Here is a 43718-nt window from a genome sequence, read left to right as displayed (position 1 = left end):
GGAGATGGATCGGTTCGCGACCGACGTGAAGACGGGTGTCGGCCGGGTGTCGGCGATCAGTGGTCAATTCGTCGAAGTGATCGACAAGGTCCACGGGCTCTCGACACGCTTCGAATACGTCAATCAGGGAATGCATGCCCAGGCCACCGGGGCGCAGCAGATCACCGAGGCCCTGCTGACGCTCAGTGACGGCACGCGCTCGACGACCGAGACGCTGCGCGACTTCGAGGAAGCGGCCCGGCACATGGTGCACGCGGTCGAGGGGCTCACCAACGCCGTCAGCCGGTTCCGTGTCGAAGGGGAGGGCGGCGATGATCGCCCGGCGTCGTTCGCGACTCCCCCGCGCGGGATCACGATGGCGGCTGCCCCGCTGGCCGGTGTCAGGCTCGACGAGACCGGCTCCTGAGTCTTGCCGGCACGCCACGCACCCCGGCCACTGTCCGCGGCGAAGCGGTCGGCGGGCTCGCAGGCCACGGGCCGGCTCAGCCGGGCAGCCCGACCCCGACATGGACCGCGACTCCACCGGCGATCGCAGGAGCCTCCGGGTCCACCGCTGTCGCACCCCGCGACCGACGGGCGGCACCAGGCTCGTCGGCCCCCAGCGCGGCGAAGGCCGACGCCGGGAGGGCGGCGGCGGCTGGCGCCGGGGCCCCTGCCGGAGCCGTCGCCAACACGCGGACCCGGTCACTTCCCCGGGCGGCGCTGCCGGGCACGACCCAGATCGGCTGGTCAAGACCCACGGCAGCGGCCAGCAGCGGCAGCGACGCGGCCTTCGTGGGCCGAGCCGTGATGATCGTGCCGAGCAGCCGCTGCGAGGTGTTGGGGACGATCGAACGCACCTGGTTGGACGTGATCCGCGGATTGGCGCCGACCATCAACGCCACGACGCCGGCGACGTGGGGCGAAGCCATCGACGTCCCGCTGAGGAAGCCGTAACCACCCGGGAGGGTCGAGTAGACATCGACTCCGGGCGCCATCACTTGGTGCTGCCGCGAGGACGGGCTGGCGTAGTTGGAGAACGAAGCGATCATCCCCTGGTAGTCCACCGCGCCGACCGACAGGCCGTACATCGTCGAATACGCGGCCGGGTAGAGCGGCGACGCGGCGATTTCGGGATAGCCGGAGAAGCTCGCCGACTCCTGGGAATTGCCCGCCGCGGCGACGGCGATGACGTTGCGCGAGGCGGCGTAGGCAAGGGCATCCTGGATCGCGGCCACGGGCCGTGAGCCGAACGACAGGGTGGGCCCGATCTCCGGCAGCGTGCGGATGCTCATGTTGATCACGCGGGCGCCGTTGTCGACGGCGTAGCGGATCGCCTGGGCGACGGAATTGTGGTAGTCGTCGAACGTGGGAAACGACGGATTCCGAACCTTCAGCGGCATGATCTTGGCGTCAGGGGCGACGCCCGTGACACCGATACCGTTGCGGAGGGCGGCGATCGTGCCGGCCACGTGGGTTCCGTGACCGTTGTCATCCTGCGGGTCGTTGCTGCCGCGGCCGCCGTTGCCGTTGAAATTCCATCCCCGGATATCGTCGACGTAGCCGTTACGGTCGTTGTCGATGCCGTCGCCGGGCACCTCGCGGGCATTCACCCAGATATTGCTCGCCAGATCGGGATGCGTGTAATCGACACCGCTGTCGATCACTGCGACGGTCACGCCGCGGCCGGTGTAGCCGCGGGCCCACGCTTCGGGAGCCTTGACGAGATCCTGTCCCCAGGCGTTGCCACCGAGATCGGGCGTCTGGACGAACGGCTCGATCCGGCCCGACGCCTGGGCGACGGCAGCGGCCGCATTGACCAAACCGAAACCGAACACGGGGTTGAATTGCTGCGCACGCGTGACGACCGTCGTCACGGCCTGGGCGGAGTTCAGCTTGACATTGACGGGCTGTGAAAGAACGAGGGCGAACGTCAGCGGCTTGCTTCCCGCAGGCAGGCCGGCGATCGTCGGCACGGCGACCTGCTTGAAACGCTCGCCGGGGGCGAACGTGATCCGTCCGCTCATCGCCCGGTAGTCGATTCCCGCCTTCGCACCGATGTCCGCCGTGCGGTAGGACACGCTCGCGCCGCCGGCACCGGCTGGCGCCGGCAGCGTGAGTTCGAAGGCGGCGGCCGAACCGCGGATCACCGTGGCGGCGACCCTCATGCTCAGTCCCGGAGGCGCCGCGGGGGGCGCCGCTGTCTGGGTGAAAGAGAAATCCGCCGAAGCGGCAAACGACGTCGTCGGCCGGGCGAAGACGGCGGCCTGGCTGCCGAAGTCATCGCCGGGGCCGGCATCCGCGACTGGATCGGCCCAGCCGGCCGAAACGTCCATCACGACACGCTGCTCGAGGGATTCCAATCCGGTCTGCCGCCGCGGGTGCCGACGCTGCCGATTCGCACGCATGGAATCCTCCCCCTCTCCCCGGATGATCAGCGCAAACGCCCCATTTTTCCGCATTGAGCGTACCGCGGGGGTCGAAACGACGCCAGCACCGGATACGCACGCCACGGCTCCCCGGTTCACTTCGGCCGGATCCGGCGCAGGAGAGGAACGACGCGGCTTCCGCGCGGAGAGGGCAGTCCGGGGGGAATCGACCGGTTCCGGGCTTTGTCCCGGAAATGCTCATGGTGCGCATGGCGGGGAGTCGATCACACCTGACGATCATGCCGGTTGCACCTTCACCGGGGACATTGCCGCCCGGACAACCGGCCACCGTCGGGAACAAGGCGCCATGAGCACCGCAGATTTCGGTCCGGCCAGCGCGGTCGACCTCGAGCGGCAGGAGAACCCCGGGGCTCGGGAGCGGCAGCGTCGCCGCCGGCGGCGGCGCGCCGTTGCGGCCCTCCTCCTCGCGCTCGTCGGCGGCGGCGGCGCCGAACGGGCCAGCGCCCAGACCGGCCAGGTGGCGATGGCCCCCGCCGGCGGTGTCGTCAACCGGGCGGCGGCGGGATTCGGCAACCTCAACGCCAACGGACCCGGCTGGTTCTACTACGGCCTCAATGCCGCCGACCGTGGTCTCGGCTACCAGGGCAGCTACATGACCCTCGGGGCGTTCATCCCGTATGCCGAGGATGACCTCGGCGGATTCTGGGCGGCCGATCTCCGCAGCCATCTGTCCAATTACGGCGGCTTCTTCTCCAACGTCGGCTTCGTCCGCAAACAGTTCTGGGGCGGGGCACTGGCGGGTGTCGGCGTCTACTGGGACTACGACGGCGACGAGAACATGTACGCCGACAGCATCATCACCGACTCCACCGGAACCTACGTCGCCAATGGCGGACAGTCCTACAACCAGGTCGGTGTGTCGGGCGAGTTCCTCACCGACTGGGGCAATCTGCGCAGCAACGGCTACATCCCCGTCGGCAGCACCGCGTCGGTGAGTGGCCCGTACGTCGGCAGCTCGCTGCTGTGCGACCTGGGGATCACCGCCGCCCTCGCCGGCGCCGACCTCGAGGTCGGCGCCTACGTCCCGGGATTGTCTGACTGGGCGGGCATGGTGAGCGTCGGCGGCTACACCTTCGGCAACGCCCGCTACAACGTGCCTGGGGGCCAGGACGTCGTCCCCTACTTCGGCGGCGTCTACACCCGGCTCGACATGACGTTCCTCGAAAACTGGGACTTCTCCCTCCAGGCCAACAACGACAGCTACTTCGACTGGACCGGCTTCGCCCGCCTCACCTACCGGATGGGCGGATCGCGGCGCCGCACGGTGGCCGACCAGATGGAGCAGCCGATGATGCGCAACGAGCACATCGTCCGCGCTTACCAGCCGGCCCGCCAGGCGATCAATCCGCTCACCGGCAGCCCGTGGCGCGTGATCCACGTCGACAATTCGGTCGCCGCCGGCGGCACGGGCACCGCCGAAGCACCGGTCTCGTCGCTCGCCGGTGCCCAGGCGGTGGCGACGCTCCCGTATGACATCGTCTTCGTCCACCAGGGCGTCAGCGCGGTCACCCCGTACACCGGCGGCTACACGTTCGCGGCTGCCAATCAATTCCTCGTCGGCCAGGGCACGGCGATGCGCGTGCCGACGACGACCTGCGGACTGGTGCCGCTGTGGGGTGATACACCCGAAGCGGAGTATCCGGTCCTCGCCAACGGTGCCGGCACGGCGATCACGCTCGCCGCCGGGTCGGTGGTCGACCACCTCGAGGTTACCGGCAGCGCGATCGGGATCTCCGATGGCGCCGGGCTGCCGGCCGGGAGCTACACGATCGTCAACGACGTCCGGCTCATCGGCAGCGGCCCCAACCAGCGCGGCATCCTCATCCAGGATCTCGCCGGCGGCAACGCCCAGTTCAACTTCTCCAACCTCTCCGTCACCAACATGACCAACGACGGTCTGGCAGTGATCACCAGTGCCGGCGGCGACCCGAAGGTCAACGTCACGAACTCGACGTTCGACGGGAACACCAACTCGGGAATCTCCATCAAGGACCTGTACAACGACGGCCGCGTCTACGTCACCAACTCCAGCATCAGCAACTCCTCGGCGGCCGGGATCACGGTCGAGGGCGGGCAGCTGGCGGTCTTCCAGACGACGTTCGAGACCAATGGCAACGCCGGTGTCAGCGCCACCGGCAATTCGGTGGTCCAGGTGGCCAACTCGGAGTTTATCGGCGAGACGATCGGGGTCAACGGCTTCGCCAACGGTGCCGAGACGCTCGACATCACGCTCACCGACAACCGCATCGGCACCGTCAGCGGTGGCGACGGCATCAGCCTCTCGGTCGCCGACCAGGTGGGGGCGATCGTGAACGCCAACCTCGTCGGCAACCGGCTCGTCGCCGGCAGCGACACGACGACCAGCGGCGGCGCGATCCGGCTCACGAACACCGGCGCCGCCTGGGGCGTGATCACGGCCGCCGATCCCGACATCGTCGTCTACGATCCGAGCTTCGGCGAGATCTACATCAAGGCCAGCGACAGCACGAACCTCAGTGCGATCAACAACAACGCACGGATCTTCGAGGTCCCCGGCCAGTTCACCTGGGACGACATCACCTATATCCCGCCGCAGCCGATCTACGATCCCGCGCTGTTCGTCCCGGTGCCCCCGCAGTGATGCCCAGGAGCGTCACGGCAGGACGCAGACCGCATCACCTCGACGAATCGGCCCTGGACCGGACAGCCCGCGGGTGTTGATGGCGAGGCGGTAGAGGTGCCCCCACGAGGCGGCATCGACGTCGCCGCGAAGGCTCACCCGCCGGCGCGATTCGAAGACGGCGCGGAACAAGGCGTCGTCGCGGCCGCTGGCGCTGTCGCGGGTCGGCACGGGGCAGCGACGGCAGACGCCCGTCGCCAGCCAGGTCTGGCCTCCGACGGCGAACCGCCGCGGTTCCGCCGGGGGCCGGTCGGCGAGCGTGCCGGACGCGTCGGCCGCCGCCGGGCAGGCCAGCGCGTCTTCCCAAAACGGCGCCGGGCCGACGACCTCGAGATTGACGCGGAACCGGCGCCGCACCTCGGTGTGGGGTAGGCGGAACCACCCCGCCACCGCGTCGAGCGTGGCTGCGGCGGCGACCGTCGCCCCGGGGGCGTCGCGATCGTCGGGAAATCCCCCCTCCACGCGCTCCTCGAGGAGCACCGGCATGGCGAGGACGGCGCTCAACCAGGCACAGGGCCCGGCCTCTCCGGGGACGAGCGGAAACTCCGCGGCGGTCGCCCGGCAACGCGGCGGCAGGTCGGCAGCCTCGTCGACTTCCAGCCGGACCCGGCGCGCGTCGAGATCGAACGCGGCCCGGACGCCATGGAGCCGGGGGGTGCGCTTGGCATTGACGACGCGCCCGTCAAGATCGACCAGCCGCCAGCGCCGATCCCCGGCGAGGCTGCCGCCGTCCTGCACCAGCGCCTCGTCGACGTTGATGCCGTCGAGGCTCTTCACCGGGTAGATCGTGATCCGTCCGAGGATTCCGTCCGGATCGGCCATGCGTCACCGCGCCCCGAACGGTGCTTCGTCGGTCACATCCGGAAGTTGAACGTCTGCCAGACCAGGCGCAACAGCCACTGCGCCACGGTGCGGCCACCGACGCGGATCCGTGCCGTGCCACGCATCCCGGGCGTCAGCAGGCCGTCGCCGTCGTCGAGGTGGACCATCGCCTCGTAGCTGGTGGAGATCGGCTGCTCGCGGCCGGCGGCGTCCGTCTGCGTCGGCACCTGGCCACCCGCCTTCACGCTGAGGCGCTCCGCACCCGCGGAGAGTTGCATGACCGCCACCTCCTCGACGGTGCCGCCGAGCGTGCGCCACGGAAAGGCATCGAGCTTCATCTCCACCGGCTGCCCGCGGGCGATGAACTCGATCTCCGACTGGTCGACGACGAGCGCCGCCTCGAGGATGCCGGCCTCGCCGACGTGGCACACCACCGTGCCCTCCGCCAGCATGGCACCGAGATTCGCCTCGTCGAGGACGTGCCCGCTCCAGGACGGCAGCCGGTCGGCATCCTGCGGCGGGGCCGCCACCACCGGCGCCGGCAGGACGACGCCGTCGCGCGGGGCGACGAGGATCAGATCGCGGCGGTCGCGCTGCTTCTCCTCGAGCTGCTCCTCGAGGCTGGCGAGCGTCTCCTCGGCAGTCCCGACCTCGAGGCCCGCGGCCGGATCCTCGAACCGCTCGCGGCGCAGGCTCTCGAGCCTGGTGCGTTGCTGGGCCGCACGCCCCTCGAGATCGGCGATCGCCAGGTCGAGATCGACGTTCGCCAGCCGCGCCACCTCCTGCCCACGGCTCACGCGGTCGCCGGGGCGGACGGCGACGCTCTCCAGCCGGCCCGCGACCGCGACATACACCGTCTCCTCGCCACGCGGCCGCAGTTCGACCGGGCACCAGACGCGGTGCGGCAAGGGCACCAGCCCCAACGCCGCGACGATCGCGGTGGCGGCGGCGGCGGTGGCAAGGAGATTGCGGGATTTCACTTCGTCGCGCCTCCCGGGCACGTTGAGGAATTTGATCATCCCATGCACCGGGCGGACCACCAAACCCCACAGCGCGCCGGCGGCGAGCACCTGCCCGATGATCTCGAGGCGGTACGGTTTGAAGACGTTCCACACGAACAGGAAGATCGACGCCGTCACCAGCCAGCCATACAGGCTGCTGGCCACGGCGTAGGCGGCGAACGCCCAACGGTTGCGCGTCGGGAGGAACGGATCCTCGGGCTGCTCGATCCCCAGGCACCACCGGCTGGCGAACCGGCCGAGGATCGACGTCGCCTTCTGGCGGAGGTTGGGGATCTCGAGGATGTCGGAAAGGATGTAGTAGCCGTCGTAGCGCATCAACGGGTTGGCGTTGAACAGGATCGTCGACACGCTGGAGACGAACATCACGTCGAGGCACAACTGGTTGAACGTGCCGGCGTGGGAATTCCACCACAGGTACGTGGCGATCGAGGCGATGATCAGCTCGACGTACATCCCGGCGGCGCCGATCGCCGCCCGCTTCCACTTGCTCGGCAGCATCCAGCTGTCGGAGACGTCGCAGTACAGGCAGGGCGTGAAGACCAGGAGCATCACCCCCATCTCGTGGCACTCACCGCCGTAGTGCTTGCACGACAGCCCGTGGCCGAACTCGTGGATCACCTTCGTCACCGCCAGCGCGGCCGCGAGGTAGATCCAGTTGCCCGAGGCGAAAAACTGGTTGAACGCCGGCAGCCGGCTGCGGAACTCGTCGAAGTTCACCAGCACCACGCCGACCGCCGAGGCGACCAGCACCAGCATCGCGGCGACCGCCGGCGGCTCGAACAGCCAGCCGAACAGCGGATCGAGGCGGGCGAGGAGGCGGTCGGGGTCGATGCCCCGGAACCGCATCGCCATGATGTTCGCCAGCCACGCCTTCCACTGCCCCCAGAGCCGCTGCCGGCGGCGCTCGAAGAGCTGCGGCCCCTGGCCGGAGCGGTCGCCGATCACGAGCCCGGACCGGTGGAGGGTGGCGATGAACCGCGACAGCTCGTCGAGCCCGATCCGCCGCGGCGGGAACCGCTCCTCGAAGCGCGCCTGGAGCGTCTCGAGGCTGACCCGGCCGTCGAGCATGTCGAGCAGCGCGTACTCCTCGGGGCGGAAACGGTAATAGGCCAGCGAGATCGGATCCTTCACCACCCACCAGGCCTGCCCCTGGTGGATCTGACGGTTGGCGACCAGATCACCACGGCGCCGCAGGCCGATGGCGCGGGTCGTGCTCGATCGGAAGGCGGCGGCGGCGGTCGACATCGGACGCCTCCGGTCGTCAGCGCGCCGCGGGCGCGGCGTCGTCGACCGGGGCGACGACCTCGCGGCGCACCGGCGGCAGCGGCGGCTGGTTGGAATGGATCGTCATCCGCGCCGTCTGACCGGGGCGCATCAGCCACGTACCGGCATCGGGCGCGAGCCGATTGGTGACTTCGGCCCACACCCGGTACTCCCCCCCCGACTCGACGATCGGGCTGGTGAACACGATCCGCCCGGGGAACGTTTCGACGCGCTGATCGGCGAGCGTGATTTCCACCGTCACGGGCCGGTCGCGGACCGCCGCGGGATCGTGCCGCGCCGAATTGACGTAGCCCTCGACACGGAGCGTGTCGGCGCGGACGACCCTGGCGAGGGGATCACCTGGCTGCATCCACTCGCCACGGTGCGGAAACACCTCGACGACGACGCCGTCGAGCGGCGCGGTGATCAACCGACGGGCGATGGCGTCACCGGCGGCCTCGACCTCGACCTGCTTGGCGGTCGCGGTCAGGCCGGCGATCCGCTGCTCGAGGCGGGCTTGCTCGATCGATAGCTCGCTCTTCTGCTGGTTGAGTCGGAGGCGATCGATGTCGATCTCCGTGATCGCCCCCGGCGACGTGCGGTTGGCGTTGATCGCCTTCTCCAATTCCGCTTCGGCAACGTCCTTGGCGGCGACCGCGTAGCGGATGTCGACGTCGTTCTCAGCCTTGGCCAGCGCCTGCTCGTACTCGGCGCGGGCCTTGCGGCGGTCGGATTGGGGCTGGCTGTCGTCGATCCGGGCGATCACCGCACCGCGGGCGACCGTGTCCCCCTCGCGGATCACCAGGTCGACGAGGACACCGGCCTCGCGGGCAGGCACCTTGGCCTCCTCGACGAGCGAGACCAGGCAGTTGGAGAGGATCGGTTCGTTCGCCGGCGACTCCGTCTCGACCGACCGAGGACGCGGCGCCGGCGGATCCGCGGCGTTCGCCGCCCCTGGCAACGCGGGTGCGAGCGCCAACGCGACCACCGCCAGTGGAGCGATCCGTGCGGCCGATCGGCGGACGGGAGGTCGGGCCATGGGGGAGCTCACTCCGGCGTCGGGGGCTGCTCGCCGGGACGACGGCGGCACGGGGATGACACGCACGCGAACCACTGATTCACCGGGGCACAGACGGGGTCAGAAAAGCCGAAACAAGACTTGCGACTGGATGAACGCGAGGACGTCGTGGAACCAGACGTACCCCAGCGAGCGCCGGCCGCAGGCGATCCGCGCCGTCACCGTCGCCCCGGCACCGAGCTCCTCGCGGTCGTGGTCCGCCGGGTCGATCGTCACGCGCACCAGGGCGACGTTGCCGCTCTCTCCACGGACCTCCGCCTGCTCGTGGATCTCCTTGACGGTGCCCCGGTGCCGGGTGCCGGGGTCGGTGGCGATGATGTAGTCGACCTCCAACTCGCGCCCGGCCTGCTTCACCGCGGCCGCGGCGGCGTTGACATGGCCGAGCCGGTCGTCGGGGAGGTGGAGCTCGAGCTCCCACGGCCCCTGCTTGTCGGCGACGGTGAGCAGCACCTGCCCCTTCTCGACGGGGCGCAGAAGCAGCCGGTCGGCGACCTGCCACGTCACGACCTGGCCGTCGATCGGGCTGGCGACGTCGAGCTCCCGCTTTTTGCCTTCGTAGAGCTTTCGCTGGGCGTCGAGGCTCTCGATCTCGCGCTGGAGCTGCGCGGCGCGCCCGGCCATCCGCGTCCGCTCGTCGGCCGAGATCCGCCTGTCCTCGAGCAGTGCCCGGCGCGTCGAGACCAGCTGCTCCTCGCTCGACGCCTTCCGCCCGAGGACGTCGGTGAGGGCGACTTCGAGATCGGTGTTGCGCAGCGTGACGAGGAGCTGCCCCTGGCGGACCTCGGCGCCGTGGACGATCCCCGGCGCGATCTCCTTGACCACGCCGTCGACCCCGGCGAAGACGTCGCGCTTGCGGACCGGCTCGAGCGTGCCCTTCCCCTCGAGCCGCAGTTCGGCCGGGATGAACACCAACGCGGCCACCGCCGCCAGGGCGGCGAGGCCGGCGAGCACCGTCCGCGGCAGGTTGCGGGCGGTGGTCAGCACGCGCGACCGGCCGAGGAGATCGACGACCGGAAACAGCGGCAGCCCGGTGTGGTCCAGCGCGTTGGCCAGCGCGATGCTGCCATGCTCGGCGCACACCTCGACCCGCGCCTTGCGTCCGCCGTCGAACGTGCTCGAAGTGAACCACTCGGCGACGAGGACGCCGATCGGCTCGGCGCCGACGTCGGCCGGGGGCACGGTCTCGGCCTTGGCGACGGCAACGGCGTCGACTCCGCCGGGCTTGACGACCGGGGTCTTGCGCGGCCGGACCAGCGGGATGATCGCCAGGCTCGTGGCGTGCGATTCATCGATCGACTGCTCGAGCGCCTCCTCGATCTGTGGCGGCAGCTCACGCGCCGGATCGGGATGCCAGAGCGCTTCCCGCGCCCGGGCGACGACCCGCGCCAGGGCCTCGATCGCCTGGACCGCGGTCGCGCGACGCTCGACCGATTCCTGGCCGCTGACCGCCTCGAGCCGGAGGCGGCGGCCACGCCGCACCAACACGCTGACCCGATCGCAGCCGATGATCCGCCTCGCCTCGTTGGCGAGGATGAAGGCGGTGGCGACCGGATCGAGCGACTCGTGAACCTGCCGGCTGAACCGGTCGACCTGCACCAGCGCCGCCTGCTGGCTGTCGAGGGCCTTGACCTGGCGGCGGACGAGATAGCCGCTGGCCACGCCCGCCACCTGATCGACGAACACCAGGTAGCCCTGCTCGACCTCCGGCTGGTTGTGGTGGTGGAAGACCTCGACCAGCCCCGCGCGCGCACCGCTCTTGTCGAGCGGGGCCGCGATCACCAGCAGGTCGGTCGGGTTGTCGGCGATCGCCTTGCCGTCGGGGCCCGCGAGGCTGGCCCGGGCCGGAACGAGCATCCCGTGCGGTGCGGTCAGCAGCGACTGGACGAGCCGGCCGTGCGACTCCTGGGCCTCGTTCGACTGGGCCAAGCCGGTGGCGGGAATCCCCGCGTGGCAGATCGGTTCGCAGCGCCCTTCGTCGCCGACGAGCCACACCAGCCCGCCGACGGCCCCCATCGCCTCGACCACCCGGTCGAGGACACCCCGGAAGAAATCGGCCTCGGCGATGTCGGTCCGCCCGAGCTGGTCGATTTCGCCGATGATCGCCCGGATCTGCTGCCGCGACTCCTCGACGACGTGTCGGTCTACGGTACTCATGCGATCCACCACCCTCCGCAAGGACCGCCGGCCGGATTCCACCCGCCCGGGGTGGAAGCTACCCCCTGCTACGGGCGGCGCCGGAGGACGACGAACGGTTCCCAGGATATCCCAATGGTACGGCGGTCACTGCGAAATGTGCGGCCCCGGCGCAGGCCGTCGGCCGGCGCGGTACCGCGAGGCCCGCGCCGCCGACGGCCTGCCGGAAGCCGTGACACCGCTCACAGGCCCCCGACGATCGAGGGGCCCACGCCGACCGGTTCGCGCGTCAGGCCTTCGTCACCTGCTGGTGGACGACCCGCTTCTGGACGTCGGTCTCGAGCATGCCGAACGCCTGCTCGTACCGTTGGACAGCCATGCCGAGCGCGTAGGCCAGACGCTTGGCGGTGAAGAAGTTGACGATGATTCTCTGCGTCAGCTGGATCGTCTCGGGCGACGTGCCGGCAACCTGCTTGTTGAGGCCGAAGTCGACGATCAGTTCCTCCGGCGTCCCGGTGACGCGGCAGAAGTTGGCATAGGTGGCGACGATGTGCGACTCGTCGACGGGCACCTGCATCGGCTCACCGACAGGACGGGCCTGGGGGACGACGCGCGGCTCTTCGGACATACTCGCTCCACAACGTTGGAAAAGGAGGTCACGACCGGTGACCGGCCGACCCGGGACGATTCCCGGTCGCCGCTCCCCCACGCGACCGCCGGCAGAGTTTACCGCCCCCCGACCCGGCGGGCGAACGACCCGGCGGAGAATGGCCGTCGGCCGCGCCTCCGCCGACGGGGATCACCACCGGCCGCGGGGCGGGAGCCCATGGCGTGAAAGCCAGCCGGCGCTGACGAAGCGGCGCACAATCGCCATGAACAGGCGCCGTGAGTCGCCATCGTCGGACGTTTCCCCGCCGTCGGCCATCTCCCAGCCCTGCCAGCCGAGGCGCCGCGACCACCCCCGCTCGCGGCCGACCGCATCGACGCGCTCCGCCACCCGCAGCGCCCAAGCCGCGCCGAACGTCTCGCGAAATGCCGACCAGGCAGCATCGACCGGTTTCAGGCCACGGCGGGCAGGCCAGACCGCCGCGGCCATCGCCGCCACCCCGATCACGAGGGCCGCGGCCGTGTCGCGCTGCCCGCTCGCGCCGCGGTCATCGAAACCGACCAGACACGGCAGCGCCAGGAGGAGTTGACCGCCCGCGATCGCCGTCGCGGCCATGCCGCGCCGCGTGGCGGCATGGTTGAGCCAACCGACGAGGATCATCCCGGCCACGAGCACCCTGAGCACGACGGAGACGTCGGGCACGGTCCCCGGGCGGACGAGCGCGGCGGTCGCCGCCGGCAACGCGATGACGATCGCGGCGGTCGCGACGATCGCCTGCCAGACCCCGTGCTGCGGCCGCTTCGCACCGAGCAGGGAGAGCGCCGGGCAGACGCCGAGGGCGACCAGGGCGAGCCGTCGGCAGGCCGCTGCTCCGGGATCGGCCCCGGGCGCGTTGAAACGCTCGATCGCCAGCGCCACTCCCGCGGCCACCGCCCACCAACACGCCGGCACGGCGGTCGAGCCCCGGGCCCGCCACGCCCCGACGAGCGCCGCACCCAAAACCAGCAGGCCTGCCGCCACTCCGAGCAACGCCGTCGTTTCCATGCCGCAAGACTACCCGCCTCCGTCGGCATGCCCTGTGGTAGCGGTCGTGCCGGTGGTGCGAGACGGCGACGCTCCGCGGCAGCCGGAGGCAGCGAGCATCCGAACATCTTCGGGAGGGGTTTCGGCGGAGGCCCCCGTTCAGGACCGTCGTGGAAACCGAGTGATGCCCGTGAAGCCCCGCGAAACCGCCGCGCTGGCGGTCGCAGTCGTCGTCGCCGCCCTCGGCCACCAGGCTGCGGCGATCGAGATGTTCACCTATTTCGGCGACGGGAGCCGGATCGGTCTGCCGAGCCTCGAAGTTCCGATCGAGGCCTATCCGGGAATCCCCCTCCGCAGCGACCGGATCAGGGCGCGGAGGGGCTTGCGCACGCCACTGTCACGGTCCCAGCCCACACGTCCGCCGACGCCCCCAGCACGCGGCGGTACCACCGGCGCGGCATCCCGGCCGTCACCGGCTCCTCCGTCGCCGAGGGGAGGCGTCCCCAGCCCCGTCGCCGATCCGGAACCTCTGCTCACGCCGGCGAGCCCTGACCGCGCCCGCCAAGACCATCGGCCGGGTCACTTCGGCGCCGCCTGGATCTTGTCGAGGAGGTCGACCGCCTCGGCACGGGTCGCGAAAAACGGCTCGCTGGCGAGCATCTGCTCGAGGATCTGCCGGGCCTTGTCCTTGTCTCCCTTGTCGGCCAGGACGCGGGCCAGGTAGTAGCCGCCGTCGGTCGGCATCTGGTTGCTCTGCATCACCTGGGCGAAGATCCGCTCCGCCTCCTCGCGACGGCCGACACGGTAGTAGACCCAGGCCAGGGTCGTCAGCGCCGCGGGACCGATCGCGGCGTTGTCGCGGGTCATCTTCACGTTGCCCTCGGCGAGTTCGACGGCGCGCTGCCGGGCGTCGCGGTCCTCCGACTCGACGAGCACCAGCGACAGCGAATTCGCGGCGGCGAAATTCCCCGGTGATTGTGTGTGGGCGTCGTTGAAATACTCCTCGGCGCCGCGGTAATCACGAGCGATCCGGGCCACGGTGCCACGCACCAGCTTGGCGCCGAGGTTCTTCTCGTCGAGCGCCAGCGCCGCATCGGCGTTGGTCTTCGCCGCTTCGAGGTCGTTCTGGCCGAGGAACCATTCCGCCGCCCCGAGGAGGACGGTGATGTCCTTGGGGGCGGCCTTGACCGCCGCCTCGATCTGCTTGCGGGCGACGTCGCGCTTCTTGGCGTCGCTGTAGAGGCGGGCCATCCACAGCTCGGGCTGCAGCGACTTCGGGTCGAGCTTCTTCGACTCCCGGAACTGTTCCAGGGCCTTGTCGGTCTCGCCGAGCTGGAAGAGGACGATCCCGAGCCGCTGCCGGGCGCTGGCATTGTCTGGATCGAGGGCCATCCAGGCATCGATGTGCTTGCGGGCCGTCTCCCACTGGCGTCGGGCCTCCGCCACCGCGGCGAGCCCGGCATTGCTGCGGATCTCGAAGTCGCGCTTCCGCTTGGGATTCTCCATGAACGCCTTGGTCAGCTCGGTGGCCTTGTTGAACAGCAGGCTCGACTCGGTGATCCGCCGGTCCTGGAAGGCCAGGTCACCGAGCATCAGGTAGGGCTCGGGATCGGCGGGAAACTTGTTCGTCGTGTCCTCGAGCTCGCCGCGCGCTTCGGCGAGCCGATTCACGTTCATCCACAGCATCGCCATCATCACCCCCGACGGCGGCAGCTTGGGATTGTTCGACCTGACGCGCTCGAGGATCGCCTTGCAGCCATCGATGTCGCTGGCCATGAACCGACCGATGGCGTTGTTGACCTCGTCGGAGCTGTCGTCGTCGGAGACCGCCTTGCCGATGAGCATCTGCGCGGTCGGCTGCTGCTGGGCCGGGGCGACGCCTCCGCACACCAGGGCCGCGACGACCGCGAGGGCCGGGGCGCACCGGGGACGGAAGTCGATCCCGCGGACAGCCGCGGCGGACGGGAACTGGATTGGGCGGCGGAGCATTCGCAGGATCTCCTACGGGCGGAACGGTGGTTGGATCCGTCACGATACACGCTGCCGGCACCGGCTCAAGCCTCCGCCTGCCGTCCACGAGCCACGGGTCGGAGGCGTCGCCGGGGAGCCGTTTTGTGATACCCTCGCCCGGTCCGGCACGCGCGGGAAACCGGCCAAGGGTGTGACCGCCAAGAGGTCCGGGGGAGCGTCCCGCGGTTGGCAGACGGGAGCACGGCATGCTGCTCGGTGCGGTGTTCGAACGCGAGGTGACCGTCGCGCCACGGGCGCGCGGCCTGTTCGTCGCCCGGGCGGTGTACTGCGGAGCGCTGTTGGCGATCATCGCCACCTGCTGGCTGGTCGTCACCGGAACCCAGTCGGTGTCGACTGCCGGCGACACGGCCCGATTCGGGGCGACCCTGCTGCGGATCCTCGGGCCGCTCCAGCTCGCCCTGGCGATCCTCGCCGCCGCGCTCGCCGCCGCGGTCGCGGTGAGCACCGAGAAGGACCGGCGGACGCTCGAGTTGCTCCTCGTCAGCCGACTCACCGACCGCGAGTTGGTGCTCGGCAAGCTCGCCGGGAGCCTGGTGCGCGTCGTGCTGCTGCTGCTGGCCGCGGTGCCGATGTTCGCGATCACCGCGCTGTTCGGCGGGGTCACGCTGCCGCAACTCGTCCGGCTGTTCGTGGTCACGCTGGCAGCGGCGCTGACTGCCGCGAGCATCGCCACGACCGTCGCCTTCTGGAAGGACACCACCTTCCAGACGCTGTCGATCACGCTGTTCCTGCTCGCGACGTGGGCCGCGCTGGGAGAGACCCTCGCCGCGACGCGCGGGCCTGACGCCGGTGCGGCGGTGTCACCCGCCCGGGCGGTGTTCGCCGCCTTGGCGCCCGACGGGGGCCGGACCCTGGCGCCGTTCCTCGGGATCTGTGCCGCGATCGTGATCGGGGCCAATGCCGTGGCCGTGGCCTGCCTGCGCCGCTGGAACGTCGCCCGCGAGCAACGGCTCCCGGCGACCGCCGAACGCGAGGCGGCAGCCTTCCGCCCCGCGCGGCGGGTGTGGCGGAACCCGATCCTGTGGCGTGAGACCTGCACGCGCGCCTACGGGCGGATGCTGATCCTCGTGCGCTTGGCCTGGCTGGCACTGTTCGCGGTCGCCGTGGCGGGCATCCTGCGCGAGGCCGGCGCGCCGCGCCCCGACCGCCTCGCGGTCACGATCGCCGTCATCCCGATGGCGTTGACCAGCCTCGTCGCCGTGGCGGCCCTGGCGGTCACCAGCATCACCACCGAACGCGATCGCGGGGCGCTCGACTTGCTGCTGGTCAGCGACCTGGAGCCGAAGGAATTCGTCTGGGGAAAGCTGATCGGGGTGCTCGTCGTCGCCCGGGAGATGGTGCTCCTGCCGCTGGCGACCTGCGTCGTCATGGCGGTCACGGGGATCACCACCGCCGAACACGCCCTGTACCTCGCCGCCGGGATGGCCGCGCTGGTGTTTTTCGTCGCCGTCCTCGGCTTCCACGTCGGGCTGTCCTATCCGTCGTCGCGGCAGGCGATCGCGGTCGCGCTGGGGACGGTCGCCTTCCTGTTCATCGGCGTCGCGACGGCGATGCGGATCATGGTCGCCTTCGACACGAGCTTCGAACTCCAACTCGCGCCGTTCCTCGCCGTGATCGTCGGCGGTGCGGTCGGCCTGTACGCGGCGCTGTCGGCGCGCAATCCGTCGGCGGCGATCGCCTGGGCGTCGGCACTGCTCCCGGCGTTGACCTTCGTGGCGATCACCGGATTTCTGCAGGGCAACAGCCTCCAGGTGCTGCTGGTGGTCCTCGTCGCCTACGGGTTCGCGACGACGGCATTGCTCGTGCCGGCGATCGGGGCCTTCGATCTCCTCACCGGGCGGAAGTCGGCCGGCGATTGACGCGCGGCGTGGGTTTCAACGCCGGGTCGTGGCCGGGTCGGGTGACGCCGCGACCGCCGACGAGGGGGGCGTGAGGAGGGCGGCGAGCCGGGCCGCCGCCTGCGGTGATCCCTCCGTTCCCGCCGCGTCGAGGGCGCGGCGGTAACTCGCGACCGCGTCGGCGGTGCGCCCCAACGACTCTTGGGCCGCCCCTTCCAAGACGAGGACTTCGGGGGGCACGCGGTCGGCACCGTAGGTCTCGCCGAGGATCGCGAGGGTCGAGAGGACGCGGCGCGGCTGGCCGAGCCGGCGGTAGACCTCGGCGGTGTCGAGGAGCAACGGCCGGTCGTCGGGCGCGAGCGCCAACCCTCGGTGGAACGCGGCCAGCGCCTCGCGATCGTTGCCGCGTGCCAGTGCCACCTGGCCGCGCACGCGCCACGCCGCCGCCATCTGCGGGGCGGTGCGAGCCGCCTCGCGCGCGAGCCGGTCGGCATCCTCCAGCAGCCCCATTTCGGTGTACATCCGCGCCCCGACGACGCACAAATCGGCGTCACCCGGGCTCTGCCCCAGCGCCGTGGTGATCTGCTGGACCGCCGCGAGGCGTTCGCCACGTTCCCACAGGACCTCGGCGTAGTGCCGGCGGGCCTCGACGTCGGCCGGGCAGCTCTTGACGGCGCGGTCGAGCAGGGCCTCGGCCTCGTCGTACTGCTGCCGATCGGCGGCGGCGAGGCCTTCGTTGGCCAAACGCCGCGAGTTCGCCACGGCCGCCGGCGCCGGGCCGACACGGGGGATGAAGCGGCACCCGACCATCGGCCCGATGAGGGCGGAGGTCACCAGAGGCACGACGAACGGCGGGAGGGGCTTCACGGGGGCGGGAGGATAGCGGCCGGCCGTTGCGGGGGCAATCGCTCCGGCACCGGCGCAGACTGCGCAGGTCACCACGGCCGGTCTGGCCATGCGTCGATGACGCCCTTGCCCCTGGCGGACGCGCCGCGTACCAACCGTCCGCCATGCCCGGCTGGTCCTCGACATCGCCCGACGCACACCCGCCCGACCGCCGCGCCGCGGTCCGGGGACGGGCCCGGCGCGTCGCGCCGGGCGCCGGCCCCTTGCTCGCGACGGCGCTGACGATGTTTCTCGGCGGCTGCGACCTGCGCGACGAAGTCGGCCGGCCCCCGCGAACCCCGACGACCCCGACGGGCGTCGGTCGTCTCCTCGACAGGCCTCCCGGCCCCAGTCTGCCCCGGGCCGGCACCACGGGCACGGCACGGACGACGGTGGCGCTCGTCGAGGGCTACGACGCGGCGGCGCGCCGGGCCCGCGACGACGGGCTCCGGCTGGTGCTCGTCTTCAAGGCGACCTGGTGCCGCCACTCGGCGCTGCTGGTCTCCCGGACCCTCTCCGACCCACGGATCGTGGCCCGCGCCCCGGGGGCGGTGTGGGCGGTGATCGATGCCGACCGCGAGCCGGATGTCTGCCGTCGCTTCGGGGTCACCGCGTTTCCGACGGTCATCACCGTCGACGAAGCGGGGGTCGAAACGCGCCGCCTCGTCGGCAAGCCGTCGGCCGTGGAGCTGACGGGGCTGCTCGAGTTGCCGCCGGCGCACCGGGAAGAGCGGATCGCCAGCGAGGCGGACGACCGTTCGCACTGAGCGCCCCGTGACGGTGAGGCTGCTGATACGATCGGGAGCCGCGGTCCGGGACCGCGCACAGGGCGAGGAGCTTCCATGACCGGCGCGCAGGGGACCGACGGCCCGGACCGGCTCCGTCCGGCTCCGCCCGCGGAACGGCCGTTCCACCCCTATCCGGTGTGGACGCCGCGGTTCTGGCACGGGATGCCGGTGTCGGTGTGGGCTGGGCTGTTCGCCGAGCACCGTTGCCGTGTCTCACCGAGCCGGATCCCGTTGTTCCTCAGCATCAGCACCGCGACGGCGTTCAACTCCGCCGCCGCCGCGCTGACGACGCTCGTCCACGGGGCACGGCTGCGGCGCCCCCCGCCGACACCGCCTCCGGTGTTCATCATCGGACATTGGCGGAGCGGAACGACGCTGCTCCACGAGCTGCTGATGCTCGACCGCCGCTTCTGCTGCCCGAACACCTACCAGTGCTTCGCCCCGGCCCACTTCCTCCTCACCGAGCGCTGGATGGCGCCGGTGGTGGCCTGGCTGTCGCCGTCGAAACGGCCGATGGACGACGTCGCCGCCGGTCCCGACCGCCCGCAGGAGGACGAATTCGCCCTCGCCAACCTCGGGGCGCCATCGCCGTACCGGCGGATGGCGTTCCCGGTGACCAGCCCGCCGACCCCGGTCGCGCTCGACGTCGACACGCTCACGCCGCAGCAGCGCGTCCGCTGGGAGGAGGCGATGCGCGCGTTCCTCGCGGCGCTCGCCGTCCGTGACCCCCGCCGCGCCGTTCTCAAGAGCCCGCCCCACACCGCGCGGACGGCGCTCCTCGCGCGGATGTTCCCCGGAGCCCGGTTCATCCACGTGGTCCGTGACCCGTTCGTCGTCTTCCCGTCGACGGTCCGCCTGTGGCGTTCGCTGCACCACACCCAGGGGCTGCAGGTCGATCCGGGGACCGCGCTGGAGGACTACGTGTTCAACGCCTTCGAGACGATGTACCGGGCCTTCGAGCGCGACCGCGGCGCCCTGCCGCCAGGGAGCCTCCACGAACTGCGCTACGAGGATCTCGTGGCCGACCCGGTGGGCCGCCTCGCCGAAGCCTACGAATGCCTCGGGCTTGGCGATTTCGCCGCCGTGCGGCCGGCGCTGGAGGCGGAGGCGGACACGATGCGTTCCTACCGGACGAACACCTACCGCCACGATCCCCGGATCGTCGCCGCGGTCGCGCGCCGGTGGGGCGACTTCATCGCCCGCTACGGCTACCGTCCGCCGGAGGCATGAGAGGCGCCGCCGCCACGGAGGTGGAACCGGACGCGCTTGCCCGCCTCGAGGGTCCGCTGCTCGGCGGCGAGCTCGTCGGGGGTCATCCACAGGCGGGCTTCGGCGCGGCGCCGCGCGAATACGAACCCCACGACCGCGGCCAGCGCCGCCGCGACCGTCACGGCCACCGCCGCCTGCCAGGCGGCCTCGAGGCCACCGGCCGCGGAGGCCCCGTCGCCGGCAAGGCCGACCAGCAGCGTCCGGAGTGACCACACCGCCGCGCCCGCCAGCGCGACGAGCACGACCGTCGTCGTCAGCACCTGGCGGAGCGTGTCGGTGGAGGCGATCTGCGCGAGCCGCGCCCACGGCGCGAGCCGACCGACCTGGAACGAGACCCGCGCCGGCTCCCACACGAGGCCGTCCCAGGCGATCTGGACCGCGATCCCGGCGGCCGACGCGGCCAGCGCCAGGAGAATCGTCGGCCGGGCGAGCACGACCACCGCGGCGGCGTACGGCAGCAGCGGCTCGCCGCGGAGCGCGGCGGGCAGGATGTCACGGAACAGATCGGCTCCGGCGGCGAGCGTCCCCTCCAGCCAGCGCGGCAGAAGCAGGACCGTGACCAGGCACGACGCGCCCCAGGCCGGCGCGGCGGCGCCGGGAATCATCCCGGCCCGGCGCGCGGCTTCACGGCGCCGCGGTGTCGGGGGCAGGCTCCGGTCGGCGCTCGTGGCTTCCATGGCGACTGCCGCCGCTCCGGATCAGGTGGTGGCGCGCTCGAGGAACCTGGCGGCCGCGGCCGCCGCCTGGCCGCTCCAGGCGGGTGCGGCGGCGAGGAGCGTGGCGATCAGGGCGGCACCGACGACCCCGGCGACGAGCCCCGGTCCGGGGGCGAGGCGCACGGCGCGGAGGCAGATCGCGGTGCTGAAGTGGAATGCCACCACGGCGACCAGGGCCGGGGCCGCCAGGCCGAGCGTCAATTCGACGAGCAATCCCGGCAGGCGCTCGAGCAGTGCGACCGCCCCGGCTCCCGGGCCGGTGCCGAGGCCGTTGGCCACCACGCCGACCGGAAACGTGTGCGGGCTGTCGAGCAGCGCGGCCACCATGCCGCGGACGCCGCCGGTCGCGAAGAACGCAGCGGCGCCGACCCACCACGCCAGCCGGGCGAGGCCGGGAGCCTGTGGATCGCCGGCGGGAAGGTCGTCGTCCCACGACAGGCCAGTGGTCCCTGCCAACAGGCTGCCGGCGGAGCCGCCGATTCCCAGGGCCGCGCCGGCGATCAACCCCAGCACCGCGCCGCAGGCCGCCTCACCGGCCAGTAGCAGCAGCAGCGGCGCCGCGCCATCCCCGGTCGCCGTGGCGAGCTTCGCCAGCGCCGGGGATGCCGCCAGCACCAGCGCCAGTACCAGGCACGTGACGACCTGGACCGGCACGCCAGGGCATGCGGTCCGCGCCGTGACGGCCGTGGCGACGGCGATCCGCAGCGCCGCCCCCGCGGCGGGGCCGACGACGACGAGCAGCGCGGCATCGGGCACGGGGACGGGCATGGTCGGCACGCCGCCTGGGGGTGATCAGTGGGGGGACCGCGCGGCGTGGAGGACCAGATCGACGAGGCGCTCGACCATCCAGGGGAGGGTGATCATCAGCACCGCGGCCATCGCCGCCAGGCGCGGGACGAGCGCCAGGAGCGGCTCGTGGATTCCGGTGGCGGTCTGCACGACCCCGACGCATAGCGCGACGAGGAGGCCGACCAGCAGCAGTGGCATGCCGACCAGCAGCACCGTCCACAGGCTGTCGCGAACGAGGTCGACGATCTCGGCCATCAGCCCTCCCTCAGCCCGCGTTCTGGAGCCCGTCGAGCAGCGTGCGCACGATCAGCGACCAGCCGTCGGCCATCACGAATACCATCAGCTTCAACGGCAATGCCACCGCCGGCGGTGGCAGCGTGATCAACCCGCTCGACACCACGAGCACCGCGACGAGCAGGTCGATCACCAGAAACGGAACGAGCAGGCGGAACCCGATCCGGAAGGCGACGTCGAGCTCGCTGACGAGGTACGCCGGCAGCAGGCTCTCCAGCGGCACGTCGTCGTACGTCCGTACCGCGGCGCCGTGCGACGGGTGGCGCTCGAGGAACAGGAGCATCGTGTCGCGGTTGCCCGCCTCCTCGATCTGGCCCGCCATCCACCGGCGCACCGGGAGGCTGCCCTGGTCGACCGCGGCCGCCAGCTCCAGCCGTCCCTCCTGGTAGGGCACCACGCCGTCGTCCCAGGCCTGCCGCCACACCGGCCAGACCACCAGCGCCGCGAGGAACAGCGCGAGGCTGGCGAGGATCTGGTTGGAGGGGAGTTGCGGGGTGCCGAGCCCCTGCCGGACCAGCGCCAGCACGATCGAGATCCGCACGAACGACGTCGTCATCAGCAGCACCGCCGGCGCGAGGCTCATCACCCCCAGCGCGACCGCGGCCGACACCGAGGCGTCGAGCGACCGGCCGCCGAGCAGCCGCGTCAGCAGTGTCAATGGCGCCGGATCGGCCGGCGCGGCGGCGGTGTCCATCGGTATGGCCCGGACCGCGGCCGGGTCGCTGCCAGCGCCGTCGCCGCGGACTGCGGCGATGGGCCAGAGAGCCAGCGCCACGGCGACCGCACAGCGCCATCCCGTCGCCCGGCGCCCGCGGGTCATGCCGCACCCCGTGCGCCGCTGCCCGACGGCGCGGGTGCCGGCGCCGCAAGGACCGCCGGAGGGGCTGGCGGAAGAGGCGCGCCCTCCACCGGGCGGGCGAGCGGCGCGGTGAGCGGCTCGTCCGTCTCGGCGAGCACCTGGCAACCCGCCGGCGAGACGCCGACCAGCAGCGTCCGGCGCCCGAAACGCACGACCCGGAGAGCATGCTGGCCGCCGAGGGGAAGTGTCCCGAGGAGGGAGACCGCAGCGGAGGGAAACGACGCGTGGCGTGGCACCGTGAGCCCGCGCAGCACGGCGACCGCCGCGGCCAACGCGGCCAGGAACGCCACCAGCTGCCAGCCCCATGGCGAAACCTCGGCCCGTGGGCGGGGCCGGTCGCGAAGCAGGGCGCCGGCATCGCTCTCCAGCTCGATCGGTGCCGGGGCGAGGCGCCCGGGCGCGGGCAGGGGATCGCCGGCCGGCGCTGGCCCCTCGTCGCCCGCCGCGATTGACGCCAGCGCGAGGAGGGCGATCGCGAACGGCACGCATCCCAGGCAGCGTCGGCGGGGTCGCATCAGGCCGCCTCCCGCCACCGCGCCGGTGGCTCCGGCGAGAGCTTCGCCGCCACGCCCTCGGGAAGCCCGGCGGGAGCGGGGTCGACGACGGGACGCCGGTTCCCGGCCCGCCACAGGACCGCCGCCAACGCCAGCGCGGCGAGTGAGAACACGGTCAGCGCGACCGTCGGGTTGGCAAGCGCGGCGGCCGATGCGTTCCCGGCGCGACCCCAGGGCCACGACACCGCGCTGTCCGACCGCGCCACGGCGGGCTCGTCGGCCGCCACTGGCCGGGATGTCGCCAGACCGGAGGTGAACGGGGTGACCGCGATCTTCGTCCGGGTCGCGTCGGCCACCTCGGGCAGCATCGCGGCCACGAGTTGCGTCAGCCGATCAATCTCCTCCCGTTCGGCCCGCTCCCGATCCTCCTCGGTCCACGTGGCTTCCCCGCGGCGCTGGCGACGGCCGCGGGTCGCGGTGACGACCGACTCGAGATACGTGTCCGGGACGGCGACGAGGACGTGGACGGAATCGCCGCTCCCGGCCTCGGCGGTGGCGGGCACCGTGGCACCGACGGCAGCCGGCGAGTTGATCCCGGCGGCGGCAGCCGCGGCAGCCGGAGCGGCGGCGGCGCCGAGCGTGACGTCGACGACGACCCCACGGATGAAGCCCAGCGCCTGGCGGACCTTGGCGGCGGTCGCACGCTCCAGCCCGAGCCGAGCAGCGCGGGCCGGATCGGCGACGCCCTCGCTCGGGTCAAGTGGCCCGGCGTAGACGCGGCCACTGCGCAGGTCGGTCACCGCGACCCGCTCGACGGACAACCCGGCGATCGCCGCCGCGACGAGGACGCGGATCGCCTGGACGCGTGCCGGGTCGAGGTCGGTGTCGGGCTGGGTGCGGATGCTGACGCTCGCGGTGCGTTCCACGCCGCCGGCGAGCCCCGCGCGAGGGGCGTCGTCGTAGAGGACCGCGGCACGCTCGATTCCCGGCATCGAGCAGAGCACGAGCGACAACTCGTCCTGGACCGCGACGCGGAGCGAATCGGCACGGAGCGCCGCGCTCGTCCACGGTCCGTTGGACGCCAACGCGCGGCGGAGGCTGGCGCCGAACTCGCGCGGCAGCGCCTCGGCATCGACCAGGGCCCGCATGTAGGCGCTGTGCCGGGCACGGGGCACATACACCCGTCCTCCTTCGCTGCGGTGGTCGGTGAGTTGGGCGCGGTCGAAGGCCGCTTCCATGATCGCCAGTTCGGACTGCGGGAGGACCGACCCGGGGAGGAGCTCGGTCTCCTCACGGGCGGGGCGGACGCGGAGCGTCCAGGCGGCCGCGGCGCAGGCGAGAACCACCAGGCCCAGGGCCATCGCCTGCACGGGGGCGACGCGCGGAGGGCGCACGGACGCGGTGAGCCGGGAATCCAGGTCCATGTCGACGTTTCACGAACGGAGGGAGAGGACAGCGGCGCCGGGCCGTCAGGCCGCGCGGCGCTCGGTGAGACGACGGGGGAGGCGGAGGGTCAGTGCGGTGCCCCCCTCGGGGCAGGCACGCACCTCGAGGGTGCCGCCGAGCCGCGCGGCGCGAGTGCTCTGGCGATCGAGCCAGGCGCGCTCGACCACGGACAGGACGGGGCCGGAGTCGGCGACCTCGACCTCGATCGCGTCGGCGAGCAGCACGCTGGTCACCACCACTTCGCGCCGCCCTGGTCCGGTGGCAGCGCCATTGGCACGCCGCGCCCGCGCGACGAGGTCGGCGAGGAGGTCGGACAGCACGGCGGGATCGGCGTGGAGCACGTGGTTGCGCGACACGTCGATCGACACGTCGGCAGGGACCGCACCGACCGCGGCAGCGACGACGGCGTGGACCGGGATCCAGGTCGCACCGGGGACCCGATCGGCACGCCAGGGAAGGATCGAGGGACGCTCGGGAACGCGGGGGGTATCGGTCATCGCAGCGCTCCGCGGAGAAAGGGGGCAGGACCGGCGCCGCTCAAGCGGGGCAATCGGCGCCGACGTCGGCCGTGGGACCGCAGATCCCCTCCATCAGCCAGCGATTGACGTCGCGGAGGATCGCCGGAGCGAGATCATTGGGCTTCTCGTAGATCCTCATCGAGAGCTGGGCGCCGGCGGCGTGGAAGAGGCGCAGCGTGGTGCCGGTGGTGGCGACCAGGCGGGCCTCGGCGTCACGCCGGCAGCAGAGCAGGAACGGAAGGCGGCGGACCGCCGCGAGCCGTGCGAACAGCGCCTCGGCGTGGGGAAACGCACCCCCCAGCGACACCATTCCGGCGAAGCGTTCGGCATGCCGGCAGGCGATCCGGAAGGCGTCGGTGCCCCCCGCGCCGCGACCGACGAGAAACACGCGATCGGGATGGACGTTACCCCGCGCGACCGCCTCATGGATCGCGTCGAACACCGCCTCTTCGACGGCGTAGACATCGTCGCCGGCCGCGAAGGCCGGCTCGACAGCGAGGTAATTCCGCGTGCTGAGTCGCTGCATCGCCCGGCCGAGGTCGAACCGCCGCGCACCCGGGAGCCAGACGACCAGCGGGTAGGCGTAGCCGGGCTCGTAGCCCTGGGGAAGGAACAGGCGCGGGGCCTGCCGCGCCGTCGCGCGTGACAAGCCGCGCCGGAAGCGCCGCCGCGACGTGCCGCTTCCGGCAGTCGATTCGTCCCGCCCACCCCCGACTGGGTTCGCCGACATGGCCGTGGCCTCCGCCCTCCGGAGAGGTCCCTCCCCGTGGAGGTCCTCGCCGGTTCATGGCCGGAGGTTTCTAGCCGAACCGGTCACCGTGCCACAACGCCAGCGCTGCGGTGCCGAAACGGCTCTGGGCAGGTGGGGCAAACCGGGGAAAAGGCGGAGAATCGACCGGGCGGCCCTCCGGCCGCCCGCGCTCCGGTCGGAGGGGGATCAGGCCGTAAGCCGATCCATCGCCGCCACGAGGTCGCGGACCGCCGCCACGCTCTTGTCGAGTGCCGCCTTCTCGGCAGGCTGGAGCGACAGCTCGACGATCTTTTCGACGCCGCCGCTGCCGAGGATCACGGGCACACCGACGAAATACCCGCCGACGCCGTACTCACGGTCGCAGTAGGCGGCGCAGGGCACGAGCCGCTTCTTGTCGCGGACCACGGCCTCGACCATCTGCGCGGTCGCCGCCGCGGGGGCGTAGTAGGCACTGCCGGTCTTGAGCAAGCCGACGATCTCGGCACCGCCGTTGCGCGTCCGGGTGACGATCGATTCGAGCCGGTCGGCCGGGATCAGCTGCGTGACCGGGATCCCACCCACGCTGGTGCAACTCGGGATCGGCACCATCGTGTCGCCATGGCCGCCGAGGAGCATCGCCGCGATGTCCTCGACGCTCACCCCCAGCTCCATCGCCAGGAACGCCCGGTACCGGGCGGTGTCGAGGATGCCGGCCTGGCCGATCACGCGCTGGGCGGGGAACCCGGTCACCTGGAACGTCCGCTGGACCATCGCGTCGAGGGGATTGCTGACCACGATCACGACCGCGGCCGGGCTCGTCTCGCGGATCTTCGCGGCGACGTCGCCGACGATCTTGGCGTTGGTCGAGAGGAGATCGTCGCGGCTCATCCCCGGCTTGCGGGCGATTCCCGCAGTGACGACGACGACGTCGCTGCCCGCCGTCTCCGCCCAGTCGGTGGTGCCGGTGATCCGCGCGTCGAACCCCATGATTGGCGCCGCCTGGAACAGGTCGAGCGCCTTGCCGGCCGGCATCCCTTCGGTGAGCGGGATGTCGAGGAGTACGATGTCGCCGAACTCGGCGGCGGCGCACCAATGGGCGGTGGTCGCACCGACATTGCCGGCGCCGATGATGGAGATCTTGGCTCGTCGCATCGCGATGGATTCCTCACGGGAGTAACGGCAGGGCCGGCACCGGCGCCGCCGGGAAGAGTTGTGGCCGCGAGGGCGGGCGATGGCAAGCCCCGGTCAGGAACCGGCCTCGGTCTCCGGCAGGCGGACGCGGTCGGGGAGGATCCGCCGGGGGCCGGTGCGGCTGCCGTGACGCTGGCTCCACAGCCACCAGCCCACGACGGCCAGCAGCGGCAGCACGAGCAGTAGCGGGAGCAGCGTCGCGCGCCGCTCCGGCGCCGCGCCCGGCGCGCCGGCAGCCACCGGTCGCCATGCCACGCCGCGCGCGACCAGTAGCGGGACCTCGAGCCGGCGACTCACCCCCGCCGCCTTGCCGGTCACCGGCAGCGGATAGGCGTAGCGTTTGAACGCGAATCCCGTGACGGTGACCGGTTCATTGACCGTCTGCCCCGTCGGCATCCCCGGTGGCAGTTCGCGGACGCAGCACACCACCGGGTAGGTATCGTGGAGTTCGCCATGGACTTGGAGGAGCGGCGTGTCGACGAACACGTACAGCTCCCAGTAGTGGTCGAGTCCCGCCTGGCGGCGCCGGAGCGGATCGTCGACCTCGATCCGCGTCACCCGACGGCAGACACCGGACAGGGTGACGACGTCGCCGCGCTGCCGCGCGAACCACTTCCGTGCCGGGTCGATGAGGTCGGTGATCGGCGGCGTGACGGGCGTGGCGGGGAGCGCCGCCCGGACCGTCGCGCCGAGCAGGGTGTAGAAGGCATCCCCTTCGGCGGCGGTCAGCCCCTGGCCGTCGACCACGCTGTCGAACAGGCCGTAGTCCATTCCCGCAGCGCCGAGCGGGGTGGGGGGATGCCAGGCGACGCGGCGCGCGGCGAGCACGAGATCGGCAGCCGCGCCGGGACGCTCGCCCGTGGCAGCGGCGGCCGACGGTGGTCCGGTGCTGGCAGCGAGAGGCAGACCGGCGACCGTGACCGGCTCGTCGATCGGCATCCCGCGCGGCCAGCCACGCGGCGCGCCGGCGGTGAGGACGTCGATGACCCGACCGGCGGGGTCGCGGACGCGCACCACGACGGCGTCGGGCACGCCCGACGGGAGCGCGTCGGCCGCGGTCGCGACCGAGGCAACGGAGGCCACCAGGAGGGCGCGGCCACCGACCCGGAGCAGGACATCCTCGACGAGGGATGCCGGATCGGCACCGTCGGGTGCGATGGGCGCGGCGGCAGATTCCCACTCGGCGGCCCGTTCGGCGGGCGCCAGGAGGAGCCGGGCGAGCACGCGCTCCGCGAGGTGCTGCTTCGCGTCGTCCCAGGCGAGGGGCTCCTCGAGGAGCGAGCGCTCGGGGCGGTCGAGGCCGAACGCGGCGAGGTATCCCGGCAACGTCGAAGTCGCGGGGACGCCGACATCCACCGCGGTGTCGGGGTCGGCCCCGCGGGCCCGAGGGATACCCGAGGCGACCACGACCGTCGCGGCCACCACGAACGCCAGCGTTCTTTGCGGCACGCGATCGGCGCGAGTGATCACGGTTTCCTCCCGCCATCGTCGAGTTCGCCAGGCTCCAGACCGTCGTCTCCCGCGAAGCGGAGCGGGCGGCGATCGGGGACATCGATCCCGTCCCATGCCGGTGTCGCGTCCCGGGGCCGTGCACGGGGAGCGCCCGCCGAAAGGTGGAGGCCCACCCAGGTGACGAGCATCAGGCCGGTGATCGCGCCGATTCCCCAGCCGCCCCAGCGATGCCCCCCCGGCTCGGCCGGGCGGCGCGGCGACCAGCGCGGCGACCGGGAGAGGACCAGGGGGGCGGTCCGGACGGCATCGGTCGCCTGGTACGCCCAGCGTTTGAAGAAATAGCCGCTGACGTCGACCGTCTCGGTGGTATTCAGCCCTCGGGGCATGTCGGCAGGAACGTCGAGGAAGTATACGACGATCGGTGTCGGCGGACCGCCGTCGGGCTCGATCCATCCCTGCCAGCGCGGCTGGGGTCCGTCGCGCGCCGGGTTCGGTTCGACCGCCACGAGGCGGCGGAGGATACCGCGGAACCCGACGAGTTGGCCGCGCAGCGCCCGCGACTGTCCGTGGAGATCCGCATACGACACCGGCCGGACGAGGCCGCGGTCCGGGGGCCAGGCCGGGAACGCCGCCAGCGACGCACAGAGGTCCGACCAGGCCGGTTCGTCGTCGGAGCGGAACAACGTGTCGTCACGGACGCGGCCGAGGGCCGCGGCGGAAGCCCCGCGCGGGTGACGGTCGGTCGGTGGGGACGTGCCGGCGCCCCCGTCGCCCCCGGGCACGGCCTCCTCCGCGGCGATTCGCACCGCATCGCCGACGGCCGGTTCGGCCGGGAGCCGTGCAAGCACGGTGTCCACCTGCGCCGGTGGAGGATTTGGCTGCGGCTGCAACCAGGTCTTCTCGATCCAGCCGCAGACCAGCAACAGCACCAGTGCCGGAGGTCCGACGCGCCACAGGAGACGATGGCGCTCCGCTCCGGCGAGATAGTTCCGCGGCCTCCCCGCCCGGCCCCGTTCCCTGCCCTGCCCTCCCTCGCCGCCGGGGTCGTGTGTGCCACCGGCGGGCGACGCGGCGCTCACGGCAGCCCGTCGCGGGGGTGGTCGGGACGGCGGATGTCGGGGACTGGCCCCCCTCCCGACTCGGCCTGGTGCCGGGCCCTGCGCAGTTCGCGCCACAGGTAGAGCCCGAACGAACTGGCGAGCGTGAACGGCATCCCGAGCATCAGCAGGATGCTGTAAAAGTAGCCCCGCGCCAGGTTGGCGGCGGTGTCGTCTCCCTCGGCGAGAGAATCCTTGCAGGTCGGACAACCGAGGGCTTCGGCCGCCGACAGGACCGCGAGGGCCACGCATGCCGGCAGCAGCCCACGGAGGATCCGCCGCGCGACGGGGTTGAGGAGGGTGTTCATGGCTGAATTATATCCCCGACGCCACGGCCGGAGAGGCGGCTGCGGCGGGGTCGGGCCCGGGAAACAACTGGTAGAGCATGAGGTAGATGACGACTCCGGTGACCGACACGTAGAGCCACACCGGCAGCGTGATCCGGCCGAGGCGGCGGTGGGCCTGCCACCGGCCGCGCCAGGCGAGCAGGACCATCGCCACGGCCAGCAGCGGCACGAACGCCGCCAACACGACGTGGGTCGCGAGGATCGTCAGGTACACCGTCCTCACGACGCCGGTGCCCTGGAACGGAACGTGGCCGACGAGGGCGTGGTAGGTGAGGTAACTCACCAGGAACACCGTCGACACCGCGAAGGCGGCGACCATCAGGTTGCGATGGACCCGCCACTGTCCGCGGGCGATCGCCATCCACCCCGTCACCAGCAGGACCGTTGCCAGACCGTTGAGCAGGGCGTTGAGCGCTGCCAGCGGATGGACGGCGAGCAGCGCCGCGACCGGCACGCCCCCCCCCGGAAGCCAACCGACGGCGGCGCTGATTGCGGCTCCGCTCACGGCGCGGCCCCCCCGGACGCTGCCGGGGCCGCCGCGGGGGAGTCGGCGGGTTCGGCGAGCACCTCACGGACCAGCTTGACGAGCAGTTCCACGCGATCGGGCTGGAGCAGGTGGTAGCTGCCCCGGAGCCGGCCGGCACGATCGAACACGACACCCCGCTCCGAATGCACGCCGACCTCGGCGGGAAGCCGGAACGTCTTGTTGGCGACCGTGCGGATGGTGTCCATGTCGCCGGTGAGGAACTTCCAGCGGGCCGGGTCGGCACCGAACCGGTCGGCGTAGCGGCGGAGCACGTCGGGTGTGTCGTTGTCGGGGTCGCACGTCAGGCTGACGGCGACGAGGTCAGGGTCGGCGACTTCGCGAAGGATGTCGGCGATCGCCTGGTTCTCACGGAAGCAGGGGCCGGGACAGTTGGCGAAGAACACGCTCGCCACCCACACGCGGCCGCGCAGGCCGGCCGAATCGAACGCCATCCCGGTCTGGTCCGTGAGCGTGAACGGCGCCGCCGGTTCACCCGGCTCGACGGTCGCCGGGGCCGGCGTGACGGTCACGGCGACGCGGGGGGGAGGCGGGTCCTTCCGCCCGCATCCGGCAGTCACCCCGCAGACCGTCAGCCAGCCCGCGAGCAGGGCAGACGACCCGACCCCACACGGCGCGGCCTCGCAGTTCATCGGTGTCAATGGGCTTCCCCACCCCTCTCCGCGTTCCCGGCCTCCGCGGCTCGCTCCATCAGGCGCACGTCCGACTGCCGCGGCATGTACAGCGCCCGTTCCTGCGCCACCATCCGCGTCCGCATGCCGACGTCGGGCACGAGCATCAATGCGAGGAACACCGCCATCATGGCCGCGGGGATGGTGAGGACGTACTTCCAGTTCGCCTCCCAGAGGACGTGCATGAAGAACAGCACGACGAGCATCGCCTTCGTGCACGACACCGCCATCATGAACGCCCAGCCGACCTGCGGCTGATCGCGCCACGGCCAGGCCGACGAATAGGTGAAGAACGACATCGTCGTCAGGACGCACAACGCGAGGAACACCATCAGGTAGGTGCCGAGGCCGCCGTGGGCATGCTCGCCACCATGGTCCCCACCATGACCGGCAGCGTGCGCCGCCGGTGCCGCCGCGGCGTGGGCGTGGGGCACGGTCCCGTGGACCTCGGTCGTCTCTCCGGGCCGCGTCACCGGTGCGTGGGTGGCGGGCGGCTGTGTGGAATGGGAGTGATCGGACATGCTCGGCCTCGTGACGGTGTGTGGGCGGGCGGCGACGGCTGCCGGACGGCGGTCAGAACAGGTACAGCAGCGGGAACAGGAAGATCCAAACCAGGTCGACGAAGTGCCAGTACAGTCCGGCATTCTCGATCATCCCGGCGCGGGCGTGGTCGAGCCGGTAGCCGAGGAGGATCGCGAACACGAGCAGACCGACCCCCACGTGGATGGCGTGGAATCCGGTGAGCAGGAAATAGGTGCTCGCCCACATATTGCCCCCGGGGATGACCGCCGGCAGGCGAAGCCAGGGAAACGCGTCGTTGAGGCCGGAGGAGTGGCCATGACTGCCGGCGCTGGGCAGCGGCATCACCTGGTCGGCGATCACCGCCAGGTCGAACGGCTGCTGGTCGGGGTTGGTGACCAGCTTGCGGATTTGCTGGAGCCGGCCGCGGGCGGCAACGTGCTCGGCCGTGAGTTCGTCGGCGGGCGTGTCGTCGAGTTCCTTGAGCTTGTCGATGATCGCCGGCTCGCCGAGCCGGGCACGAACGGCGGAACCGTAGTACAGGTCGGGTTTCTCGAAAACGCGGCTCCGCGGCGACCAGGGATAGATCCCGTGCGAGAACTTCGCCGAGTACTCGTAGGCCTTCACCCCGAGGAACAACGTCCCCAGCAGCAGCGTCAGCAGCATCCACAGCTTCGCTTGCGGTGCCTTGTCGGCCCGCGCCGCCTCGAGCGCCAGGACGATCGTGACGCTCGAGCAGATCAGGACAAACGTGTTGAACGCCCCGATCGGCTCGCTGAGGTGGACATGGTGCGGCAGCGGCCAGACCGGCGACCCGAAGCGCAGCACGACGTAGCTGCCGAGCAGCGCCGCGAAGAACATGATCTCGGTCGACAAGAACAGCCACATGATCAGCTTCCCGCGCGACAGCGGCAGGCCGGGCTGATACTGGAGCGTGACGTGGCCATGGTGGCCATGGCCATCTTCATGGCCGTGGGCGTGATCGTGGCCGTCGCCGTGCGGCAGGCTGAGGGCAGGGGCGGACATGTCGGTTTCCAGGCGGAAAGGCGGTGGGTGGATCGGGATGGCGACGATCAGGCGCGCGGCGGGCCACAGCCCACCGTCGCCAGAAGCAGGCCGAGGAGGACGACGATCGAGACGAGGAGCAACCGGCGGGCCGATCGATCGTCACGGGCGAAAGCGAAACGAGCCGCGGCAGCGACGTAGGTGCCCGACAGTGCCGCAGCGAGGCAGAACAGCGGCCAGCGCCCCGAGGGCACGGCGAGCAACAGGCTGGCCGGCACCATCACCAGTGCCGTGGCCACGGCCTGGGCCCCGGCGCGGATGCCGGTGGAATCGACGACGGTGAGCATCTTCAGACCGGCAGCGGCGTACTCCCTGCGGTACAGCCAGGCGATCGCCATGAAGTGGGGGAACTGCCACAGATAGAGAACCGCGCCGAGGGCCGCGACCGCGACCGCACCGGCATGATCCCCGGCCGCGAGCCGCGCCGGTCCGTCGGCCCCGAGCCAGCCGATCGCCACGGGTAGCGCGCCCGGCACCGCCCCCACCGCCGTGTTGAGCGGCGACAAACGCTTGAGCGGCGTGTAGACGACGACGTACAGCAGCCAGGTGAGAGCGGCGGCCAGTGCGGCACCGATCCCCCCGCCGGCCACCACGAGCACCAGCCCCGCGCCGCCGAGGCCCGCGGCGATCCACCATCCATGGACGGGGTCGATCCTCCCGGCGCTCACCGGTCGGTTCGCCGTTCTGGGCATCAGTCTGTCGGTGCGCCGCTCGAGCACCTGGTTGGCGATGCTCGAACTGGCCGCGACCAGCGCGGTGCCCACCAGCAGCGCGACCCGCTCACGGAGGTCGACGGCACGGCCGGCGGTCAGCCAGGCGGCCGCGGTCACCGTGGCGAGGACCATGACCGTGATCCGCGGCCGCAACAACCGGCCGATGTCGGCGGCGACGAGCGAACCAGCCCCCGCCTCGGACAGTTCCAGGGGGAGCGCCGGGAACGCCGACGACACGCCGGGACCGACCGGCGCCACGTGGTCGGTAGCAAGCGCGGCAGCGCGGGGCACGACGACTCGGGCGACGGGTGTCATGCCGGGGCCTCCCCCCACGATCGGCCAGTGGCGGCACCCGCCCCGGTCCAGACGAGCGACATCACGACCGCCGCTCCGAGGATCAGCATCCCGAGCACGGCGTGACCGGTGGTCACCAGGGCGGCGCGGACGCTGCGGGCCACCAGCGGACCCGACCAGGTGTCGGGGAGCCAGCCCCCCGGGACACCGTAATTCACCAGCCACGCGCCACATCCGAGGAGCACTTGGCCGACGACCAAGCCGACGATCACCCGCGACCACTGCCGGGCGGCCAACGGCTCGTGAGGCTGCCACGCCAGCCACGCCAGCGTCGCCAGCACTGTCACCGCGGCTGCCCCGAGGAGATGGAGCGTGACCAGCCAGCGGAAGTCGAGCGGTGTCGCACTGGCCTCCATGTGGCGAAGCTGGGCCCCGGCGACGAGTTGCAGGTAGGCCGCGACGACCAGGGCGGGAGGGACGAACCCCGCCGTGGCCCATGACGGCAGCGCGACCGGCGGCAGCGACCGGCCGCGGCCGGATCCGAGGGCGGTTTCGGCACGCCCGCCACCCCCCGGGCTCGACGCCACGGCTGGCCGCCGACGATCACGCCACACCAGCGTGGCGATCGCCGTCGCCACCGCGAAGAACAGCGGCCCGGTGCAGGCGTGCACCTTGGCGATCGTCTTGTCGTCGAGCAGCACCCGCATCCCACCGAGGACCCCCTGTGCGATCACCAGCAGCACTGCCGCCGCCACCAGACCGCGGAGCACCGTCGGCGAGCGCCGCACGAACACGAGCCCGGCCAGCACGAGGGTGATCACGCCCACGGTGGCGCCGAGCAGACGATGCCCGTGCTCGAGAAACAGATCCCAAGGCCCACCGAGCCACTCGGCAAGGGGAAACAGGAACATGTTGTGGCCGTACGTCGCCGGCCAGTCGGGGACCGCCATCGCCGCGTCATAGGTCGTGACCAGCGCCCCGAAGCACAGCAGCAGCGCCGTGGTGCCCACCAGCAGGCAGGCGACCACGAAGGTCAACAGGCTACGCGGCGCGGCGGGTGCAAGGGTGGTCATCGGATCTCGGCGGGCAACGCTCCGGGCCGCTCGCGGACGGTTCGCCAACGGGCCGGAGCGGATGCGGTCAGTGGGCGGTGGCCAACGCTGCGGCCCGGGCATCGGGGGGATCGGTCTGCATCAGGTGATCCTTCTCGCAGCCCGGGACGGAGTACTCGTAGGGGCCGCGGTGGACGATCGGCTGGAAGTCGAAGTTGCCGTGGCCCGGAGGGCTCGGTGCCGTCCACTCCAGGGTGTTGGCATTCCACGGATTCCGGCCGGCGACCGGCCCGTAGAACATGCTCCACACGAAATTCACCGCGAAGATGATCTGCGTCGCCACCATGCCGATCGCGCACCACGTCATGAAAGCGTTGAGCGGTTGGAGATGGTGGAAGGTCTCGTAGTGGTAGGCATCCGCGAGCCGGCGGGGGAAGCCGACGGCACCGAGGATGTGCATCGTGAAGAACGTGCCGTTGAGAAACACGAAGGTCAGGAAGAAGTGGACTTTGCCCCAGAACTCGTTCATCAACCGACCGAACATCTTCGGGAACCAGTAGTAAATCCCCGCCCAGACACCCATCGCGGTGCCCGCGAACAACACGTAGTGGAAGTGGGCGACGATGAAATAGGTGTCGTGGATGAAGATGTCGACAGGCGTGGCCGCCATGAAGATCCCCGACAGGCCGCCGATGATGAACATCGACACGAATGACACCGCGAACAGCATCGCGGTCGTGAACTGGATCTTGCCGCCCCACAGCGTGCCGAGCCAGTTGAACGTCTTCACGGCGCTGGGCAGCGCGATCATCATCGTCGACACCATGAAAGTGATGCCGAGCGCCGGATTCATCCCGGAGACGAACATGTGGTGGCCCCAGACGATGAACCCGAGCCCGGCGATGCCGGCGATCGAGTAGACCATCGGCCGGTAGCCGAACAGCGGCTTGCGGGCGAACACCGTGAGGATGTCGCTCACCATGCCCATCGCCGGCAGGATCATGATGTAGACCGCCGGGTGGCTGTAGAACCAGAACAAGTGCTGCCAGAGGATCGGGTGGCCGCCCCCGGTGCTCGTCAGCAGGTTGTTGACGACGTTGCCCTCGGGATTGAAGAACCCGGTCCCGAGCATCCGGTCGGACAGCTGCATGAACCCGGCCGCGGTCAGCACCGGCAGGGCGAAGGCCTGGAGGACGGCGGTGATGAACATTGCCCAGATCGTCATCGGCAGGCGGAACATCGTCATCCCCGGGGCACGCATGAGGATGATCGTCGTCATGTAATTGACGCTGCCGAGCATGCTCGACACGCCGACGAACGTCAGCCCGAGGAGCCACAGCGTCTGCCCCATGCCGCTCCCGGGACTGGCGGCGACGTTGGTCGAGAGCGGCGGATAGCTCGTCCACCCACCCGACGCCGCGCCCCCCTCGACGAAGAAACTGGCGCCGAAGCAGAGGAACGCCGGCCACATGAACCAGTACGACAGCATGTTGAGCGTCGGAAACGCCATGTCGTCGGCACCGATCATCAGCGGGATGAGGAAGTTGCCGAACGCACCCGCGAGGATCGGGATGATCACGAGGAAGATCATCACCGTGGCGTGCATCGTGAACAGCATGGTGTAGAACTCCGGCGCCATCTGCCCGCCCTCCTGGGCGAACAGCTTGCCGAGCACCGGAACCTGCGACCACGGCCAGGCGATCTGCCAGCGGACCGCCAGCGCGAGCAAGCCGCCGATCAGGAACCACAGCAGCGTCGAGAACAGGAATTGCAGGCCGATGACCTTGTGGTCCTTCGAGAACACGTAGGTCGAGAGGAACTCGGCCACCTGCCGAGAGGACCGGGGCGCCCGGCCACCGACCACGACGGCGTGGCCATGGTCCGTCGGGCTGACGGTGGTGCCGGTGCTCGGGGACTGGACGGTGCTCATGGGAGGGTCTCCGGAACGGTCGCGACGTGATCGGGAACGGTGGAACGATGAACTGCGGAGGACGACATGACTGATGGCGGCGGGGAAGCCAGGGGCCCTCGGCCGCCGGCGGCGATCACTGGCCGGCCACCTCGGCGACTGGCTCGGGCTGTGTGGCTTCCTGACGGGCCTCGATCTCCTCGAGCCAGCGCTCGTAATCCTCGCGGGTGTCGACGGTGATCCGCCCCTTCATCTTGTAGTGGCCCCAACCGCACAGTTCGGCACAGACGATGTCATACTGCCCGACCTCGGTGGCCTTGAACCACACCGGCGTCTTCATTCCCGGGACCGCGTCCTGCTTGATGCGGAGGTTGGGGAGGAAGAAGCTGTGGAGCACGTCCATGCTCTTGAGCTGTACGAGCACCTCCTCGTCGACCGGCACGTGCAGGTCGTTGACGAGGAACAAGTCGTCGGGCGTGCCCAGTTCGCCGTCGCGCCCCGGGTAACGGAGACGCCACTCGAACTGCCGCGCCACGACCTCGACGGTGGGGGGGATCCGTGGCCGCCGCATCTTGACGTCGGCCCAGGTGTTCATCTGGTAGATCGAGAGGAACAGCAGCGTCGCCGCCGGGATGATCGTCCACACGACCTCGAGCGTATGGCTGCCATGGATGAACGCCGCCACCGGGTTGGGGCGGGCGGCGTCGTACTTCCACAGGAACCAGAACAGCAGCACCTCGGTGACGACGAACACGACGCCGGTGAGGACGAGGATGAAGTAGAACAGCGAGTCGATCGACCGCCCGTGGACGGAGACGTCTTTCGGCAGCCAGATGTCGTACAGCGGGCCGACGACGAACGTCGCCACGCCGAGCACCGGCACGGCGAGGAACAGCAGGCTCCAAAAAATACCGGCCAAACGATTGCCCACGGTCGTCGCTCCTGGTTCCCGCCTTGGTCACCACCGCCGACCGGCGCTCCGGGGCGACGGCATCCACCAGACCCCACCCCCGCCGTCACATCCGGTCGCGCTGCACCGACGTGGTCGACCGGTCCGCACCCAACTCACCATCGAAGCCGTAGGGCAACGAGCGCACGTAATTGACGATGTGCCAGATGTCCTCCGGCGGAACCGTCCCCTTCGCGGCCGGCATCGGCGCGCCGTTGATCCCGGCGTGGATCCGGTAGTACAGATCGAGCGGCCGCCTCCCGCCCCGGTAGATCCCCTGGCGCAGGTTCCGCGGCGGGATCGTGCGCGGCTGCAGTGCGTCGCCGTCGAGAACGCCGTGGAAGCGGTTCACCCAGGCGATGTTGGCACGGTGTTCGGCGCGTTGTTCCTCCGTCATGCCGGAGGTCTTGGCCTCGCGGGCCCGCTCGGCGGTGCCGTCGATCTCCTTGGTGATCTCGACGATGTTCTTGTTCCAATCGTCGTAGTCGTTGGCCTGGCCATCGCCGAGGCCGGTGACGCCGTGGCATTTCACGCAGTTGGCCTTGTCGCCGTAGAACAGCTCCTTGCCCTTGGCGATCGATGCGGCCATGTCGATGTCGGCCGGCATCTCGGGAACCGGAATCCGCGCCTCATCCGCCGCCCGCCACTTGTCGGCGACCGGCGTGAGCATCTCGTCGACGAGGAATTCCCGCGTCTGCTGCAGCTCCCCCTTGGCTTCGTCATCGAGCTCGAAGAACGCCCGGGCGAGAGCCAATTCGGTTTCGCCGCGGATCGACAGGTACTTGACGTACTCGACAAGCGCGTCGACCTGAGTCTCGCTGAGCAGGGCGAACGACGGCATCGAGGTCCCCGGCACGCCGTTGTGAAGGAGGCGCACCAGATCGTCGCGGGTCGGCTTGTCGGCCCGTTCGGTGCTCTTGAACTTGAACACTCCGGGGCGGTAGTCGCGCGGATAGGGATTGAGAAACGCCGCCGTGGGTCCAAGACCGTCGCCGGTGATCCCGTGGCAGTGGGCACAGTGCTCGCGGTACAAGCCGTTTTTGCGGCCGACGATGTCGCTGCGGACCGGACCTGCGGCGAGCGTGAGTTTGGCCTGGTCGAGCCCCGTCTCGGGGAGGGCCACCGGCTCGTCGGGCGTGCCGAACAGCGCCAGCATGACCGTCGCGACCTGGCGCTCCTGCTGGGGGGTCAGCCGCTGCTTCGTCGACTCGACGAGATTCGCCCGGAACGAAGCGGCCGGGGCGCCGCCGCACCCCGTCGTGGCGATCGCCACGGTGACGACGACACCGACCGCGAGCCACGACAAGCCGATCGCGGGCGGACGCGACACCGCCGGGGCCGTGCCCGAGAGCGAGCCGGCGGCGATGCCACGGGAGGCGACGGACGAAGGATGCGTTGAAGGGATCATGGGAGGAGATTCGTCAGGTTCCGATGGCTGATGCGGGAACGTCGAGCGTGCCGAGATCCTTGACTTCGTTTTCCTCGAGCTTGATCTGGAAGCGCCCCTTGGGGGTCCACTTGAGATCGGGCTTGTCGAGCCCCAGCGCGCCGTTGGCACCGGTCGACCGCTCGTGCCACACCTGGAACTCGAGCAACTCCCCGGCCGGCAGGTCGGGAATCGTGAACGAACCGTCGGCTGCCGAGACGGCGACATAGCCGTCCTTGCGGAACACCATGTACGCCTTCATCCACGGGTGGACGTTGCAGGTCACCATCGTCGGCAGCCCCGTTTCCGCCTTCGGCACGTAGGCGGTGCTGCCGCCGGCGGGGATCAACTGGTTGAAGTCCGACCCGGCGACGTTGGTGTTGTGGCCGATCGGATCGCTGTTCTTGACGTCGACCGGCTGACCGACACGGGCCGCAACCACCGGGGCCAGGAACTCGCAGTTTTTCTGATCGAAGACGACCGGCGTCGAAGACGGCGTCGCCTCCTTCACCCGGCTCGCCTTTCGCACGAACAGGACGACGTTCGCCAGCCCCTTGCCGGACGGATCGACGAGAAGCGACCGATCGAGCAACTTGACGCCGTCCTTGGAGCACACTTCGGTGTCTTTGTCGGCCACGAGCGCCCGGGGCGTTCCCGGATCACCGGCGAAGACGAACCGCCCTTTCAGCGTCGCCCAGCCGGTTCCGACCGGGGCCGCGTCAGCGGCTGCCGCGGCGGGCGACGCCGAGGCCAACCGCGAGCGCAGCTCGGCGGCAAGGCCGGCATCGGCCGATGGGGCGGCGACCCGATCGGAGCCGCAACCGCTCGCCAGCGGCACGAGCACGGCCGCGCACCACGACGCGATGCAGCCGCCGGTCGAGCGGCGATCACTTCTTGAACAGGCTCGCATCGAGCGTGATGTCTCCCATGGCGTTTTCACCGGCCTTGACGGTGACCTTCTTCCGGCCCTTCGCTGTCTTATCCGACTTGCCACCGACCTTGATCTCGCCGATGTAGCCGGCCTTCTCGTGCCACAGCTGCAGCTCAACCTCACCGGCCGGCAGGCCCTTGATCTCGAACGAGCCGTCCGGCTTGGAGACGGCGGCATAGGGATTCGGCCGGACCACGAGCCAGGCCTTCATCCACGGGTGGATGTTGCAGGTCACTTGGGCGGGGATCGCCTCCTCGGCGTTGAAAGTGACCTTCGAATCGCCACCGGCCGGAATCAGGCTGTTGGAGGGGCTGTTCTTGATCGTCGCGACGTTGCTGTTGTGGCCGATGGTGTCGGAGTTCTTCAGGACCAGCGGCTGACCCGTCTGGACGACGGCCACGTGCGGCTCGAACCGGCAGTCCTTGTTGTCGAGCGTGACCGGGGTGTTCTTCGTGGCCGCGAGGTCAGGATGGATCTTGATGTCTTTGTCGCGGACGAAGACGACCACGTTCGCGACGCCGCCATCGGCACCGACGACGAGCTCTTCGTTGAGGAGCTTGTGCTTGCCGCATACCTCGACATCCTTGTCGGCCTTGATGTCGGAGGCGGTCGGCTTGGCACCGCCGAACACGAACCGGCCGCTGATCGTGCCCCAGTCGTCGGCGCGGACGGAACCGACTCCGGTGAACAGGACCAGGGCGAGACTGGTGACGAGTCGACGGTTCATGGCGAATCTCCGGAAGTGCGGATCGCGATTGGTCATGGACGGGGATCGCGGGAACGGCGCTCGAGGTGCCACGACCATCTCGTGAACTCCTGCCGGTGGAATCCCACCAGGGAACTCTAGCCGCCGTTCACTCCCGTGGGAGCGGTCCGATCGGGGGACTGCGTCTTCGCCGCCGGCGCCGCGTCGGTCGCGGGTGGTTGCTGGCGCAGGTAGGCCTCCAGCGACAATCCCTGCTTGGCGAAGGCGTCGAAGTGCATGAGCAGATCGGTGAGCGCGTCGACCTGCTGGTCGCTCGTGCCCTTGTAGAGATCCTGACTCACCGGCTTGTCGAACGGGATGTTCACCGGCATTCCCGTGTAGGGCAGGAACCGCTTCGGATTGGCGATCCAGTCGTGCACGTAGCCGGGACGGAGCCGCTTGTGGACGTCGGCGAGTTGCGGGGCGAGAGCCTTGGGATTTCCCGGCGGCGTGTACCCACCGACAAGGTGGCACTTCACGCAGTAGTTGGTGTTGGTGACGATCTTCATCGCACCGTCGAGGTGCCCCGGATACCCCTGCTCCTTGGCGGCGAGCGACGAGTCGTCGAGCCGCGGATCGTAGACGTACGGATAGTCGGCTCCGTCGACGGCGGCGAAGTAGTTGACCAGCGCCGTCGCCTCCGAGGCGTGGAAGTTGAACTTCGGCATCCGCAACACGGCGGACGGCCGGATCATCCCCGGGTTGAGCAGGAATCGGTGGAGCCAGTCCGACTGCACCTTCCGACCCTCTCCGACCAGCGGGGGCGGCAACCAGCCCCAGGCATCCTCGGCCTTGACGTTGGGGTTGATCTGCTTCTCGTCGGCGATCACGGTCGGGTAGAGCAACCGAGCCAGATCGCCGCCGTTCGCCGGATAGTGCTTCCCTTCACGCAGTGCCGCCACCGGCACCGAGAGGCTTTGGCCGCCGACGATCCGCGGCTCGCCGTCGACGAGCACGTCTTTCCAGAGCATGATCGGCAGGTGGGGGACCGACTCGGTGTCACCCTCCTCGATCGCGACCCCGTCCTCGTCCACATACTGCGTCTTCCCCGTCGCCGGATCGAGCACCGGCATGCCGGTGATCCGCGCCTGGCGTCGCCCGCGACGGTCGACGGCGAGCGACCGCGACACCTCGTCGGGGGTGAAGTGGGGGGAGAGGAACGGGTAGTCCGCCGGTAGCTCGACGCTACCGAGCGATTCCGGGGCGTAGCGCAGGTCCCAGCGGTCCATCTGGAGGATGTGGCACCCGCTGCAGTTGTATTTCTCGGCCGCCACGAGGCCGTCGAGCCGGGCCTGCTCGCGCGGATCCGGGCGATGGACGTACTGTGCAGCCGGAGGCTCCGAAACCAGTCCGAGGACGAACGTCATCACTGCTTCGCGCTGCTTGGCGTCGAACGGGAACTGCGGCATCCGGTAGCGTTCGTTGTACGACTTGTTCTCGGCTTTCTTGTAGTCGTAGCTCCGCGGGGCACGCAGCTTCTGCCAGAGGAACCCCTCGCGCTCGTGGGCGAGAAGCTTCTCGAGGAAAAACCCGGTGTCGGGGTCGAGCGACTCCGGGTCGACGTGCCGCTCCGGGGGTGCCGCATAGGCGAGGTCCGGTGCCAATGGGCCGTCGTCACCGAGGCCTACGCCCGACACCCCGGTGGCACCGGCAGCGCCCTCGGCCGACGCCCGCGAACCCGCGCCGTCGCCATGGGCGTCATGGCCGTGATGCATGCCGCCGGGCGAGCCGTGGCCGTGCCCGCCGCCGTGCTCGAGTTGGTGCATCACGTAGTGGGCGACCTGCTCGAAGGCGATCTTCGACGATTCCTTGCGCCCCCAGTCAGCCAGTGCCGCGCCGGCGGCTTTCGCATCCTCGAACCCGGGGATGTCGTGGCACGCCGAGCAGGCGAGCTTGGCGATCGTCTTCTTGCCGACGTACTCGAGGAGCCGGGCCTCTCGGTCGGCGCCCGTCATCCCGACGAGCATCCGCTCGTCACCCTGGATGACTGCCTGATCGGCGGGGATACCCTCGGCCAGAACGCGCTCGGCACGGGCCGCCGGGAACCGGTCCTTCAGATACATCAGCGCCAGTTCGTTGGTGGCAGCGCGCTGTTCATCGGTGAGCGAACCGGCGGCGGGGATGTCGGACGGCGTCCAACCCTCCGTCGAGCCGAGCAGCCAGGCTGTCGCATCGGCGGCCGGATCGCTGACCGTGCCGTCGGCGAGCGTCACCGGCTCGAGAAGGACGTTCGGCATGATCGTCCGCGGGTGATACCGGGCCGGCTCGCGGAGCCACGAGTAGAGCCACTTGGCGCCGTCGGGATGCGACGCGGCCTTGGCGCCGATCCGCGACAGGTTCGGGCCGTGGGTGCTCCTCGCTCCGGGGAACTCGGCGTGCTGATGGCAGGCGAGGCAGCCGCGGACCTCGACGACCTTGCGCCCGCGTTCCGGATCAGCCGGCGCCGTGATCCCCGCCGGGGGCTCGACGTAGTCGAACGGTTGGCTGACGCTGGACAGGTAGGCGATCATCGACCGAATTTCGATCGGCTCGTAGCGCTCTGACTCGGCCAGGCCCTTGCCCGACAGGTGATCCCAGAGCCCGAAGAATCGCGGCATCTTGGTCGACGGCCGGAAATCCTGCGGGTTTCGCAACCAGGAGTAGAGCCAGTCGAAACCGACCTTCGAGGAAACATGCCGCAGGCTCGGCCCGACCTTGGCAAACGTTCCCGGAGTTTCGGGGTCCTTGAGCAGGGCCGCGAGTTGGTGGGTGCGGTCGGAGAGGACCGAGTCCCCGCCGGCGAGGGCGTCGCGCTCGATCGCCTGCCGGAGCCGATCGCGGGCCTGCCGGCCGTCCGGACTGCGCTCGACCTCCTCGGCCCAGCGCTTCAGCTGCGCCCCGTCATCGGACCGGTCGAGCGTCGGATCGGCGGCGATCGCCGCGGCGACCTCGTGATAATTCGGTGCCAGCCGCATGTCGGGGCCGATCCGCTTGTCGGGTCCGGCCCAGCCGTTGATCTCGTGGCAGCCGTAGCAGCCGTACTGCCTGACGAGGTGGTAGCCCTCGACGAGCTTGGGAGCCGGGGGCTCCGGAAAACGCTCCGACGGCTCCAGGTCGACGACCTGGTGATGGCATTTCAGG

At 70.7% G+C, this 43718-nt stretch carries 35 protein-coding genes and 1 pseudogene (1 of these 36 running past the window's edge); 5 read left to right on the top strand and 31 right to left on the bottom strand.

All coding sequences use genetic code 11. From position 1 onward, the window contains the following. Positions 1 to 482: 482 nt before the first annotated feature. Positions 483 to 2441 (bottom strand): hypothetical protein, encoded by a 1959-nt coding sequence (locus FJ309_06265; GenBank protein MBM3954205.1) that lies wholly within the window; start codon positions 2439 to 2441, stop codon positions 483 to 485. A gap of 274 nt (positions 2442 to 2715) precedes the next feature. Here FJ309_06265 and FJ309_06260 point away from each other — a divergent pair, with 274 nt between their 5' ends. After that, positions 2716 to 5049, top strand: a complete 2334-nt coding sequence (locus FJ309_06260; GenBank protein ID MBM3954204.1) for a hypothetical protein — start codon at positions 2716 to 2718, stop codon at positions 5047 to 5049. 12 nt (positions 5050 to 5061) lie between these two features. On the opposite strand, the gene FJ309_06255 is transcribed toward FJ309_06260, so the two are convergent. The 7 genes from FJ309_06255 to FJ309_06225 form a co-directional block, all read right to left on the bottom strand. Then, the gene (locus FJ309_06255; protein MBM3954203.1) at positions 5062 to 5910 is read right to left on the bottom strand and encodes a hypothetical protein; all 849 of its coding nucleotides are present in this window, start codon (positions 5908 to 5910) and stop codon (positions 5062 to 5064) included. Positions 5911 to 5942: 32 nt separating this feature from the next. Continuing rightward, a complete protein-coding gene (locus tag FJ309_06250) occupies positions 5943 to 8177 on the bottom strand; it encodes a hemolysin D (protein MBM3954202.1) in 2235 nt (744 codons plus the stop codon). A 16-nt stretch (positions 8178 to 8193) separates the two neighbouring features. After that, positions 8194 to 9234, bottom strand: coding sequence for an HlyD family efflux transporter periplasmic adaptor subunit (locus tag FJ309_06245; protein ID MBM3954201.1), 1041 nt, complete (start codon positions 9232 to 9234; stop codon positions 8194 to 8196). A 99-nt stretch (positions 9235 to 9333) separates the two neighbouring features. Further along, positions 9334 to 11427 (bottom strand): HlyD family efflux transporter periplasmic adaptor subunit, encoded by a 2094-nt coding sequence (locus FJ309_06240; GenBank protein MBM3954200.1) that lies wholly within the window; start codon positions 11425 to 11427, stop codon positions 9334 to 9336. 268 nt (positions 11428 to 11695) lie between these two features. Then, positions 11696 to 12034, bottom strand: coding sequence for a DUF3467 domain-containing protein (locus tag FJ309_06235; protein ID MBM3954199.1), 339 nt, complete (start codon positions 12032 to 12034; stop codon positions 11696 to 11698). A gap of 171 nt (positions 12035 to 12205) precedes the next feature. Further along, positions 12206 to 13057 carry a hypothetical protein gene (locus FJ309_06230; GenBank protein MBM3954198.1) on the bottom strand — a complete coding sequence of 284 codons (852 nt, stop codon included), beginning with the start codon at positions 13055 to 13057 and terminating at the stop codon, positions 12206 to 12208. A 558-nt stretch (positions 13058 to 13615) separates the two neighbouring features. Further along, on the bottom strand, positions 13616 to 15025 hold the full coding sequence (locus FJ309_06225) for a tetratricopeptide repeat protein (protein MBM3954197.1): 1410 nt from the start codon (positions 15023 to 15025) through the stop codon (positions 13616 to 13618). 227 nt (positions 15026 to 15252) lie between these two features. On the opposite strand from FJ309_06225, the gene FJ309_06220 reads away from it, so the two are divergent. Next, the gene (locus tag FJ309_06220) at positions 15253 to 16926 is read left to right on the top strand and encodes a hypothetical protein (GenBank protein ID MBM3954196.1); all 1674 of its coding nucleotides are present in this window, start codon (positions 15253 to 15255) and stop codon (positions 16924 to 16926) included. Positions 16927 to 16941: 15 nt separating this feature from the next. On the opposite strand, the gene FJ309_06215 is transcribed toward FJ309_06220, so the two are convergent. Then, positions 16942 to 17937, bottom strand: coding sequence for a tetratricopeptide repeat protein (locus tag FJ309_06215; protein ID MBM3954195.1), 996 nt, complete (start codon positions 17935 to 17937; stop codon positions 16942 to 16944). On the opposite strand from FJ309_06215, the gene FJ309_06210 reads away from it, so the two are divergent. Both FJ309_06210 and FJ309_06205 read left to right on the top strand, forming a co-directional pair. Then, positions 17916 to 18557, top strand: a complete 642-nt coding sequence (locus FJ309_06210; protein ID MBM3954194.1) for a thioredoxin family protein — start codon at positions 17916 to 17918, stop codon at positions 18555 to 18557. The genes FJ309_06215 and FJ309_06210 overlap by 22 nt on opposite strands. Before the next feature lie 75 nt (positions 18558 to 18632). After that, positions 18633 to 19808 carry a sulfotransferase gene (locus FJ309_06205; protein MBM3954193.1) on the top strand — a complete coding sequence of 392 codons (1176 nt, stop codon included), beginning with the start codon at positions 18633 to 18635 and terminating at the stop codon, positions 19806 to 19808. Here FJ309_06205 and FJ309_06200 read toward each other — a convergent pair. The 9 genes from FJ309_06200 to mdh all read right to left on the bottom strand — a co-directional run bounded on the left by FJ309_06200 (position 19787) and on the right by mdh (position 26845). Further along, complete coding sequence (locus FJ309_06200; GenBank protein MBM3954192.1) at positions 19787 to 20524, bottom strand: hypothetical protein; 738 nt, start codon at positions 20522 to 20524, stop codon at positions 19787 to 19789. The genes FJ309_06205 and FJ309_06200 overlap by 22 nt on opposite strands. 21 nt (positions 20525 to 20545) lie before the next feature. Beyond that, positions 20546 to 21331, bottom strand: a complete 786-nt coding sequence (locus FJ309_06195; GenBank protein MBM3954191.1) for a flagellar biosynthetic protein FliR — start codon at positions 21329 to 21331, stop codon at positions 20546 to 20548. A 24-nt stretch (positions 21332 to 21355) separates the two neighbouring features. Then, the gene (locus tag FJ309_06190) at positions 21356 to 21607 is read right to left on the bottom strand and encodes a flagellar biosynthetic protein FliQ (protein MBM3954190.1); all 252 of its coding nucleotides are present in this window, start codon (positions 21605 to 21607) and stop codon (positions 21356 to 21358) included. A 10-nt stretch (positions 21608 to 21617) separates the two neighbouring features. After that, entirely contained in the window at positions 21618 to 22466 is an 849-nt protein-coding gene (locus tag FJ309_06185) for a flagellar biosynthetic protein FliP (protein ID MBM3954189.1), read from the bottom strand. After that, positions 22463 to 23020: a flagellar biosynthetic protein FliO gene (locus FJ309_06180; GenBank protein ID MBM3954188.1), complete on the bottom strand. Its 558-nt coding sequence runs from the start codon at positions 23018 to 23020 to the stop codon at positions 22463 to 22465. Before FJ309_06180 ends, FJ309_06185 begins: the two co-directional genes overlap by 4 nt. Beyond that, on the bottom strand, positions 23020 to 24423 hold the full coding sequence (locus tag FJ309_06175) for a hypothetical protein (protein ID MBM3954187.1): 1404 nt from the start codon (positions 24421 to 24423) through the stop codon (positions 23020 to 23022). Before FJ309_06175 ends, FJ309_06180 begins: the two co-directional genes overlap by 1 nt. Positions 24424 to 24468: 45 nt before the next feature. Then, positions 24469 to 24942, bottom strand: a complete 474-nt coding sequence (locus tag FJ309_06170) for a hypothetical protein (GenBank protein ID MBM3954186.1) — start codon at positions 24940 to 24942, stop codon at positions 24469 to 24471. Positions 24943 to 24982: 40 nt separating this feature from the next. Continuing rightward, the gene (locus FJ309_06165) at positions 24983 to 25693 is read right to left on the bottom strand and encodes a hypothetical protein (GenBank protein ID MBM3954185.1); all 711 of its coding nucleotides are present in this window, start codon (positions 25691 to 25693) and stop codon (positions 24983 to 24985) included. Positions 25694 to 25900: 207 nt separating this feature from the next. After that, complete coding sequence (mdh, locus tag FJ309_06160) at positions 25901 to 26845, bottom strand: malate dehydrogenase (protein ID MBM3954184.1); 945 nt, start codon at positions 26843 to 26845, stop codon at positions 25901 to 25903. A gap of 749 nt (positions 26846 to 27594) precedes the next feature. Here mdh and FJ309_06155 point away from each other — a divergent pair. Next, a pseudogene (locus FJ309_06155) lies at positions 27595 to 27804 on the top strand (hypothetical protein). Positions 27805 to 28350: 546 nt separating this feature from the next. Here the strand turns inward: FJ309_06155 and FJ309_06150 are convergent. From FJ309_06150 to FJ309_06090, 13 genes are all read right to left on the bottom strand, one after another. Continuing rightward, entirely contained in the window at positions 28351 to 29415 is a 1065-nt protein-coding gene (locus FJ309_06150; GenBank protein MBM3954183.1) for a hypothetical protein, read from the bottom strand. Further along, the gene (locus FJ309_06145; GenBank protein ID MBM3954182.1) at positions 29412 to 29741 is read right to left on the bottom strand and encodes a hypothetical protein; all 330 of its coding nucleotides are present in this window, start codon (positions 29739 to 29741) and stop codon (positions 29412 to 29414) included. The genes FJ309_06150 and FJ309_06145 overlap by 4 nt, the downstream gene beginning before the upstream one ends. Positions 29742 to 29748: 7 nt before the next feature. Next, positions 29749 to 30234: a DUF420 domain-containing protein gene (locus tag FJ309_06140; GenBank protein MBM3954181.1), complete on the bottom strand. Its 486-nt coding sequence runs from the start codon at positions 30232 to 30234 to the stop codon at positions 29749 to 29751. 47 nt (positions 30235 to 30281) lie between these two features. Further along, complete coding sequence (locus tag FJ309_06135; GenBank protein ID MBM3954180.1) at positions 30282 to 30956, bottom strand: SCO family protein; 675 nt, start codon at positions 30954 to 30956, stop codon at positions 30282 to 30284. A 5-nt stretch (positions 30957 to 30961) separates the two neighbouring features. Next, entirely contained in the window at positions 30962 to 31639 is a 678-nt protein-coding gene (locus tag FJ309_06130; GenBank protein ID MBM3954179.1) for a hypothetical protein, read from the bottom strand. Then, positions 31569 to 32540 (bottom strand): heme-copper oxidase subunit III, encoded by a 972-nt coding sequence (locus FJ309_06125; GenBank protein MBM3954178.1) that lies wholly within the window; start codon positions 32538 to 32540, stop codon positions 31569 to 31571. Before FJ309_06125 ends, FJ309_06130 begins: the two co-directional genes overlap by 71 nt. A 47-nt stretch (positions 32541 to 32587) precedes the next feature. Beyond that, positions 32588 to 34084, bottom strand: a complete 1497-nt coding sequence (locus tag FJ309_06120) for a protoheme IX farnesyltransferase (GenBank protein ID MBM3954177.1) — start codon at positions 34082 to 34084, stop codon at positions 32588 to 32590. After that, a complete protein-coding gene (locus tag FJ309_06115; protein MBM3954176.1) occupies positions 33604 to 34761 on the bottom strand; it encodes a cytochrome oxidase assembly protein in 1158 nt (385 codons plus the stop codon). Before FJ309_06115 ends, FJ309_06120 begins: the two co-directional genes overlap by 481 nt. Further along, complete coding sequence (locus tag FJ309_06110) at positions 34727 to 36568, bottom strand: cytochrome c oxidase subunit I (protein ID MBM3954175.1); 1842 nt, start codon at positions 36566 to 36568, stop codon at positions 34727 to 34729. Before FJ309_06110 ends, FJ309_06115 begins: the two co-directional genes overlap by 35 nt. A gap of 115 nt (positions 36569 to 36683) precedes the next feature. Then, the gene (gene coxB / locus FJ309_06105) at positions 36684 to 37466 is read right to left on the bottom strand and encodes a cytochrome c oxidase subunit II (GenBank protein ID MBM3954174.1); all 783 of its coding nucleotides are present in this window, start codon (positions 37464 to 37466) and stop codon (positions 36684 to 36686) included. 97 nt (positions 37467 to 37563) lie between these two features. Beyond that, positions 37564 to 39150, bottom strand: a complete 1587-nt coding sequence (locus FJ309_06100) for a c-type cytochrome (protein ID MBM3954173.1) — start codon at positions 39148 to 39150, stop codon at positions 37564 to 37566. 659 nt (positions 39151 to 39809) lie between these two features. Next, the gene (locus FJ309_06095; GenBank protein ID MBM3954172.1) at positions 39810 to 40580 is read right to left on the bottom strand and encodes a hypothetical protein; all 771 of its coding nucleotides are present in this window, start codon (positions 40578 to 40580) and stop codon (positions 39810 to 39812) included. A gap of 116 nt (positions 40581 to 40696) precedes the next feature. Further along, positions 40697 to 43718, bottom strand: the 3' portion of a protein-coding gene (locus FJ309_06090; protein MBM3954171.1) for a hypothetical protein. 1511 nt of this gene lie beyond the right edge of the window; 3022 of the gene's 4533 nt are visible here — the last part of the coding sequence; its start codon lies beyond the right edge, outside the window; its stop codon occupies positions 40697 to 40699.

The organism is Planctomycetota bacterium, from assembly GCA_016872555.1.
Lineage (GTDB): Bacteria > Planctomycetota > Planctomycetia > Pirellulales > UBA1268 > F1-20-MAGs016.
This window is presented reverse-complemented; position numbering and strand designations above follow the sequence as displayed.

Coding starts and splice junctions, on each gene's coding strand:
- FJ309_06170 (MBM3954186.1), bottom strand. CDS start 24,942: ATGACCGATACCCCCCGCGTTCCCGAGCGTCCCTCGATCCTTCCCTGG.
- FJ309_06125 (MBM3954178.1), bottom strand. CDS start 32,540: ATGTCCGCCCCTGCCCTCAGCCTGCCGCACGGCGACGGCCACGATCAC.
- FJ309_06190 (MBM3954190.1), bottom strand. CDS start 21,607: ATGGCCGAGATCGTCGACCTCGTTCGCGACAGCCTGTGGACGGTGCTG.
- FJ309_06210 (MBM3954194.1), top strand. CDS start 17,916: ATGCCCGGCTGGTCCTCGACATCGCCCGACGCACACCCGCCCGACCGC.
- FJ309_06120 (MBM3954177.1), bottom strand. CDS start 34,084: ATGGGCCACGGCGGGGTTCGTCCCTCCCGCCCTGGTCGTCGCGGCCTA.
- FJ309_06175 (MBM3954187.1), bottom strand. CDS start 24,423: ATGGACCTGGATTCCCGGCTCACCGCGTCCGTGCGCCCTCCGCGCGTC.
- FJ309_06265 (MBM3954205.1), bottom strand. CDS start 2,441: ATGCGGAAAAATGGGGCGTTTGCGCTGATCATCCGGGGAGAGGGGGAG.
- FJ309_06260 (MBM3954204.1), top strand. CDS start 2,716: ATGAGCACCGCAGATTTCGGTCCGGCCAGCGCGGTCGACCTCGAGCGG.
- FJ309_06115 (MBM3954176.1), bottom strand. CDS start 34,761: ATGCCCGGGCCGCAGCGTTGGCCACCGCCCACTGACCGCATCCGCTCC.
- FJ309_06240 (MBM3954200.1), bottom strand. CDS start 11,427: ATGAGTACCGTAGACCGACACGTCGTCGAGGAGTCGCGGCAGCAGATC.
- FJ309_06200 (MBM3954192.1), bottom strand. CDS start 20,524: ATGGAAGCCACGAGCGCCGACCGGAGCCTGCCCCCGACACCGCGGCGC.
- FJ309_06245 (MBM3954201.1), bottom strand. CDS start 9,234: ATGGCCCGACCTCCCGTCCGCCGATCGGCCGCACGGATCGCTCCACTG.
- FJ309_06130 (MBM3954179.1), bottom strand. CDS start 31,639: ATGCCGGACTGTACTGGCACTTCGTCGACCTGGTTTGGATCTTCCTGT.
- FJ309_06220 (MBM3954196.1), top strand. CDS start 15,253: ATGCTGCTCGGTGCGGTGTTCGAACGCGAGGTGACCGTCGCGCCACGG.
- FJ309_06205 (MBM3954193.1), top strand. CDS start 18,633: ATGACCGGCGCGCAGGGGACCGACGGCCCGGACCGGCTCCGTCCGGCT.
- mdh (MBM3954184.1), bottom strand. CDS start 26,845: ATGCGACGAGCCAAGATCTCCATCATCGGCGCCGGCAATGTCGGTGCG.
- FJ309_06165 (MBM3954185.1), bottom strand. CDS start 25,693: ATGTCGGCGAACCCAGTCGGGGGTGGGCGGGACGAATCGACTGCCGGA.
- FJ309_06195 (MBM3954191.1), bottom strand. CDS start 21,331: ATGCCCGTCCCCGTGCCCGATGCCGCGCTGCTCGTCGTCGTCGGCCCC.
- FJ309_06095 (MBM3954172.1), bottom strand. CDS start 40,580: ATGAACCGTCGACTCGTCACCAGTCTCGCCCTGGTCCTGTTCACCGGA.
- FJ309_06180 (MBM3954188.1), bottom strand. CDS start 23,020: ATGCGACCCCGCCGACGCTGCCTGGGATGCGTGCCGTTCGCGATCGCC.
- FJ309_06145 (MBM3954182.1), bottom strand. CDS start 29,741: ATGAACACCCTCCTCAACCCCGTCGCGCGGCGGATCCTCCGTGGGCTG.
- FJ309_06100 (MBM3954173.1), bottom strand. CDS start 39,150: ATGTCGCCGTCTCGGCAGCCGACGGTTCGTTCACGATTCCCGACCTGC.
- FJ309_06135 (MBM3954180.1), bottom strand. CDS start 30,956: ATGAACTGCGAGGCCGCGCCGTGTGGGGTCGGGTCGTCTGCCCTGCTC.
- FJ309_06225 (MBM3954197.1), bottom strand. CDS start 15,025: ATGCTCCGCCGCCCAATCCAGTTCCCGTCCGCCGCGGCTGTCCGCGGG.
- FJ309_06110 (MBM3954175.1), bottom strand. CDS start 36,568: ATGAGCACCGTCCAGTCCCCGAGCACCGGCACCACCGTCAGCCCGACG.
- FJ309_06250 (MBM3954202.1), bottom strand. CDS start 8,177: ATGTCGACCGCCGCCGCCGCCTTCCGATCGAGCACGACCCGCGCCATC.
- FJ309_06215 (MBM3954195.1), bottom strand. CDS start 17,937: ATGTCGAGGACCAGCCGGGCATGGCGGACGGTTGGTACGCGGCGCGTC.
- FJ309_06255 (MBM3954203.1), bottom strand. CDS start 5,910: ATGGCCGATCCGGACGGAATCCTCGGACGGATCACGATCTACCCGGTG.
- FJ309_06235 (MBM3954199.1), bottom strand. CDS start 12,034: ATGTCCGAAGAGCCGCGCGTCGTCCCCCAGGCCCGTCCTGTCGGTGAG.
- FJ309_06230 (MBM3954198.1), bottom strand. CDS start 13,057: ATGGAAACGACGGCGTTGCTCGGAGTGGCGGCAGGCCTGCTGGTTTTG.
- FJ309_06185 (MBM3954189.1), bottom strand. CDS start 22,466: ATGACCCGCGGGCGCCGGGCGACGGGATGGCGCTGTGCGGTCGCCGTG.